The organism is Pseudomonas gessardii (assembly GCF_001983165.1).
GTDB lineage: Bacteria > Pseudomonadota > Gammaproteobacteria > Pseudomonadales > Pseudomonadaceae > Aquipseudomonas > Aquipseudomonas gessardii.
In genome coordinates, this window is sequence record NZ_MNPU01000015.1 from 57672 (window position 1) to 112522 (window position 54851).

Annotated in this window: 58 protein-coding genes and 2 pseudogenes (2 of these 60 cut by a window edge); 24 read left to right on the forward strand and 36 right to left on the reverse strand. The window is 60.8% G+C overall.

Annotated elements, in window-relative coordinates; genetic code table 11:
• A protein-coding gene (locus tag BLL38_RS12795; RefSeq protein ID WP_076962911.1) for a diguanylate cyclase crosses the window boundary here: on the forward strand, positions 1-211 show its final stretch. 848 nt of this gene lie to the left of the window's left edge; only the last 211 of its 1059 coding nucleotides appear in the window; its start codon lies off the left edge, out of view; the stop codon is at positions 209-211.
• A gap of 289 nt (positions 212-500) precedes the next feature.
• On the opposite strand, the gene BLL38_RS12800 is transcribed toward BLL38_RS12795, so the two are convergent.
• Positions 501-824 (reverse strand): DUF2025 family protein, encoded by a 324-nt coding sequence (locus tag BLL38_RS12800; protein WP_076962912.1) that lies wholly within the window; start codon positions 822-824, stop codon positions 501-503.
• Positions 825-1068: 244 nt separating this feature from the next.
• On the opposite strand from BLL38_RS12800, the gene BLL38_RS12805 reads away from it, so the two are divergent.
• Both BLL38_RS12805 and BLL38_RS12810 read left to right on the forward strand, forming a co-directional pair.
• Positions 1069-2196 (forward strand): glycerophosphodiester phosphodiesterase, encoded by a 1128-nt coding sequence (locus BLL38_RS12805; RefSeq protein WP_076962913.1) that lies wholly within the window; start codon positions 1069-1071, stop codon positions 2194-2196.
• Positions 2197-2313: 117 nt separating this feature from the next.
• Complete coding sequence (locus tag BLL38_RS12810) at positions 2314-2622, forward strand: PepSY domain-containing protein (protein WP_076962914.1); 309 nt, start codon at positions 2314-2316, stop codon at positions 2620-2622.
• 51 nt (positions 2623-2673) lie between these two features.
• On the opposite strand, the gene BLL38_RS31895 is transcribed toward BLL38_RS12810, so the two are convergent.
• Complete coding sequence (locus tag BLL38_RS31895; RefSeq protein WP_420876177.1) at positions 2674-3441, reverse strand: methyl-accepting chemotaxis protein; 768 nt, start codon at positions 3439-3441, stop codon at positions 2674-2676.
• A 165-nt stretch (positions 3442-3606) separates the two neighbouring features.
• Positions 3607-4302: pseudogene (locus BLL38_RS31900) on the reverse strand (methyl-accepting chemotaxis protein); the annotation flags it as partial.
• A 305-nt stretch (positions 4303-4607) separates the two neighbouring features.
• Here BLL38_RS31900 and BLL38_RS12820 point away from each other — a divergent pair.
• The gene (locus BLL38_RS12820; protein WP_076962916.1) at positions 4608-6224 is read left to right on the forward strand and encodes an inorganic phosphate transporter; all 1617 of its coding nucleotides are present in this window, start codon (positions 4608-4610) and stop codon (positions 6222-6224) included.
• A 28-nt stretch (positions 6225-6252) separates the two neighbouring features.
• Here the strand turns inward: BLL38_RS12820 and BLL38_RS12825 are convergent, their stop codons facing one another.
• Genes BLL38_RS12825 through BLL38_RS12835 form a run of 3 tightly spaced genes read right to left on the reverse strand, consistent with a single transcriptional unit; the run spans position 6253 to position 8921 of the window.
• Positions 6253-7227 carry a 5-oxoprolinase subunit C family protein gene (locus tag BLL38_RS12825; RefSeq protein ID WP_076962917.1) on the reverse strand — a complete coding sequence of 325 codons (975 nt, stop codon included), beginning with the start codon at positions 7225-7227 and terminating at the stop codon, positions 6253-6255.
• Positions 7224-8102: a 5-oxoprolinase subunit B family protein gene (locus BLL38_RS12830; RefSeq protein ID WP_076962918.1), complete on the reverse strand. Its 879-nt coding sequence runs from the start codon at positions 8100-8102 to the stop codon at positions 7224-7226. The genes BLL38_RS12825 and BLL38_RS12830 overlap by 4 nt, the downstream gene beginning before the upstream one ends.
• Before the next feature lie 60 nt (positions 8103-8162).
• Positions 8163-8921 (reverse strand): 5-oxoprolinase subunit PxpA, encoded by a 759-nt coding sequence (locus BLL38_RS12835; protein ID WP_076962919.1) that lies wholly within the window; start codon positions 8919-8921, stop codon positions 8163-8165.
• 118 nt (positions 8922-9039) lie between these two features.
• On the opposite strand from BLL38_RS12835, the gene BLL38_RS12840 reads away from it, so the two are divergent.
• Positions 9040-9957, forward strand: coding sequence for a LysR family transcriptional regulator (locus tag BLL38_RS12840; RefSeq protein ID WP_076962920.1), 918 nt, complete (start codon positions 9040-9042; stop codon positions 9955-9957).
• Here the strand turns inward: BLL38_RS12840 and BLL38_RS12845 are convergent.
• Positions 9954-10850, reverse strand: coding sequence for a LysR family transcriptional regulator (locus BLL38_RS12845; RefSeq protein ID WP_076962921.1), 897 nt, complete (start codon positions 10848-10850; stop codon positions 9954-9956). The two genes, BLL38_RS12840 and BLL38_RS12845, sit on opposite strands and share 4 nt — an antisense overlap.
• A gap of 122 nt (positions 10851-10972) precedes the next feature.
• Here BLL38_RS12845 and BLL38_RS12850 point away from each other — a divergent pair, with 122 nt between their 5' ends.
• Positions 10973-11731, forward strand: a complete 759-nt coding sequence (locus BLL38_RS12850) for an SDR family NAD(P)-dependent oxidoreductase (RefSeq protein ID WP_076962922.1) — start codon at positions 10973-10975, stop codon at positions 11729-11731.
• A gap of 3 nt (positions 11732-11734) precedes the next feature.
• On the opposite strand, the gene BLL38_RS12855 is transcribed toward BLL38_RS12850, so the two are convergent.
• On the reverse strand, positions 11735-12175 hold the full coding sequence (locus tag BLL38_RS12855) for a multidrug/biocide efflux PACE transporter (RefSeq protein WP_076962923.1): 441 nt from the start codon (positions 12173-12175) through the stop codon (positions 11735-11737).
• 90 nt (positions 12176-12265) lie between these two features.
• Between BLL38_RS12855 and BLL38_RS12860 the strand changes: the two genes are divergently transcribed.
• Positions 12266-13120 (forward strand): LysR family transcriptional regulator, encoded by an 855-nt coding sequence (locus BLL38_RS12860; RefSeq protein ID WP_076962924.1) that lies wholly within the window; start codon positions 12266-12268, stop codon positions 13118-13120.
• A gap of 27 nt (positions 13121-13147) precedes the next feature.
• Here the strand turns inward: BLL38_RS12860 and BLL38_RS12865 are convergent, their stop codons facing one another.
• Genes BLL38_RS12865 through BLL38_RS12880 form a run of 4 tightly spaced genes read right to left on the reverse strand, consistent with a single transcriptional unit; the run spans position 13148 to position 15690 of the window.
• Positions 13148-14377, reverse strand: a complete 1230-nt coding sequence (locus BLL38_RS12865) for an RNA polymerase sigma factor (RefSeq protein ID WP_076962925.1) — start codon at positions 14375-14377, stop codon at positions 13148-13150.
• A complete protein-coding gene (locus BLL38_RS12870) occupies positions 14374-14850 on the reverse strand; it encodes an SRPBCC family protein (RefSeq protein ID WP_076962926.1) in 477 nt (158 codons plus the stop codon). The genes BLL38_RS12865 and BLL38_RS12870 overlap by 4 nt, the downstream gene beginning before the upstream one ends.
• Positions 14851-14883: 33 nt before the next feature.
• Positions 14884-15228 carry a YciI family protein gene (locus tag BLL38_RS12875; RefSeq protein WP_076962927.1) on the reverse strand — a complete coding sequence of 115 codons (345 nt, stop codon included), beginning with the start codon at positions 15226-15228 and terminating at the stop codon, positions 14884-14886.
• 42 nt (positions 15229-15270) lie between these two features.
• A complete protein-coding gene (locus tag BLL38_RS12880) occupies positions 15271-15690 on the reverse strand; it encodes a YybH family protein (RefSeq protein ID WP_076962928.1) in 420 nt (139 codons plus the stop codon).
• Between the two features lie 149 nt (positions 15691-15839).
• Between BLL38_RS12880 and BLL38_RS12885 the strand changes: the two genes are divergently transcribed.
• The 3 genes from BLL38_RS12885 (at position 15840) to BLL38_RS12895 (ending at position 18290) form a co-directional block, all read left to right on the forward strand.
• Positions 15840-16325, forward strand: coding sequence for a GNAT family N-acetyltransferase (locus BLL38_RS12885; RefSeq protein ID WP_076962929.1), 486 nt, complete (start codon positions 15840-15842; stop codon positions 16323-16325).
• A 20-nt stretch (positions 16326-16345) separates the two neighbouring features.
• On the forward strand, positions 16346-16951 hold the full coding sequence (locus BLL38_RS12890) for a pyridoxamine 5'-phosphate oxidase family protein (protein ID WP_076962930.1): 606 nt from the start codon (positions 16346-16348) through the stop codon (positions 16949-16951).
• 154 nt (positions 16952-17105) lie between these two features.
• Entirely contained in the window at positions 17106-18290 is a 1185-nt protein-coding gene (locus BLL38_RS12895; protein ID WP_076962931.1) for an NHL repeat-containing protein, read from the forward strand.
• Between the two features lie 41 nt (positions 18291-18331).
• Here the strand turns inward: BLL38_RS12895 and BLL38_RS12900 are convergent, their stop codons facing one another.
• Positions 18332-18811, reverse strand: a complete 480-nt coding sequence (locus tag BLL38_RS12900; protein ID WP_076962932.1) for a GyrI-like domain-containing protein — start codon at positions 18809-18811, stop codon at positions 18332-18334.
• A 195-nt stretch (positions 18812-19006) separates the two neighbouring features.
• Between BLL38_RS12900 and alaC the strand changes: the two genes are divergently transcribed.
• Positions 19007-20218, forward strand: coding sequence for an alanine transaminase (alaC, locus tag BLL38_RS12905; protein WP_029296464.1), 1212 nt, complete (start codon positions 19007-19009; stop codon positions 20216-20218).
• A 130-nt stretch (positions 20219-20348) separates the two neighbouring features.
• On the opposite strand, the gene BLL38_RS12910 is transcribed toward alaC, so the two are convergent.
• Together BLL38_RS12910 and BLL38_RS12915 are read right to left on the reverse strand one after the other, a co-directional pair.
• A complete protein-coding gene (locus BLL38_RS12910; protein WP_076962933.1) occupies positions 20349-21701 on the reverse strand; it encodes a GntP family permease in 1353 nt (450 codons plus the stop codon).
• Between the two features lie 84 nt (positions 21702-21785).
• Positions 21786-22319: a gluconokinase gene (locus BLL38_RS12915; RefSeq protein WP_029296460.1), complete on the reverse strand. Its 534-nt coding sequence runs from the start codon at positions 22317-22319 to the stop codon at positions 21786-21788.
• Positions 22320-22509: 190 nt separating this feature from the next.
• Here BLL38_RS12915 and gntR point away from each other — a divergent pair, with 190 nt between their 5' ends.
• The 4 genes from gntR (at position 22510) to BLL38_RS12935 (ending at position 25689) form a co-directional block, all read left to right on the forward strand.
• Positions 22510-23541 (forward strand): HTH-type transcriptional regulator GntR, encoded by a 1032-nt coding sequence (gene gntR / locus BLL38_RS12920; protein ID WP_162493913.1) that lies wholly within the window; start codon positions 22510-22512, stop codon positions 23539-23541.
• Positions 23542-23730: 189 nt separating this feature from the next.
• Entirely contained in the window at positions 23731-24363 is a 633-nt protein-coding gene (locus BLL38_RS12925; protein ID WP_076962935.1) for a glutathione S-transferase family protein, read from the forward strand.
• 196 nt (positions 24364-24559) lie between these two features.
• Positions 24560-25006: a hypothetical protein gene (locus BLL38_RS12930; RefSeq protein WP_076962936.1), complete on the forward strand. Its 447-nt coding sequence runs from the start codon at positions 24560-24562 to the stop codon at positions 25004-25006.
• Positions 25007-25191: 185 nt separating this feature from the next.
• Positions 25192-25689, forward strand: coding sequence for a hypothetical protein (locus tag BLL38_RS12935; protein WP_076962937.1), 498 nt, complete (start codon positions 25192-25194; stop codon positions 25687-25689).
• A 45-nt stretch (positions 25690-25734) separates the two neighbouring features.
• Here BLL38_RS12935 and BLL38_RS31905 read toward each other — a convergent pair whose 3' ends face one another.
• Entirely contained in the window at positions 25735-26307 is a 573-nt protein-coding gene (locus tag BLL38_RS31905) for a methyl-accepting chemotaxis protein (protein WP_415640240.1), read from the reverse strand.
• A pseudogene (locus BLL38_RS31910) lies at positions 26284-27054 on the reverse strand (PAS domain-containing protein); the annotation flags it as partial. The pseudogene BLL38_RS31910 and the gene BLL38_RS31905, both read right to left, overlap by 24 nt.
• 732 nt (positions 27055-27786) lie before the next feature.
• Here BLL38_RS31910 and BLL38_RS12945 point away from each other — a divergent pair.
• A complete protein-coding gene (locus tag BLL38_RS12945) occupies positions 27787-28203 on the forward strand; it encodes a GNAT family N-acetyltransferase (protein WP_076962939.1) in 417 nt (138 codons plus the stop codon).
• Here BLL38_RS12945 and def read toward each other — a convergent pair.
• The 3 genes from def to BLL38_RS12960 all read right to left on the reverse strand — a co-directional run bounded on the left by def (position 28200) and on the right by BLL38_RS12960 (position 30061).
• On the reverse strand, positions 28200-28739 hold the full coding sequence (gene def, locus BLL38_RS12950; protein ID WP_076962940.1) for a peptide deformylase: 540 nt from the start codon (positions 28737-28739) through the stop codon (positions 28200-28202). The two genes, BLL38_RS12945 and def, sit on opposite strands and share 4 nt — an antisense overlap.
• 3 nt (positions 28740-28742) lie before the next feature.
• Positions 28743-29696 (reverse strand): YihY/virulence factor BrkB family protein, encoded by a 954-nt coding sequence (locus BLL38_RS12955; RefSeq protein WP_076962941.1) that lies wholly within the window; start codon positions 29694-29696, stop codon positions 28743-28745.
• Between the two features lie 173 nt (positions 29697-29869).
• Complete coding sequence (locus BLL38_RS12960; protein WP_076962942.1) at positions 29870-30061, reverse strand: CsbD family protein; 192 nt, start codon at positions 30059-30061, stop codon at positions 29870-29872.
• Between the two features lie 199 nt (positions 30062-30260).
• On the opposite strand from BLL38_RS12960, the gene BLL38_RS12965 reads away from it, so the two are divergent.
• On the forward strand, positions 30261-30638 hold the full coding sequence (locus BLL38_RS12965) for a hypothetical protein (RefSeq protein WP_076962943.1): 378 nt from the start codon (positions 30261-30263) through the stop codon (positions 30636-30638).
• Between the two features lie 190 nt (positions 30639-30828).
• Here the strand turns inward: BLL38_RS12965 and fadD1 are convergent, their stop codons facing one another.
• Both fadD1 and fadD2 read right to left on the reverse strand, forming a co-directional pair.
• Positions 30829-32520 (reverse strand): long-chain-fatty-acid--CoA ligase FadD1, encoded by a 1692-nt coding sequence (gene fadD1, locus BLL38_RS12970; RefSeq protein ID WP_076962944.1) that lies wholly within the window; start codon positions 32518-32520, stop codon positions 30829-30831.
• Between the two features lie 397 nt (positions 32521-32917).
• Positions 32918-34606 (reverse strand): long-chain-fatty-acid--CoA ligase FadD2, encoded by a 1689-nt coding sequence (fadD2, locus tag BLL38_RS12975; RefSeq protein WP_076962945.1) that lies wholly within the window; start codon positions 34604-34606, stop codon positions 32918-32920.
• 209 nt (positions 34607-34815) lie between these two features.
• On the opposite strand from fadD2, the gene BLL38_RS12980 reads away from it, so the two are divergent.
• The gene (locus BLL38_RS12980) at positions 34816-35760 is read left to right on the forward strand and encodes an alpha/beta hydrolase (protein ID WP_076962946.1); all 945 of its coding nucleotides are present in this window, start codon (positions 34816-34818) and stop codon (positions 35758-35760) included.
• A 67-nt stretch (positions 35761-35827) separates the two neighbouring features.
• Positions 35828-36298: a MaoC family dehydratase gene (locus BLL38_RS12985; RefSeq protein WP_076962947.1), complete on the forward strand. Its 471-nt coding sequence runs from the start codon at positions 35828-35830 to the stop codon at positions 36296-36298.
• A gap of 131 nt (positions 36299-36429) precedes the next feature.
• Here the strand turns inward: BLL38_RS12985 and BLL38_RS12990 are convergent, their stop codons facing one another.
• Positions 36430-36894: a ferritin-like domain-containing protein gene (locus tag BLL38_RS12990; protein ID WP_076962948.1), complete on the reverse strand. Its 465-nt coding sequence runs from the start codon at positions 36892-36894 to the stop codon at positions 36430-36432.
• Positions 36895-37100: 206 nt separating this feature from the next.
• On the opposite strand from BLL38_RS12990, the gene BLL38_RS12995 reads away from it, so the two are divergent.
• Both BLL38_RS12995 and BLL38_RS13000 read left to right on the forward strand, forming a co-directional pair.
• Positions 37101-37337, forward strand: coding sequence for a DUF3820 family protein (locus tag BLL38_RS12995; protein WP_008056784.1), 237 nt, complete (start codon positions 37101-37103; stop codon positions 37335-37337).
• 12 nt (positions 37338-37349) lie between these two features.
• A complete protein-coding gene (locus tag BLL38_RS13000; RefSeq protein ID WP_076962949.1) occupies positions 37350-38522 on the forward strand; it encodes an aminotransferase class V-fold PLP-dependent enzyme in 1173 nt (390 codons plus the stop codon).
• 153 nt (positions 38523-38675) lie between these two features.
• Here BLL38_RS13000 and BLL38_RS13005 read toward each other — a convergent pair whose 3' ends face one another.
• From BLL38_RS13005 to zwf, 3 genes are read right to left on the reverse strand one after another with little or no spacing between them, the layout of a single operon-like run.
• Complete coding sequence (locus BLL38_RS13005; protein WP_076962950.1) at positions 38676-39341, reverse strand: bifunctional 4-hydroxy-2-oxoglutarate aldolase/2-dehydro-3-deoxy-phosphogluconate aldolase; 666 nt, start codon at positions 39339-39341, stop codon at positions 38676-38678.
• 17 nt (positions 39342-39358) lie between these two features.
• Positions 39359-40072 carry a 6-phosphogluconolactonase gene (pgl, locus tag BLL38_RS13010; RefSeq protein WP_076962951.1) on the reverse strand — a complete coding sequence of 238 codons (714 nt, stop codon included), beginning with the start codon at positions 40070-40072 and terminating at the stop codon, positions 39359-39361.
• On the reverse strand, positions 40059-41525 hold the full coding sequence (zwf, locus tag BLL38_RS13015) for a glucose-6-phosphate dehydrogenase (protein WP_076962952.1): 1467 nt from the start codon (positions 41523-41525) through the stop codon (positions 40059-40061). Before zwf ends, pgl begins: the two co-directional genes overlap by 14 nt.
• 219 nt (positions 41526-41744) lie before the next feature.
• On the opposite strand from zwf, the gene BLL38_RS13020 reads away from it, so the two are divergent.
• Positions 41745-42605, forward strand: a complete 861-nt coding sequence (locus BLL38_RS13020) for a MurR/RpiR family transcriptional regulator (protein WP_169866643.1) — start codon at positions 41745-41747, stop codon at positions 42603-42605.
• Between the two features lie 117 nt (positions 42606-42722).
• Here BLL38_RS13020 and BLL38_RS13025 read toward each other — a convergent pair whose 3' ends face one another.
• The 10 genes from BLL38_RS13025 to BLL38_RS13070 form a co-directional block, all read right to left on the reverse strand.
• Entirely contained in the window at positions 42723-43568 is an 846-nt protein-coding gene (locus tag BLL38_RS13025; RefSeq protein WP_076962953.1) for a D-hexose-6-phosphate mutarotase, read from the reverse strand.
• Between the two features lie 102 nt (positions 43569-43670).
• Positions 43671-45017 (reverse strand): carbohydrate porin, encoded by a 1347-nt coding sequence (locus BLL38_RS13030; RefSeq protein WP_076962954.1) that lies wholly within the window; start codon positions 45015-45017, stop codon positions 43671-43673.
• A gap of 178 nt (positions 45018-45195) precedes the next feature.
• Positions 45196-46353, reverse strand: coding sequence for an ABC transporter ATP-binding protein (locus tag BLL38_RS13035; protein WP_076962955.1), 1158 nt, complete (start codon positions 46351-46353; stop codon positions 45196-45198).
• Between the two features lie 2 nt (positions 46354-46355).
• Positions 46356-47198 carry a carbohydrate ABC transporter permease gene (locus BLL38_RS13040; protein WP_076962956.1) on the reverse strand — a complete coding sequence of 281 codons (843 nt, stop codon included), beginning with the start codon at positions 47196-47198 and terminating at the stop codon, positions 46356-46358.
• Positions 47191-48099 carry a carbohydrate ABC transporter permease gene (locus BLL38_RS13045; RefSeq protein ID WP_076962957.1) on the reverse strand — a complete coding sequence of 303 codons (909 nt, stop codon included), beginning with the start codon at positions 48097-48099 and terminating at the stop codon, positions 47191-47193. Before BLL38_RS13045 ends, BLL38_RS13040 begins: the two co-directional genes overlap by 8 nt.
• A 168-nt stretch (positions 48100-48267) precedes the next feature.
• Complete coding sequence (locus BLL38_RS13050; protein ID WP_076962958.1) at positions 48268-49554, reverse strand: ABC transporter substrate-binding protein; 1287 nt, start codon at positions 49552-49554, stop codon at positions 48268-48270.
• 105 nt (positions 49555-49659) lie between these two features.
• Positions 49660-50919: a D-mannose isomerase gene (locus BLL38_RS13055; RefSeq protein WP_076962959.1), complete on the reverse strand. Its 1260-nt coding sequence runs from the start codon at positions 50917-50919 to the stop codon at positions 49660-49662.
• A gap of 141 nt (positions 50920-51060) precedes the next feature.
• On the reverse strand, positions 51061-51903 hold the full coding sequence (locus tag BLL38_RS13060) for an ATPase (protein ID WP_076962960.1): 843 nt from the start codon (positions 51901-51903) through the stop codon (positions 51061-51063).
• Positions 51904-52014: 111 nt separating this feature from the next.
• Positions 52015-53013, reverse strand: coding sequence for an NAD-dependent epimerase/dehydratase family protein (locus tag BLL38_RS13065; protein WP_076962961.1), 999 nt, complete (start codon positions 53011-53013; stop codon positions 52015-52017).
• Positions 53014-53065: 52 nt separating this feature from the next.
• Positions 53066-53959, reverse strand: a complete 894-nt coding sequence (locus BLL38_RS13070; protein WP_076962962.1) for a LysR family transcriptional regulator ArgP — start codon at positions 53957-53959, stop codon at positions 53066-53068.
• Positions 53960-54061: 102 nt separating this feature from the next.
• On the opposite strand from BLL38_RS13070, the gene BLL38_RS13075 reads away from it, so the two are divergent.
• Together BLL38_RS13075 and BLL38_RS13080 are read left to right on the forward strand one after the other, a co-directional pair.
• Positions 54062-54460, forward strand: a complete 399-nt coding sequence (locus tag BLL38_RS13075; RefSeq protein ID WP_076962963.1) for an ACT domain-containing protein — start codon at positions 54062-54064, stop codon at positions 54458-54460.
• 5 nt (positions 54461-54465) lie between these two features.
• Positions 54466-54851, forward strand: the 5' portion of a protein-coding gene (locus BLL38_RS13080; protein WP_076962964.1) for a LysE/ArgO family amino acid transporter. The gene runs 214 nt beyond the window's last position; the window shows 386 of its 600 coding nt (coding positions 1-386); the start codon lies at positions 54466-54468; its stop codon lies beyond the right edge, outside the window.

Below are 54851 nucleotides of genomic sequence, written 5' to 3' on the forward strand. Positions count from 1 at the left end.
GGAGCGCCTGCGGGAAATATTCAGCCGCTACCGCGACCCGCAGGTTCCAGCGCTGCGAGTCAGCCTGAGCATTGGCCTGGCGGCCTACCAAGTGCAATTCACCCAGGCGCATATGTGGCTCAACGCCGCAGACCAGGCGCTGTACGCCGCCAAGGGCAACGGGCGCAACCGGGTGACGGTCGCCGAATCGCTGGTCGCCCGTTCCGCCTGAACGCCCCCGGACTCAACCCCCTCGGTTGCCCCGTGGAACTGTAGGAAGCGTCTAGGGAAGACACAGGTTGTCTCGCGCTGCGAGGCTGCGATGGCGGTGGCACTGCCAGCCTTTATGTCGTCTGACACACCGCTATCGCAGCCTCGCTGAGCGAGACAGCTCCCACAGGGGACGCGCACGTTTCAACGATCAGGTCGGCTATAAGGCCGCCTCACTTTTTTTGCTTTTGATCTTAGGCGCCGCGTTAAACCACACTGGCACGCCAGCTCCCACCAGGGCCCCACCCTGCTCAACCCACCAGGCTACGCACCGCACTGATCTGCGGGATTTCCACCCGGCGCATATACACCCGCAGCGGCTCGGTGATGTTGATGCGGTCGTCGATGTTCTGGTCCAGCAGCAGTTGGATATGCTCGCGGGACAGGGTCATGGCCTGGTCGGCCGCGGGCTGCCAGACGAACTCGCTGGTGGGGATGATGCCGTCGTCGGCGACGTCCATGCCGAACGAATCTTCGCTGAATCGCACGATGTATTGGCCGGTCTTGCGGTTCAGGCCGACAAAGCCGTTGAGTTGGTCGGCGGCCTGGCAGATGAGTTCCGATGTGATGCGCATGCTAAACCTCACTAAAAAATCCCACAGGGGAAGTGAACGATGGTTTACACGCGAGGCGGCGAAATAAGGCAATGGGCGTCCCTCTGACGGGGAGGCTCGGGCCAAGAATACTGCATAGCACGGCACAAAAGCGCAGAAAAATAGCGCATGCGCACGTTAATGTCGGTTTGGTGATAGCGCGTTTTGCAGGCAATTGTTAAAAAGGAACCCTTCTTGAAGTTACCTCCACGAAAGGACCTCACACATGCCTGTTACGTTTACCAAGAGTGCCCTGCTGCTCGCTCTGATGATGGGCCTTGGCCACGCACAGGCGGCAAGCCCTATCAGCCCGGTTGAGCTGGCGACCAAGGAGGGCATTCCCCACCCGGCCGTGATCGCCCATCGGGGTGCGTCCTACGATGCCCCGGAGTCCACTGCCGCCGCCTACAAGGTGGCCCGCGACCTGGGTGCCGACTACCTGGAACTGGACCTGCAACGCAGCAAGGACGGCGTGCTGTTCGCCCTGCACGACAACAACCTGCAGCGCACCACCGACGTGGCCAGCAAGTTCCCCGAGCGCAAGGATAGCCCGGCCAACGAATTCACCTGGAAAGAACTGCAAACCCTGGATGCCGGCAGTTGGTTCAACGCCGCCTACCCGGAGCGTGCGCGCCCGGGCTTCGTCGGTTTGAAAATCCTCAGCCTGGACGACATCATCAAGATCGCCGAAGGCAACCCCCAGCACAAACCCGGCCTGTACATCGAAACCAAGGAGCCCAAGCAGTTCCCGGGGATCGAAGCCGATCTGAAGGACAAGCTGCTGGACAAGGGCTGGCTGAGTTCCGTGGGTTCCAAGCTGGGCAAGAGCAATACGGGCGTCGGCCAGGGCAAGGGCCGCGTGGTGTTGCAGACGTTCGAGACGGCCAGCCTCAAGGAACTGCAGAAAGAAATGCCCAATACCCCGAAAATCCTGCTGCTGTGGGTCGGTGAAGGCAGCATCGAGCCCAAGTCCAAGGTGACCTTCGCCGAGTCCGGCGAGCCAACCAAAGCGGCCTACTATGCCAAGCAGGAACCCAAGGACGCTGCCGAGTTCGAGAAGTGGGTCGATGAAGCCAAGAGCCTGGGGGCGATTGGCACCGGCCCGTCCGCGCAATTGACGAACCTGGGCGACCAGAGCTATTCGGACCTGGTCAAGCCACAGATGAACCAACTGACCCACGACAAGGGCCTGCTGGTGCACGTCTATACCGTCGACGAGCCGGTGGATTTCCAGAAGGTCATGAGCGCCGGGGTCGATGGCATCTTTACCAACCGCGCGGCCGAACTGCTGAAGTTCTACAAGCGCTGGCCGTCCTCCAGCGTGCAGGACCTGCTGCAGGACAACGGTTACTGAAATCCGCCCCAGAACAAAGGGGCGTGCAGCCAAGCATGTCCTACGCAATTAAGGGTGAATTAAGTTGCACTGGGTAATCTGATCCCACTTAAACAGCTCACCCCAAAGGACTACACCATGAAAAACCTCACCGCTCTGTTCGCCGCTGCCGCCCTGACCCTGACCGCCGGCCTGGCCCAGGCCGATGTTCGCCCGGACCACATCGAAGGCCTGCTCAAATCGGGCAAAATCATGACCTTCGACAAACTCAACGCCGCGGCATTGGCCAAGCACCCCGGTGCTTCCATCCTCGACACCGAATTGGACGAGCAAGTAGGGGGTCGCCTGGTTTATGAAGTTGAAATGCGCGACACCAGCAACGTGAAATGGGACGTGAAACTCGACGCCAAGACCGGCGAAGTCCTGGAAAACAAGCAAGACACCTGAGTTGCCCCGGCAACACAACGCGCCGCCTTCGGGCGGCGCAGTTGTGTCTGGTCAGTCACTCAGGCGCGCCGTCACCTCATTGAGCTCAGTAGACAGCCCGCGCAGGTTATGACTGGCCGCTTCGGTGCGCTGCACATTGTCCAGGTTGGCCGTGGCCACCGTGGTGATTTGCGTGATATTGCGCGAGATATCCTCGGCCACCGAGGTTTGCTCTTCGGCCGCCGTGGCAATCTGCCGGTTCATGTCGCGGATCGCCTCCACCGCCTGGGAGATATGACTGAGCATCGCCCCGGCCTGGGTGACCTTTTCGACACTCTCATCACTGCATGACTGGCCGCTGATAATCGCCTCGGCGGCATCCACCGCCCCGGTCTGCACCGCCTGGATAATCTGGTTGATCTCGATGATCGACGCCGCCGTACGCTGCGCCAGGCTGCGCACTTCATCGGCCACCACCGCAAACCCCCGCCCGGCCTCGCCCGCCCGCGCCGCCTCGATCGCCGCATTGAGGGCCAGCAGGTTGGTCTGTTCGGCAATGCCGCGAATCACTTCCAGCACCGTGCCGATACGCACGCTGTCCGCTTCCAGGCGGCGGATGATGCCACCGGTGTTGAGGATCTCGTTGCGCATCTGGCCGATGGTGGCAATGGTCACTTGCATCACCTGGCCGCCTTCACGGGCCGACTGGTCAGCCTCATCCGCCGCCCGCGAGGCACTGGCGGCATGGCGCGCGACTTCCTGGGCAGTGGCGGACATTTCGGTCATCGCCGTCGCTACCTGGTCGGTACGGCTGAACTGGTCCTGGGTGCCGGTCGCCATCTGCCCGGCAATCGAATTCAACTCGCCACTGGCCCCCACCAGGTCCTTGGCACTGCGCTGCAGGCGGCCGAAGGTTTCCGCCAGGAAGTCACGCAGGGTATTGGCCGCTTCGGCCAAGCGCCCCAGTTCATCCTGGCGCTGGCTGGCAACGCGCTCGGCAAACCGGCCCTGGCTCAATTGGGCCACATAATTGATCAGCCCACGGATCGGCAGAATCAGGTTGCGGTTGAGCAACCATAGGCTGAACAGGCCGATCAGCACCCCGGACAGCACCATCACGGCCAAGCCCAACATCACGGTACGCTCGGCGTAGGCGCTGATCGCCACCGATTGCAGTTTGCCCTGCTCATGCAACTGGGTGACCAGCGCACTCATCTGCTCGCTCACCGCGCGGTCCACACCCTTGACGGCATGGTCTCCAGCCGCAAAGTCAGCCCCGGCCGCCAGGTAAGCATCACGGCCCTTCTGGTAAGCGACGCCCAGCATCTGGTGTTCCTGGCGCAAGGTTTCGAGGCGACGGTTCAAGCCGGGGTCATCCTGGGTGTTGCTTACCAGGCGCGCCAGGATGCCTTGCACGTCTTGTTGCCGGTCCTGGAACTGCCCCCAGTATTTATCCAGGTCCTGGGGTTGCTTGCCACGCAGCAGGACGTTTTTCCATTCCTGGACCTGGACCTTGAATTGCAGGTTGGCTTCATCGAGCAACTGTGAGGTTTGCAACGGTCCGTCAAGCAAACTGCGATAACTCTGCACACCGCTGGAGAGAAAATGAAAACACGCCAAGGCAATCAACAGCATTGCCAGCAGGCTGCCACCGAGCAGCGACAGGATTTGTGCTCTCAAAGACTTTCGCAAAAAGCTCATAGGGGAAAGCCTCGAAACGGGGAAATGGGGAAATGGGGACTGGCACCGCACGATCACTGTCGTCCACTACAGTGCTTATGCCTTGCATCGGCCGGGCCAGACGCTTCTTGAGCCCAGCGGATGAGCGGTCAAGACCCGTTGCTGCCCTTGCGCCTTCCCCCCTACAAGCCCGCTACCCCATTGGTTCTTGGGTGTGTTTCAGACCAGCGACAGGCTGACAACACCAAACAATGACCTGACGCAGCATCTCCGTAATAATTTGCAACGATCATGGGAAACATCCTCCCCTCTCTGGATGCCCCGGCATGGCCACCCCTTCCCTGACCGCCTCCCACCAGGCAGCCGCCACTGACGCCACACCGCAACTGGACAACAAACCCAGCCTGCCGACGGTGATCATATTTTTTGCCGTGCTCGCCATGGGCCTGTTATTCACCGCCTACAGCCTGATGCGCGACATGCACGAACTGGGCACGGTGGTCACCACCTGGACCCCATTCCTGCTGCTGGGCGTGGCGCTGCTGATTGCCTTGGGGTTCGAGTTCGTCAACGGTTTCCATGACACCGCCAACGCGGTGGCGACGGTGATCTACACCCACTCGCTGCCACCGCAATTCGCGGTGCTCTGGTCGGGGTTCTTCAATTTCCTCGGGGTGCTGCTGTCCAGTGGCGCGGTGGCCTTTGCCATCATCGCCTTGCTGCCGGTGGAGTTGATTTTGCAGGTCGGTTCTTCCGCCGGTTTTGCGATGATCTTCGCCCTGCTGATCGCCGCAATCCTGTGGAACCTCGGCACTTGGTGGCTGGGGTTGCCGGCGTCGTCCTCCCATACCCTGATCGGGTCGATCATCGGCGTGGGTGTGGCCAATGCCCTAATGCATGGCCGAGACGGCACCAGCGGCGTGGATTGGGCGCAGGCGATCAAGATCGGCTATGCGCTGCTGCTGTCACCGCTGATCGGCTTCGGCTTTGCCGCCCTGCTGTTGCTGGCATTGCGGGCCTTTGTGAAAAACCGCGCGCTGTACAAAGCACCCAAGGGCAACACCCCGCCGCCGTGGTGGATTCGCAGCATGCTCATCGTGACCTGCACCGGCGTGTCCTTCGCCCACGGCTCCAACGATGGCCAGAAAGGCATGGGCCTGATCATGCTGATCCTGGTGGGCACCCTGCCCATGGCCTACGCCTTGAACCGCACCATGCCGGCCGATCAAGCGCTGCAATTTGCCGCTGTGGCAGAAGTCACCCAGCAAGCCCTGGTCAAGAGCGCCCCGCAACCGGCACCGGCGGACCCACGCCCCACGCTGTCGACCTATGTGCGCACCAAGGACGTCACGCCCGAGCTGATCCCCGCCCTCGCCGCCCTGGCCGGGCATATCGGTGAACAAGTGAAGGGCTACGGCTCCCTGGCCAAGGTGCCTGCCGAGGCGATGGGCAACGTGCGCAACGACATGTACCTGACCAGCGAAACCATTCGCCTGATGGACAAGGGCCAGGTCGGCCATTTCGATGCCGACACCCAGGGCAAGCTGCAACTGTTCAAGCAACAGATCGACAACGCCACACGCTTTATCCCGCTGTGGGTGAAGATCGCCGTGGCCATCGCCCTGGGCCTGGGCACCCTGGTTGGCTGGAAGCGCATTGTGGTGACCGTCGGCGAGAAAATCGGCAAGACCCACCTGACCTACGCCCAGGGCGCCTCGGCCGAAACCGTGGCCATGCTGACCATTGGTGCCGCCGATATGTTCGGCTTGCCGGTATCCACCACCCATGTGCTGTCCTCGGGCGTGGCCGGGACCATGGTGGCCAATGGCGGTGGCTTGCAGATGAAGACCATCCGCAATCTGCTGATGGCCTGGGTGCTGACGTTGCCGGCGGCGATTGTACTGTCGGGCAGTCTGTATTGGCTGTTTACCCAACTCTTCTGAATCACCACATTTTGCTGTGTGTGATGGTTTAGTCTGCGAATAAGCCGGCCAGCGCTTTGAGCCGCTTCTTGTACACCCGCCGCGCCTCCAGCGCCTCCTCCAACGTCACCGCAACAAACCCCGCCCGTTGGTTGGGCTGCATCTGCCCGATCAGGTCCAGGTCGGCGCTGATCACCGTGCCGATCATCGCGTAGCCGCCGCCCGATACGGCATCGCGGTGCAGCACGATCGGTTCCAGCCCAGCCGGCACCTGGATCGAGCCGATGGGGTAGCAGCTGTCGACAATGTTCGACGGATCGGAGCCTGCGCCAAACGGTTGCTCCCGTGGCTGGAAGCTCAGGGCACTGCCGCCCTTGAAGCGGTAGCCGATGCGGTCGGCCTCGGAGCCCACGGTCCACGGCTCGGCAAAAAAGCTGCTTTTAGCACCCGCCGTCAGGCGTTCGTAATACAGCCCCGGCACCACACGCAAGGTCACGTCGCCGCCCACCGAACGGCGCAGGGCCATCGGCAAACTGTTGCCGGCACGGCCTTCGCGGCGGACCTCGCCGATGGGCAACAGATCGCCCTCCTGCAAGCGTCGCCCATGAAAACCGCCCAGGGCACCGAGGGCGTAGGTGGAGCGACTGCCCAGCACCAGCGGCACATCGATCCCACCGGCCACCGCCAGGTAGGTGCGCGCACCGGCCACGGGGAACTCAAAGCGCAGGACCTGCCCGGCGCGCACCTGGAACGCGGTGTCCTGGTGCACCACGGCACCGTCCAGGCGCGGCGACATCAAGGCGCCACTTAGCGCCACCAGGGCGTCCTGTTGAAACTCCAACTGCGGGCCGATCAGCGTGCATTCCAACCCCGCCGCGCCCGCCGGGTTGCCCACCAGGTGGTTGGCCGCACTCAAGGCGTACTGGTCCAGGGCGCCGGACGGCGGGATCCCCAGGTGGTAATAGCCTTCGCGCCCCAGGTCCTGCACGGAGGTCGCCAGGCCAGGCTTGAGCACCTTGATCATACGAGCGCCTCCTGCAAGGTTTTCGGGTAGCCGACCGGGTCGGCCAAAAAGTCGTCCAGGCAGAACTCCACCGGGCGAATACGCAAGTCGAAACGCCCAGCTTCTACCTCGGCCACCGCCAGGTCGTAGGCATCCCGGTCGATGGGCTTGAACTGCACGATATCGCCGGGGCGGAAGAACACCATATGTTCCTTGAGGTAGGCCAACTGCTGGGCCGGGTCGTAGATCGGCGCCGGGGTCACGCCAAACATCTGGTAGCCACCGGCACCGCGCACCGAGTAAATACAGCCGAAACAGCCGCCATGACCGAGGGTCAGCTTCGGCGTGTCGGTGCGCGGGCGCAGGTATTTGGGCACCTGCAACTGGCGTTCGCGCTCGACCATCTGGAACATGAACGGCAGGCCGGCGACAAAGCCGACCATTGACACAAACCACGGCGCACCACTGTGGGCCGCGATAAACGCCTCGACATCCGCCAGGCCATTGATCCGTGCAGCGTACTCAAGGTCAGTGCCCGTCGGGTCCTGATGTCGGTCGCGAAAGCGCATCAGGGTTTCATGGGTCCAGGGGTCGTTGTACAGCACCGGGATTTCGATGATCCGTGTGTGCAAGGTGCGCTCGGCCACGGCCTGGGCCTCGGCGCTTTGCACCGCGTCGAGCAGCGCATGGGGGGCGATCAGGTCCGGGTCGAAGCGGATCTGGAACGAGGCGTTGGCCAGGCAGATATCCAGCACGCCGGGCAGCGCCAGGCGCTGCACCGCACGGGTGACGGCCATGCCCTTGAAGAATGCTTCCAGGGACATGCTTTCGCTGACCTCGGCGAACAAATGCTCATCGGCGCCAAAGCTGTAGCGAATCGGGGATGTTTCAGCCATGTCTGTTCCTCTTGGAATCATTGTAGAAAGGCAGGCAAAAATCATGCAGGGCGCTGCGGTTCAGGCGGGTGTGCGCACCACGATCCCCGCCTGGTCCAGGGCCCTGCGGGTTGCTGCCACCAGGTCCAGGGCCCCCGGTGTATCGCTGTGCAGGCAGATGGAATCGAATTCGATAAACAGGTCTTCGCCCTCGACGGTGCGCACCAGGCCGGTCTGGCAGGCCCGCAGCACACGCGCCGCCACGGTGGCCGGGTCCAGGGCGCGTACGTTGCGGGTAAACACGATGGAGCCGGACAGGTCGTACTCACGGTCGGCATAGAACTCGCGCACCACCGGCTGCCCCAGCTCTTTGGCAATACGCCAGATCACCGAGCCGGGCATGCAATACAGCAGCAGTTCAGGCTCCAGGCGTTGCAGGTTTTCCACCAGCAGGCGTGCGGCTTCTTCGTCCCGGGCCAGGTGCATGTACAGCGCGCCATGGGGCTTGATGTGCTGCAAGGTCACGCCCTGCACCCGCGCCAATTCGCGCAGGGCTCCCAGTTGATAGAGCATGTCGTCCACCAGTTCCTGGGCCGGGGCGTTGATGTGGCGGCGGCCAAACCCCACCAGGTCGCGAAAGCCCGGGTGCGCGCCAATGGCCACGCCCAACTGCTTGGCGCGCTCGATGGTGCGACGCATGGTGCCGGGGTCGCCGGCATGAAAGCCAGTGGCGACATTGGCGGAGCTGATAAACGCCATCAACTCATGATCCACACCGTCGCCGATGGTCCAGGGGCCGAAGCTTTCGCCCATGTCCGAGTTGAAATCCACTGTCTGCATCGGGGCTGCTCCGCTAGGGTTCGTGCCAGGGAAAATAGGCTGGCCCTTGACCCCTTGGGAAGATCTATTATCAGATAGACCATCTTCTGAAAATCAGATACCCCAACGAGAAATCTGCATGTCCCTGACCTTGCGCCAGGTGCGCTACTTTGTCGCCACCGCCGAAATCGGCCAGATTTCCCAGGCGGCGATTCACCTGAACATTTCCCAATCGGCGGTGACCACCGCGATCAAGGAACTGGAAGCCATGCTCGGTGCCCAGCTGTTTGTGCGCTCGGCCCAGGGCATGAACCTGACCGACGCCGGCCGGCACTTTCTCAACCGCGCCTATGTGATTGTGCGCAGTGTCGACGATGCCCTCAGCAGCCCGCTACCGGACTACCGCGCCAGCGGTGTGCTGCGGGTCGCGGCCAGTTACACGGTGCTGGGTTACTTCCTGCCGCACCACCTGCAACGCATGGCGCATTGGCACCCGGACGTGACCATCGAGGTCTTCGAGCAGGAGCGCCAGGCCATCGAACAGGGGCTGCTGGAGGGCCAGTTCGAGATGGCGGTGGTGCTCACCGCCAACCTGACCCACCCGCATATCGTCTCCGAAACCCTGTTCAACTCCGAACGTCGCCTGTGGCTGCCCAGCCACCATCCGCTGTGCGAGCGCAGCGCCGTCAGCCTGGCCGATGTGGCCCGGGAGCCCTATATCCTGCTGACCGTGGATGAGGCCGAGCAAAGTGCCATGCGCTACTGGGAACAGGCCGGGCAGACGCCCAAGGTACGGCTGCGTACCAGTTCGGTGGAGGCGGTGCGCAGTATGGTGGCCAATGGCAGTGGCGTGGCGATCCTGTCCGACCTGGTGCACCGCCCCTGGTCCCTGGAAGGCAAGCGTATCGAGACCTTGAGCGTGACTGACAAGGTCGCGCCCATGAGCGTCGGCCTGGCCTGGCACCGCGAGCGCACCTTTACTCCGGCGATGCAGGCGTTCCGCGACTACTTCCACGACGCGTTCCTCGCCCCGCAGCAGTTGTCGACACGCCGTTAAAGCTGGGCCTTCAAGGTGGCCGACAACCACTCCATCAGCACCCGCACCCTGAGCGGCAAGTGGCGCTGGCCGGCATACAGCATCGACACATCCAGCGCAGGCGCGGGATAGTCGGGAAGCACCGCCACCAACTCACCCTTGTCGAGCAATTCGCGGATGCCCAGCCGCGGCACCTGAATGATCCCGAAACCGGCCAGGCACGCCGACTGGTACGCGTCCGTACTGTTGACCGTGACCCGCCCGGCCATGGCGATGCGCTGCACCTTGTTGCCCAGCACATACTCAAAGCCCGACGAGCGCGCGCCCAGCGGGCGCACGTAGTGCACCAACTGATGCACGGCCAGATCGGCCAGGGTCCTGGGCTCGCCGTAGCGTTGCAGGTAGCCGGGGCTGACGCAGTTGATCATTGGCATGCTGCACAATAACCGCGCCACCACCGACTGGTCGGGCTGCGCGCCGACACGCAACACACAGTCAAAGCCTTCTGCCAGCAGGTCGACCTGACGGTCGGAGCCGCTGATCTCCAGCTCGATCAAGGGGTGCCGATCCATAAACTCCGGCAGGCGCGGCACGATCACCTTGCGGGCCATGACATTGGGCATATCGATACGGATCCGCCCGCTCAATTGCGCCTCGTCCTGGCGAAACAGGCCTTCCAGCTCCTCCATGTGCGCCAGCAGATCCTTGCTGCGCTCATACAGCACCCGCCCGTCCTGGGTGGCCTGTACCTTGCGCGTGGTGCGCTGCAACAGGCGCGTGCCCAGCAGCGTTTCCAGGGCCCGTACGTGCTCGGACACCGTGGAGCGCGGCAGCCCCAGGCTGTCGCCGGCCTGGGTAAAACTCGACAGTTCAGTGACGCGGACAAAGGTGTGCAACAGGTCCAGCTTGTTCATGGCGGCGGCCCGTGATTGTTCGGCTGATCCGACCAGTGAGTTCGGATCTGCTCTATTTATCACGCAATGCACGGACAAATACACTCAATCCCATACCTACCACCCGCTCCGAGGACTACACCATGCCCCGTAAAATCGCACTGATCACCGGCGCCAGCCGTGGCTTGGGCAAAAGCACCGCCCTGCACCTGGCCGCGCAAGGTATCGATATCATTGGCACTTACTACAGCAAGGCCGAGGAGGCCCAGGCGGTGGTGGCAGAGATAGAACAGCTCGGTGGCCGCGCCGCCATGCTGCAACTGGATGTAAGCCAGAGTGCCACCTTCGACGGGTTTATCCGCGAAGTCGGCCGCACGTTAAAGGACGTTTTCGCACAGGAGTATTTCGATTTTCTGGTCAACAATGCCGGTGTCGGCACCCATGCCAGCTTTGTCGAAACCACCGAAGAACAGTTCGACCAAATGGTCGCGATCCACCTCAAGGGCCCGTTCTTCCTGACCCAGAAGCTGCTGCCACTGATCGTCGATGGCGGGCGCATCATCAATATCTCCAGCGGCCTGGCCCGTTTCAGCCTGCCGGGGTATGCCGCCTACGCCTCAATGAAAGGCGCGATGGAAGTGCTGACCCGCTACCAGGCCAAGGAATTGGGCGCACGGGGGATCAGCGTCAACACCCTGGCCCCGGGCGCCATTGCCACCGACTTCGGCGGCGGTGCCGTGCGCGATAACGCCGACATCAATGCGTTTGTCGCCGGCAACACGGCCCTGGGGCGGGTCGGCTTGCCGGACGATATTGGCGGGGCGATTGCCACGCTGCTGGCCGACGGTAGCAAATGGATCAATGGGCAACGGATCGAGGCGTCGGGCGGGATGTTTGTCTGACCCTCACACTCGCTCTGGCGCACGTTGCTGCAGGAACTTTTCCCGCAGCACGTCGTAGCCCCAGTGGTACACATAGGTGTACGGCAGGAAGAACAGCAGCACGCCGATATCCAGGATAAACGCCTGCATCAGGCTGATGTTCAGCCACGCGGCAATCAGCGGCACGGCAAACAGAATCAGCCCGCCCTCGAACAACAGGGCGTGCATGACCCGGGTCTTGACGCTGTTGGCCAGTTGCAGGCGCACCTTGAGGCGGTCAAAAAAGCTGTTGAAAATCATGTTCCAGGTCAGCGCCAACAGGCTGATGGCCAGGGTCACCGCGCCCATTTCCAGGGCCGGCCGGCCGGTGATCCAGACCAGTAGCGGGGTACAGATCAACAAGGCCAGGCCTTCAAAGCCGATGGCCTGGAAAACGCGTTCAGTGATGGACTTGGTGGTGTTCATAAGCCTTGCTCTGTGAATGTCGAGGGTTGCCATCATTACCCTTAAACCCGATACTTCATAATCAATAACCATCGATCAAGGCGATAGATGATGGCCTCTTATGAAGTGTTGCAAGCGTTTGTGCAGGCGGCGGTCCAAGGTTCGTTTTCGGCCGCGGCGCGCAAGCTGGGCAAGAGCCAATCCACGGTCAGCGCGGCAGTGGCCAGCCTGGAGATTGACCTGGACGTGGTGCTGTTCGACCGCAGCAGCCGCAAGCCCACCCTGACCCCGGCCGGGCATGTCCTGCTGCAACGGGCCGAGCAGGTGCTGGAGGCCAGCAGCCGCCTGGAGCTTGCCGCCAGCCAGTTGTCCCAGGGGCTGGAGCCCAGGCTCAGCATTGCCATGTCCGATACCTATCAGTCGGGACGCTTTGAAACGCTGCTCAGTGCCCTCGAACAGCGCTATCCAGACCTGGAGCTGGAGTGGCTGATCGCCGAATGCGAAGACCTCATCGCCCTGGTCCAAAGCGGACGGGCGCAGCTCGCGTTTATCGAGGCGCAGGAGGTCTACCCGCCAGACCTGACCCATGCCACCGTCGAGGAGCGCACGCAACTTGCGCTGTTTGTTTCCCCACGACATGCACTGGCCAGTCTCGATGGCCTCGATCAGCAAACCCTGCAACAACACCGGGAACTGCGCCTGGCAAGCATCATCAACCCCAATGAAAACCGGCTGACCGGCCGGGTATGGTCCGCCCCCAGCTTTTTGATGCTGATGGAAATGGCCATCCTCGGTTTTGGCTGGGCGCCCTTGCCGCGCTGGCTGGTGGAGCGCTTTGCCAATGGCCAACTGGTAGAGCTCAAGGCTCGCGGCTGGCCACGCTCGGTGGCGGTGGATGCCTTGTGGTCACGGCAACACCCACCGGGCCCGGCGGGGAGCTGGCTGTTGGAAAAGATGCTCGAATAACCCCTGTGGGAGCCGGCTTGCCGGCGCCTACAAGGGGGTGTCGGTACAGCTGGCCAGGCGCCGTTCGATGAAGCGTTTTTCCGGGGTTTGATGGGTCAGGCCCAGGGCTTTTTCGTAGGCCTGGCGCGCCTCTTTCATCCGCCCCAGTTGCCGACAAAACTCCCCCCGCGCCGAATGCGCCAGGTGGTAATCGCGCAACTCGCCCCGCGCCAGGATCCCCTCCACCTGCTGCAAGCCCGCCAGCGGCCCATCGCGCATGGCCAGGGCAACGGCGCGGTTGAGCTCGATCACCGGCGACGGCAGCATCCGCAGCAGCACGTCATACAGGCCGATAATCTGTGGCCAATCGGTCTGCGCCGCACTCGGTGCCTCGGCGTGCACCGCCGCTATCGCCGCTTGCAGGCAATAAGGCCCAAAGCGCCGGGTGGCCAGGGCCTGCTCCACCCATGCGCAGCCTTGGGCAATCAATGAGGCATCCCACAACGTCCGGTCCTGTTCATCCAGCAGCACCAGCTCCGCGGCGGGCGACAGCCTAGCCGGGCGCCGGGACTCATGGAGCAGCATCAACGCCAGCAGGCCCATGACTTCCGGTTCCGGCAGCAACTCCAGGAGCAGGTGGCCCAGGCGTATGGCCTCGCGGGTCAAGTCGTCACGGGTCAGGTCGGCGCCCATGGAGGCCGAGTAGCCCTCGTTGAACACCAGGTAAATCACCCGCAACACGCTGTCCAGGCGCTCGGGCAACTCGGCCAGCCCTGGTACTTGGTAGGGGATTTTCGCCTCGCGGATCTTGCCCTTGGCCCGCACGATACGCTGGGCGATGGTCGCCGGCGTGACCAGGAAGGCCCGGGCAATTTCCTCGGTGCTGAGGTCACAAATCTCACGCAGGGTAAGCGGCACCTGCGCATCGGCCGCCAGCGCCGGATGGCAGCAGGTGAAGATCAGGCGCAGGCGGTCGTCTTCCACGTCTTCGGCACTCCAGTCAGCCGCTTCCAGCGCATCGGCCTGCTCCTGCAACAACGGGGTGAAGCGGGCCTGGCGCCGCAAGCGGTCGATGGCCTTGAAGCGCCCGGTCGACACCAGCCACGCCCGGGGGTTGTCGGGCACGCCGTCTTGCTGCCAGCGCTCGACCGCGACGAAGAAGGCCTCATGCAGGGCCTCTTCGGCGAGGTCGAAATCCCCCAGCAGGCGAATCAAGGTAGCCAGGATGCGCCGCGACTCACTGCGGTAGATTGCCTCGACCCGGGCCTTGACGGTCAATCAGGCATGCCCTCGGTCACCAGGCTCACCAACCGCTCCAGGCTCTCACCCCAGCCCTGATGGAAGCCCATGGCTTCGTGGGCCTGTTTGTCGGCTTCGCTCCAGTGCATGGCGCGGGCGGTATAGCGGGTCTTGCCATCCACCTCCTCGAAGGTCACTTCAGCGCTCATAAACGGCTTGCCCGAGGGAATCCAGCCCGGCAGGAATGCATCGGTAAACACCAGGCGGCGCGGCGCATCGATCTCCAGGAACACGCCCTGGGTCGGGTACTCGCTGCCGTCCGGCGCGCGCATCAGGGTGCGAAACAGGCCACCGACCCACAGGTTCATTTCGCACTCCGGCGTGGTCATGCCGTGGGGGCCCCACCATTGCTGCAACAGCGCAGGTTCGGTCCAGGCGCGGAACACCCGGTTCGGTGGCGCGTCGATCACGCGGCTGATGGACAGTTCAAATGCAGCGGGTTGAGTGTTCATGGATAAACCTCCTGAGTCTTATGATTATTGGGTTCAGAGAGTCAACTCACGCACGGGGCGCACTTCCACACTGCCGACCCGTGCCGCCGGGATACCACCGGCCACCTGCAGCGCCTCATTCAGGTCCCGGGCTTCGATCAGGTAGAAGCCGGCAAGCTGCTCCTTGGTTTCGGCAAACGGCCCATCGGTGATCGATAACTTGCCGTTGCGCATGCGCACGGTGGTGGCCGTGTTCACCGGCTGCAGGGCCTCGGCCGCAAGCATGCGGCCACTGCCGTGGACTGCCTCGGCGTAGGCATGGCATTCCGCATCCTTGGGGCTGTCGGGCAGGCTGTGCAGCAAGGCTTCGGCGCTGTAGACCAGGCACAGGTATTTCATGGCGTTCTCCGTTTTCGGACTACTGACTATAGTTGGCCGCGATCAAGGTTTCAGGTCGAACAGGCCAACGCCGCTTTCCATATCGAAAGGCGCGGACCAGTGCTCATGCACCACCTTCCATTGCCCCTCGATCCGCTGATAGCCGGCAGTGACGCGCATCCAGCAGGTTTTAACCACGCCATCCGGCCCCGCGCCGCCACAATGGGCAAGCCAGTGGGCAAAGGCGCTGTTATCGGCGGCGACGATATGCAACTCATGGAACTCAAAGATACCGGCGCCCGGGCAACACTCCATGCAGGCCTGCCAATGGGCACGGTAGGCGTTCTTACCTTTGAATTGCAGGGCATTGACGGCATCGAACGCGACAATGTCGTCGGCATAAAAGCTGACAATCCGCTCGATATCCTTGGCGACGACGGCTTGTTTCCATTGTTCGATCAGGGTGTTGATTGCGCTGCTCATGGTGCTACTCCTCAGGGTTGGATAATCACGGATGACAGCCTTAGTCGGCTGGGCCAACCGCCAATCGACAAGCCTACGAAAAATAATTGCGCCCAGGGCAAAACCGCTAGAATTTGCGACTTCCCTGTAGGATTTCGGACAACTGCTCGATGGAAACCCGCCTCGCGCCCTATGAGACGCTGACCGCTGTACAGCAACAGCACCTCGGCACCCTCGAAGTCCACCCCGGGCAACTGCCCTATAGCGGTGATATCGACTGCGCGTTGAACAGCCTGCTGGTCAACCCCAGCCCCGGCATCAAGGGCTTCGCCCTGCTGGCCGACGATATGCCCGTGGCGTTCCTGCTGCTCAAGCGCCCGCCGTGCCTGCCCCATTGGGCCGACGCCCACAGCGCCACCCTGCATGCCCTGCAAGTCGATCGCCGCCAGCAAGGCCGAGGCTTCGGCAAGGCCTGCCTGCAAGCCCTACCCGCCGCCGCCCGCCTGGCCTGGCCGCAGATCACGGGCCTGGAGTTGTCGGTGGACCGCGACAATGTGGCGGCCATGGGCTTGTACTTGCAGCAAGGCTGGGTTGACCGGGGCGAGGCGTATAAGGGGCGGGTGGGTTATGAGCGGCGGTTGGCGCTACTGTTTTGATTACCGGCAAGGAGATTCCCATGCTAAGCACCCTGGAACAGCTCGAAACCCTCTACGGCCTGCCCCACGAGCGTGCCCTGCGCAAGGAAATCGCGTTTCTCAATGAGGATTACCAGGCGATGGTCAAAGCCTCGCCGCTGGTGATTGTCAGTTCGGCAGGCGCCGATGGCCTCGACGGCTCGCCTCGGGGCGATGTGCCGGGTTTTGTGCGGATCCTCGATGAACGCACGCTGGCGATCCCGGATCGACCGGGCAATAACCGCCTCGATACCTTGCGTAACCTGTTGGTGGATCCGCGGGTTGCCTTGCTGTTTATCATTCCGGGAATCGGTGAAACGTTGCGGGTCAACGGGCGGGCGCAGATCTCCATCGAGCCTGAGTTGCTGCAAAGCTTTGCGGTCAATGGCAAGCCGGCGCGGTCGGTGATTGTGGTGCAGGTGCAAGCGGCGTATTTCCATTGCTCGAAGGCCTTTGTACGCTCCGATTGCTGGAACCCGGACAAGCATGTGGAGCGTTCGACGCTGCCATCAGCGGGGGCCTTCCACAGACGTTTGAATGATGGGCAGTTTGATGCCGAGGCCTATGACCGGGAGATGCCGCAGAGGGTAAAAGACAGTCTCTATTGAACACGCTAGACCTGCCAGAGGCCGGTTGTCTACTGTCAACCTTCACAGCTATACGGATCCTGCCCATAGGTTTTTACTGAAATACCAAGGTTGTCGCTCATCGTTTACAACGAGCAGGCGTGGACACTCATAACTTCCACTCTGGAGAATGCCCATGAGTATTCCGTCGAGCAGCAATACGGTAAACGCCGCAGGAGGCCCGGATCTTTCCTTCGGAAATACAACCCCTAAAGACGGTACGGTTATCACGAGCACATCCGGGGGGCTTTCCTGCGCACTCAGTGATGGTTCATTTATTACCGTCGGCTTGGCTTTTATCGAAAAAAAAAGATTTATCGTCGTAACCAAACACACGCCTACTGGAGAGTTGGATATCAATTTCGGAGTTTGGCATACGCCTACTACAGACTTTGTCACCCTCGTTGAATTGATCATTCAGCATGACGGGAAGCCTCTGCTACTGGCCGCCCTTGGAGAAGCACAAACAGCATTCATTACCCGATTCAATTCAGACACCGGCAGTGTGGACCCTTCATTTGGTATAGAGGGTACAAGGTTACTGGACAAGCAGCTTTACATCGGATTGACCGCAAGAGGTGGTCTAGCGGAGCAGGAGGATCACGCTATCATCGCTGTATTCCATAACCGCATAAACAGCTTTATTTTCCAGCTCAACAGTAGCGGCGAGATAATCAATTTTGGAAGAGTTGGCCCGATTGAATCACCCAATGCCCGGCTCAATACAGTACTGATCACTAACAGCGGTTTTATAGTTGCCGGATCCGCAGTACAAAAGGCATACATCATCGGACTTCAGCACGACGGGGAACAAGACAGTAACTTTGGTAACAATGGTTTTGTCCAACTGCAATTTGCAAACAATAACGACAAACAGGTTACTGCACTGGCCCGGGGTAAAAATGGCCAAATCGTTGTTGTAGGAGGCACTTACACTTTGCCAACAGAGGTAAACTTCATCACCAGTCTCCTTGCCAATGGCCAACCCGATTCGCAATTTCATCAGGGAAAGCCGCTTGAAAACGACAGCCAACACGGAAGCTATGTCAGCGTGATAGTTCAACCTGACGGGAAGGCTGTTGCATTAGCCCGCAACGAGCGCGGCAGTGTAATCAAACTGATCAGACATACCCCGACCGGCCAGTTGGATTCCACCTTTGGCATTGGAGGCATTGCCCAAGCGTGGAGAGACCCTCAGGGAAGACCTGAGTTCTCCGATATCAATCGAGTGGAATGGGTAGAGCCCAGTAAAACGTTGCAAAGCAGTGGCATTCTCAGCACCGCGAGAGCGTCGTTTATTGGGCGACTGCTCAGCCAATAGCCGTATCGGCTGAGCTGCCCATACAGCTCAGCCGTATTGCATCAACGCTGCTCGACAGGCAGCCAGATCTCCACGGTGCCAGTGCCCTTATCCACATCGAAGTCGGCGCTGTAGCGTTCTAAATCCGGCCCGGCCACCTTGTACCCCGACGCAGGCAACCACTCGTACATGATCCGCTCATAGGTCTGCGACAGCGCATACACCGGCCCGTAGTGCGCGAAGACCGCGTAATGATTGGCCGGCACTTCAATGGATTGAAAGTTGCCCGGCACATCACTTTTGGCCGGCACTTGGACCCCGGCGATGTAATCGAATTCTTCCTGGGTGGCGTTGTAGCACACGCCGTAGGTCACGCCGCCAATGCGTTTCTTGATGTCCTTGATGCAGGTGTCGAACAACTCCCACAACTTCGGAATATCCCCCAGCGTAGCCTTGCCGTAATGACCACCGACCCCGGCGATCACCATGGCCTTGCCCTCTTCCATGCGGGGTTCCAGGGGTAACGTTACCTGTTGGTTCATCTGCACAATCTCCATGGGTGAGTGACCAAAACCATACCGAGTATAGGGGCATACACACGTCACACTCCAGATGGAAAAATTTCCTACACCATCTGGACAACCAGCTGTCATCGCCCGTATTGTCTGCCCCGCAGGCCACCGCAGTGGCCGACGTCGCTCGGACGGTTCCGGGCGCTTACGTATTCCGAGGCAACAATGGCAGACCAAGGTTCGCCGCGCCGCTTTGCGCGCATAGATCGACTCCCCCCTTATGTTTTTAATATCACTGCCGAGCTGAAGATGGCTGCGCGTCGGCGCGGCGAAGACATCATCGACCTGAGCATGGGTAACCCCGACGGCCCGACACCACCGCATATCGTGGAAAAACTGGTGACCGTCGCCCAGCGTGAAGACACCCACGGCTACTCCACCTCCAAGGGCATCCCGCGCCTGCGCCGCGCGATTTCGCGCTGGTACAAGGACCGCTATGAGGTGGATATCGACCCGGAAACCGAGGCCATCGTGACCATCGGTTCCAAGGAAGGCCTGGCGCACCTGATGCTGGCCACCCTGGACCAGGGCGACACCGTGCTGGTGCCCAACCCCAGCTACCCGATCCACATCTACGGTGCGGTGATTGCCGGCGCCCAGGTGCGCTCGGTGCCGCTGATTCCCGGCGTGGACTTCTTCGCCGAGCTGGAGCGGGCCATTCGCGGTTCGATCCCCAAGCCGAAAATGATGATCCTGGGCTTTCCGTCCAACCCGACCGCGCAGTGCGTGGAACTGGACTTCTTCGAGCGGGTGATCGCCCTGGCCAAGCAGTACGACGTGCTGGTGATCCACGACCTGGCCTATGCCGATATCGTCTACGACGGCTGGAAAGCCCCGTCGATCATGCAAGTGCCGGGCGCCAAGGACATTGCGGTGGAGTTTTTCACCCTGTCCAAGAGCTACAACATGGCCGGCTGGCGCATCGGCTTTATGGTCGGTAATGCGGAGTTGGTCAACGCCCTGGCGCGCATCAAGAGTTACCACGACTACGGCACCTTCACCCCGCTGCAAGTGGCGGCGATTGCCGCGCTGGAAGGCGACCAGCAATGTGTGAAGGACATTGCCGAGCAGTACCGCCAGCGCCGCAATGTGCTGGTCAAGGGCCTGCATGAACTGGGCTGGATGGTGGAGAACCCGAAGGCGTCGATGTACGTCTGGGCGAAAATCCCCGAGGCGTATGCCGCCATGGGCTCGCTGGAATTTGCCAAGAAGTTGCTGCTCGAAGCCAAGGTGTGTGTGTCGCCGGGGATCGGCTTTGGCGAGTATGGCGATGACCATGTGCGCTTTGCGCTGATCGAGAACCAGGACCGCATTCGCCAGGCGGTGCGCGGGATCCGGGCCATGTTCCGGGCCGATGGCCTGGTCACCAAGGCCTGACCCTCTGATCGTTCCCACGCTCTGCGTGGGAATGTAGTCCGGGACGCTCTGCGTCCCAAAGCGTGACGCAAAGCGTCACAAGGGGCATTCCCACGCGGAGCGTGGGAACGATCACTCACCCCTGGTTGGGTTACACCACCAACGACAGCAACATGATAAAGCCCAGCGCCACGATGGACAGGATGGTCTCCATGGCCGTCCAGGTCTTGAACGTCTCGGCCACGGTCATGTTGAAGTACTGCTTGACCAGCCAGAACCCGGCATCGTTGACGTGCGACAGGATCAACGACCCCGCCCCCGTCGCCAGCACCAGCAACTCCAGGTTGACCCCCGGCACCATCCCCACCACCGGCACCACAATGCCCGCGCCGGTAATGGTGGCCACGGTCGCCGACCCCGTGGCAATCCGAATCACCGCCGCCACCAGCCACGCCAGCAGGATCGGGTTGATCTGTGCCGTCACCGCCATATGGCCGATCACATCACCCACGCCGCTGGTCACCAGCATCTGCTTGAAACCACCGCCGGCACCGATGATCAGGATGATCGCGGCCGTCGGCGCAAGGCTGGCATCCAGCAGCTTGAGGATCTGCTTGGAATGAATGCCCTGGCGATGGCCAAAGGTGTACAGCGACAGCAGCAACGCCAGGAGCAAGGCGCTGATCGGGTGGCCGATCATGTCCATCCAGTTGCGCACGATATGCCCGTCGGGCAAGGCGATGTCGGCGAAGGTTTTCAGCAGCATCAGGAACACCGGCAGCAACACGGTGATCAGGGTGATGCTGAAGCTCGGCAGGTTTTTCCCGTCGGACTCGCGGGCCAGTTGGTCCACCAGTTCCTGGGACGGGTTGCCCGGAATGTACTTGGCAATGAACGTGCCGAAGATCGGCCCGGCAATGATGGCGGTGGGCAAGGCGACGATCAGGCCGTAGAGGATGGTCTTGCCGATATCCGCGCCAAACACGCCGATGGCCAGCAACGGCCCCGGGTGCGGCGGCACCAGGCCATGGACCGCCGACAGGCCGGCGAGCAGCGGGATGCCGATCTTGATCAGCGACACCCCGGTACGCCGCGCCACGATAAACACCAGCGGGATCAGCAGCACAAAGCCGATCTCGAAGAACAGCGGGATGCCCACCAGGAACGCGGCAAACATCATGGCCCACTGCACCTTGTCCTTGCCGAAGGCGCGGATCAGGGTTTGAGCGATCTGATCGGCACCACCGGATTCGGCCATCATCTTGCCGAGCATCGTACCCAGCGCCAGGATAATCCCGACAAACCCGAGCACCCCGCCGAAACCGTCCTGGAAGGCCTTGATAATCTTGTCCACGGGCATGCCCGAGGTCAGGCCCAGGAAGCCTGCGGCGATGATCAGGGCAATAAAGGGGTGAACCTTGAACCGGGTGATCAACACGATCAGCCCGATGATGGTGACCACTGCATCGAGCAGCAGGTAAGACTCGTGGGACATGCCAAACATGGGGGTCGTCTCCTGTTTGTTGTTGTTATTAAAGCGGGTGTTGAGTTTCGTGCCGTCGGATAGCGCTATCTTTCGGCCAAAAAATCATCGGGAAGGTTCAAAGCCGTGGGTCAGCCACCAGGCATGGGTCTGCGCGGCCAGGTCCTCGATGCTGTCTTCACTGGCGTTGAGGGCCAGGGTCAGCGGCTCGCCGATAGGCGATTCGAGGGTGGCGAACTGGCTGTCGATCAGGCTGGCCGGCATAAAATGGCCGGGGCGATGGGACACGCGGTCGGCGGCCACCTCGCGGGTCAGCTCCAGGAAGACAAAGCCCAGGCCCGGCGCGGCTTCGCGCAGGTGATCGCGGTATTTTTTCTTCAGCGCCGAACAGGTCAGCACCGGATGCTCGCCAGCCTTGAGCGCACGGCGCAGCTCATCGCAGAGGATATCGAGCCAGCCGGCCCGGTCGTCGTCGTTGAGGGGATGGCCTGCGCTCATCTTTTCGATATTGGCGGCCGGGTGAAAGCTGTCGCCTTCAATGGCGGTGGCGCCGTTCAACAGGCACAGGGCCTCGCTGACACTGGACTTGCCACAGCCGGAAACACCCATGATGACCAGGGCGGTAACAGGTTGACTCATGAAACACCTCAGGACGCAGATAGCGCTATCTTTGCACGCCCTAAGGCTTGTGCAAACACAGGCTTTTCCCGCGCCTAATTGTCATTTTTATGGAGTGACGCGTGCATCCTCTCCAACCGTTTGCGCAAGTATTTGCAGGCTTTTGGAGACAGCGCTACCTTAGTGCCTCGATTTTTGTTTGGCAAGCCGCCTGATGACCTCCAAGAACGATAAAAATACCCGCACCACGGGTCGCCCGACCCTTAACGAAGTAGCCCGCCTGGCCGGCGTCAGCCCGATTACCGCCTCCCGGGCTCTGCGCGGGATCAGCACCGTGGCCACCGAACTGGTGGAAAAAGTGCAAAAAGCCGCAGCCGAGCTGAACTACGTGGTCAACCCGGCCGCCCGTGCCCTGGCCTCGGCCCGCAGCCAATCGGTGGTGGTGCTGGTGCCCTCGCTGTCCAACCTGCTATTTATCGAAACCCTGGAGGCCATTCACCAGGTATTGCGGCCCAAGGGCTTTGAAGTGCTGATCGGCAACACCCACTATTCCCGGGACGAAGAAGAAAACCTGCTGCGCAACTACATGGCCTACCAGCCACGGGGCCTGCTGCTGACCGGCTTTGACCGCACCGAAAGCGCCCGGCGCATGGTGGAATCGAGCAATGTGCCCTGCGTGTACATGATGGACCTGGACCCGGCGGCCGGGGTCAACTGCGTCGGTTTCTCGCAGATCAATGCCGGCGAAACCGCAGCGGCGCACCTGATCTCCCGGGGCCGCAAGCGCCTGGCCTATGTCGGCGCGCAGTTGGACCAGCGTACGCTGCTGCGCGGCGAAGGCTTCCGCCGCGGCCTGCAGCAGGCCGGCTTGTATGACCCGGCCCTCGAACTGCTGACCCCGCGCCCCTCGTCGGTGGGCCTGGGTGGCGAGTTGTTCCTGCAACTGTTGGCCAGCCACCCGGACGTGGACGCGATCTTCTTCGGCAACGACGACCTGGCCCAGGGCGCCTTGCTCGAAGCCCTGCGCCACGGGATCAAGGTGCCGCAACAGGTGGCGGTGCTGGGCTTCAACGACCTGCCCGCCTCCAGCTTCATGGTGCCGCGCCTGAGCAGCATCAGCACCCCACGCGAAGCCATTGGCCGACGCGCGGCTGAGCATTTACTGATGGTGATGGCCGGCAACAAAATCGCCCGGCCGGTGGTGGATATGGGGTTTGAGTTGAAGGTGCGCGAGAGTACCTGAACCACATGCGGTCGATGTGGGAGCGGGCTTGCCCGCGATAACGGTGTGTCAGGCAATACATCCGGCACTGATACTCCGTTATCGCGGGCAAGCCCGCTCCCACATTTTTGAGCGTGCCCACTTAACCCTATCGCTGTCCTCGCGCGCCCCTGCTAAATTGCCCAACTCACCTTTTGCCAGGGAAGCACCATGGGACACGCGCTGAAAATCTTGGGTCGCACATCGTCGATCAACGTACGAAAAGTCCTGTGGACCTGCCAGGAACTGTCTATCCCCTACGAGCGTGAAGATTGGGGCATCGGTTTCACGCCTACCCAGTCACCCGAATTCCTTGCCTTGAACCCCAACGCCCAGGTGCCGGTAATCGTCGATGACAACGGCGTGCTGTGGGAGTCCAACACCATCTGCCGCTACCTGGCAGGCCTGCATCAACGTCATGATTTGCTGCCCACCGCCCCCGCGCCACGCGCCAGGGTCGAGCAATGGATGGACTGGCAAGCCACCGAACTCAACCCCTCCTGGGGCTACGCCTTCCACGCCCTGGTGCGCCAGAACCCGGACTTCCAGGACCCACAGCGCATTGCCGCTGGCGTACGCGGATGGAACGACAAGATGGGGTTGCTGGAGCAACAATTGCGCAAAACCGGCGCCTATGTGGCCGGTGACGACTTTAGCCTCGCCGATATCCTGGTAGGCCTGTCAGTGCACCGCTGGCGGATGACGCCCATGGCGCGCCCCTCCTACCCGGCTGTCGATGCGTACTACGCCCTGCTCAGCCAGCGCCCAGGTTTCCAGGCCTTTGCCCTCGACGGTCACAACTAAGGGCCCACCTAAAGTTCACCATCGGCGCATGTGTTAATCGGTAGCAGCTCAGCAGGCTGAACCACTCATCCGGCACCGTGAAAAACTGTCAACTTTCACAGTAGACCTGCCTTTTCAAGCGCATTTAACTAGATGCAATGCTTGCCCAATCTTACGGCAACCGCATCTCATAAATGCATGAAAACAGGAGAGTCCTATGTCTGTTAAATCATCTAAACCATCGTTGAAAACTTACTACGCCCAAGGTTCTGTCAAAGCCAAGGTATCACTTGATAGCAGGCCATTCGTTTCTGAAGGCGTGAGGATTTGGAGTGGAGGCTCCTACTACGTGGTCAGAGCAGATCTACAGTCACGCCTTCAGTTACTGCAGTTTAACCTGGACAATAACATCCAGGCCGGAACGCACAACCTGGGTTCGGGTCCAGATGAAACCACTGCGTACTTCTATCACTACAATGGAGAATTCGGCTGGAGTTACTTCGCCGAGACAGGGACGCTAGACATCACCGATGTCGATCTAGAACGACAATTGCTCAAGGCCACCTTTAACTTCGAGTCCCCAGGCATGGAGCCAGGTGACCCACCTGTAAAAGTCACAGAAGGAGAAATCGACCTCACGGGTGCACGCGGTAAAACACGGTAGAGAGAAATGCCCTACTGCTATCCGACACAACGCAGACCTTGCCGTCAGATAGCGGCAAGGTTTCACCGCTGACAGGACAATACTTGCCGACCTTTGCACGACATCGCCCGTAAATTCGGGGCTTGGCGCCTGGGCACGCTAATTGCTAAACCCTATGGACCGTTCAAAACCACAGGTGCCCGATCATGTTGGTCAATACCCAAGTCTCGTCCGTGATCCAACAGTCCAAACGCCCCGACCTGGACCCGGCCAACGCTGCCGCCAGCGCGCTGTACAGCGGCGTGATGCAAAACGTGCAGAACGCGGCCGCCGCGACCCAGGTGCAGGCCACGCAAAAGGCCACCGACACCACCGCCAGCAACGTGGACGCCGCGTTCGCCAAGACCCGCCTGCAACTGCAAGCGACACCGCCGACCAGCGCCACGCCCACCACCGCAACCAGCACCCAGGCCCGGGCAGAGTTCAGCGATTACATGAGCAAGACCCCAGCCGAACGCATTCGTGAGCAGATCCTGCTGGAAAGGGGTCTGACCGAAGACGATGTGAAAGCGATGCCTATCGAACAGCAGAACGCCATTGCCCTGGAAGTGACTGAGCGCCTGAAGATGCAGGCGGCGCAGCAGTTCGCCGAGAAGACTGCCGACCCGCAGATCAAGGCCGTCAAAGACGCCCTGGCCACATAACCCCACTGCTGTAGGAGCGAGCTTGCTCGCCCCTACACAGGGCCGTTATTGCAGTTGCAGGGTGGAATTGAACTGGCCGATGGCGTCCACCACATGCCGCGAGCCCTCCTGAATCTCCAGGATCACCTGCCCCGCCTCATTGGCCAACTCCACCCCCAGCCCGGTACGACTCAGGCTCGACTGCATGCTCGATACCGCGCTCAGGGACAAGTCGTGGTTCCTGCGCACCACATCGACAATCTCCAGCGTGGCCTGGCTGGTACGTGCCGCCAGGCTGCGCACCTCATCCGCCACCACCGCAAACCCGCGCCCGTGCTCACCGGCACGGGCGGCTTCAATGGCGGCGTTGAGCGCCAGCAGATTGGTTTGGTCGGCAATCGCGCGAATGGTCTGGACGATGGTGCCAATGATGTCCGACTGCTTGCTCACCGCATCAATGCTCAACGCGGCTTGATTCAGGTCGTGGGAAATTTCTTCGATGATCTGCACCGTCTGCTGCACCACTTCCGCCCCCTTGCGGGCGCAGGCGTCGTTCTGCACCGAGGTGGCATGGGCCGAATCGGCGGCGGTACGCAACGTGGAGACCTGCTTGGTGATATCACTGGCAAACTTCACCACTTTGTACAGGCGACCGTTGGCATCGAAAATCGGATTGTAGGAGGCTTCCAGAAAAAGGGTCTGGCCCTGCTTATTGCGCCGCTCAAAACGATGGGAGTGAAACTCGCCCCGGTTGAGCGACGCCCAGAAGGCTTTATAAGCCGGCGACTCTACCTCCGCGTGGTGACAGAACATGCGGTGGTGCTGGCCGACGATTTCGCCGAGGGAATACTGCACCGTCTTCAGGAAGTTGTGGTTGGCATTGAGGATCTGCCCCAAGGGGGTGAACTCGATGACCGCCATGGAGCGGCTGATGGCGTCAATCAGGCTCTGGTTTTCGTGTTCGCGGTGAACCCGTGCGCAAATATCCGACGCCACCTTGATCACGCTCTGCACCTGTTTGTCCAGGCCGTAGACCGGCATGTAACTGGCCTCCAGCCACACCTCCTGGCCACTTTGGGTCAACCGCATGAACGTGCCGCTGATAGGCTTGCCCTGAGCCAGGTCGCGCCATAACTGGGTGTAGGCATCGCTATGGGAATAGGCCTCCTCGCAGAAAATCCGATGGTGTTTGCCGCGCACTTCCTCGGCGCTGTATCCCATGGTCCTACAGAAGTTTTCGTTGGCGTCCAGGACCACGCCGTTGCGATCAAACTCGATCATCGCCATGGAATGGCTGATCGCCGCCAACTTGGCCTGGGCCTGGCTCAAAGCGCAGGAGAAACGTTCGATTTCTAACAGGTCGGATTTGTGGTGCAGACTAAACATGCTCGGATCACCTTCAGCGCTGTTTTTGAATGACGGTTAGTTCTTGGATTTGACCCAGTACAACTTTCCACAAAACAGGCAAACGCAATCGTCCAGAGACAGGACACGTGTCATGCGATAGAGAAATGATGATCAATCGGAGCGTCCATGGGCAACACTCGTTTCAAGGCATCCTTTTCTTGATGGCCCCGCAAGGGCCTGCTGTAACCGACACACGCAAATCCATTTAACCTGAGGCTCCTTTTTCCCGGCGCTTTGACAGAAACGCTCATCTATTCACAGTTTTTATAGTAGTTGTCATGCTCTATTTCAAAAGCCACCCAAAACGCTTCATATGGCGAGCGACATAAGTGGTTCTGAGTGAGCATAGCCGGGGCTTGGCGTGATGCAAGGCCATTGGCCATCATTGCTGAGAGGTCTGTTGGGGGGCGTGCGGGGGAGATATCAGAATGTATCGATGTCGTTGCAGGAGCGAGCTTGCCCGCTCCTGCGGCGAAGTACTCAGTGACCGAACAGGCCCGTCTCGGACTTCTTGGCTTTTTTGTCCGCGCGTTTTTCATCGGCGGTCTTTGCCGGTTTTTTCTTCGCGGCTTTCTTTGAATCCATACCTTTGGCCATGACACATGCTCCACTAACAGAGGAAGTAACAAGGGGTATAACACCTATTGCCCAACAGAAGGCGCTTTGCCCGACTTATAATCACCGCCCCGTGATCACGCCTGTCAAACCACCATGCCCGAGTTGCACATCGATCGACTGGCAGAGCCCCTGTGGCCGCTGCTGAACAAGTTCTACCGCAGCCACAATTCATCGATGAAAGCCCTCAAGGGCGGTCAATTGTGGGTGGCGCGCAACAGCCAGATCGTCGCCGGGCTGTGCCTGAGCCCCGTGGTCGGCGGCCAGTGGCTGACCGGGCTGTTTGTCGATCCGGCCTGGCGTGGGCAGGGGCTGGCGGCGCGGCTGATCGAGGACGCAATCGCGCCCGTCGAAGGAACGGTGTGGCTGTTGTGCCACCCGGACCTGGAAGGGTTTTATCAAGCCCTGGGCTTCAGCCAGCAAACGGTGTTGCCGCAGTCGCTGGCCGAGCGCCTGGTGCGCTATAAACGCAACAAGCCGATGATTGCCATGGGCGTGTGCCGCCGGGGCTAGTCGTCGGCGCTGGGGTCCATGTCCGGGAACATCACCTCGATAAACCCGAACTTGCTGAAGTCGGTGATCCGCGAAGGGTACAACCGTCCGATCAGGTGGTCGCACTCATGCTGCACCACCCGGGCATGGAAGCCATCGGCAATCCGCACAATCGGCTCGCCCTTGGGGTCAAACCCCTCATAGCGGATCTGTTGGTAGCGATCCACCGCCCCCCGCAGCCCGGGTACCGACAGGCAGCCTTCAAAGCCCTCCTCCATCACTGGGCTGAGCGGGGTAATCAGCGGGTTGATCAGGATGGTCTGGGGCACCGCCGGGGCATCCGGGTAACGCTCGCTGCTCTCGAAACCGAAGATCACCAGCTGCAGGTCGACACCGATCTGCGGCGCGGCCAGGCCAACGCCGCCCACATGCTCCATGGTCTGGAACATATCGTCGATCAGTTGCCACAACTCGGGGCTGTCGAACATTTCCGGCGGGACCGGCGGTGCGATACGCAGTAGGCGCTCATCGCCCATTTTCAGGATTTCACGAATCATCGGTCAGGCTTCATCAGTGGTTGGCTTGGGCAGCGAATGGTCCCGGCCGAGGCCTGAGACGTGTTGTTTTTCATGGCTTGGGTGCTCGCCAAAATCCTTTTCACCCGGGTCCTTGCCTTCGGCGGACATATGCTCGATCACCGCGTTCATCTCCGCGCCCAGCAGCAATACGGCGGCGGAAATGTAGAAATACAGCAGCAGGACGATGATCGCCCCGATGCTGCCATACATGGCGTTGTAGTCGGCGAAAGTCTTGACGTAATAGCCAAAACCCAGTGACGCCACGATCCACACCACCACCGCCAGCACCGAGCCCGGCGTGATAAAGCGAAACTTCTGCTTCACGTCCGGCATCACGTAATACATCAAGGCCACGGCGAACATCAACAAAATCACGATCAATGGCCAGCGCAGGATGGTCCACAACGTGACCACGAACTCCTGCATGCCGATCTGCCCGGCCAGCCACTCCATCACTTGTGGCCCCAACACCATCAACGCCGCAGCGGCCAGTAACATGCCAGCAATGCCCACGGTGTAGAAAATCGACAACGGGAAACGTTTCCAGATCGGCCGGCCTTCGACCACATCGTAGGCGGCGTTCATCGCGCTCATCATCAGGCGCACACCGGCCGAGGCGGTCCACAGCGCGATGACGATACCCACCGACAACAGGCCGCCCTTGGATTGCTGCAGCTGGTCGATCACCGGGTTGACCTGCTCCAGGGCCTGGGGCGGCAATACCAGTTCCGATTGCAGGCGCAACCAACTGAAAAAGTCCGGCAAGTGCAGGAAACCGATCAGGGCAATCAGGAACAGCAGGAAGGGGAACAGCGAGAACAGCATCTGGTAAGCCAATGCCGAGGCGTAGGTAGACATCTCGTCATCGACAAACTCCTTGACTGTGCGTATCAGCACGCGGTGCAGCGGCAGGTCTTTTAATACCGGAAAAATCATAGCGTCTCCTTTCGCCGCAAAAGGTTGAGTTCGTGGGCGACTCAGGGGCCGTTTTCTACATCACGGTAGCCTATTCGGCGACCATGAAACAATTTCAAAACGTTAGTCAGCAACGCTGACATAAAAACGGCCATCCGTGGATGACCGTTGTCCTGCGTGTTGGGGCGGGTTAATCAGGCTTTGTCGACCGTCTTCTTGACCGCGTCCTTGACCTTGCCGACCGCTTGCTGGGCTTCGCCCTTCTTCTCTTGAATCTTGCCTTCGGCTTGCAGCTTGGGGTTGTCAGTGGCCTTGCCGACACCTTGCTTGATAGTGCCGATGGCTTCGTTCGCTAAACCTTTTGCCTTATCCGCTGTGCTGCCCATGGTATTTCTCCGTAAGAACAATCAAGGGTTTGGGTCATTACCTAAGCGTTGACCCTGGGCCTTTGCGCAGAGTTTCAATTATTTGCGCAAGGCATTTCATCACCCCGTACAGGTTTGGCTTTATGTTTTGCCGCCAACCCCCGAGAATGCCCGGCAGATTCAGGCTCAATCGCTGAATAACAGATCCCGTAGGAAGGTTATGAAACTCAATAAAACACAGGCCATCGCCCGCAGAAACCTGGAACTGGGCGGTGCCGTGCTCGGTGTCAACAACTGCCACTTCACCGACCTGGACCGCAAGCGCAACATCTGGTGGTTCGACCTGCCGCTGGCCCGCATTGCCATCGGCCAATACGAGTGGATTCATTTGTTGATGCACAACGCCGAGACCGACCAGTTGCTGCACCTGAAAGTGCCGACGGCCTTCCTGCGTGAAACACTTGAAGGGTTGGTGGTGCGCAATGCGGGCAAACGCAAGCCGGAGATGACCCTGGAGCTGAGCGCAGATAAGGATTCGTTCCTGAAGGATGTGCGCCCGACTGGGGCGGGTGTGAGCTTCGCGCAGTTCGCCCTGTAAGCACTCACCAAAGAATATGTAAATGCGCTTGTGTGGGAGCGGGCTTGCCCGCGATAGCAATGTATCAGTGCCAGATTTATTGGCTGACACTCCGTTATCGCGAGCAAGCCCGCTCCCACACCAGCCCCACATTTGGATTGCATTCCAATCAGCGCCCAATAAAAAGCCCCGCATTCGCGGGGCTTTTTGTTTACTTCTTCAGGCCTAACTTCTTCAGCTCTTCATCACGCAACTCGCGACGCAGGATCTTGCCCACGTTGGTGGTCGGCAGCACTTCGCGGAACTCGACAGCCTTGGGCACTTTGTAGCCGGTGACATTGGCACGCATATGCTCCATCACCTGTTCCTTGGTCAGGGTCGCGCCCGGCTTGACCACGATGAACAGCTTGATGTGCTCGCCCGACTTTTCGTCCGGTACACCAATGGCCGCGCATTGCAGTACGCCTGGCAGGCTTGCCAGCACGTCTTCCAGCTCGTTGGGGTAGACGTTGAAACCGGAGACCAGAATCATGTCCTTTTTACGGTCGACGATGCGCATGTAGCCATCTGGCTGGATGATCGCGATATCACCGGTCTTCAACCAGCCTTCGCTGTCGAGCACTTCGGCGGTGGCGTCTTCACGCTGCCAGTAGCCTTTCATCACTTGCGGGCCCTTGACGCACAGCTCGCCGATTTCGCCCAGGGGCAATTCGACGCCCTCGTCCGAGATGACTTTGCACAGGGTCGAAGGCACCGGGATGCCGATAGTGCCGATCTGGATGTTCTGGATCGGGTTGACCGTGGCTACCGGGCTGGTTTCGGTCATGCCGTAGCCTTCACAGATGTTGCAGCCGGTCACGGCTTTCCAACGCTCGGCCGCCGCCAGTTGCAATGCCATGCCACCCGAGAGGGTAACCTTGAGCGCCGAGAAATCCAGCTTGCGGAAGCCCTCGTTGTTGCACAGGGCCACGAACAGGGTGTTCAGGCCGACAAAGCCGCTGAACTTCCACTTCGACAACTCCTTGACCATCGCCGGCAGGTCGCGCGGGTTGCTGATCAGGATGTTGTGGTTGCCGATCAGCATCATCGCCATGCAATGAAAGGTGAAGGCATAGATGTGGTACAGCGGCAGCGGTGTGATCAGGATCTCGCAGCCCTCATTGAGGTTGGAGCCCATCAGCGCCTTGCACTGCAGCATGTTGGCCACCAGATTGCGGTGGGTCAGCATCGCGCCCTTGGCCACGCCGGTGGTGCCGCCGGTGTATTGCAGCACGGCCACGTCTTCGCTGGCAGGGCTGGCGTCGGTGACGGGTTGGCCATGGCCCTTGGCCAGGACGTCGTTGAACTTGATCGCCTGGGGCAAGTGATAGGCCGGGACCATTTTTTTCACGTACTTGATGACGCTGTTGATCAGCAGCCGCTTGAGCGGCGGCAACAGGTCAGCGACCTCAGTGACGATCACGTGCTTGACACCCGTCTTGGGCACGACTTTTTCTGCCAGGTGCGCCATGTTGGCCAGGCAGACCAGGGCCTTGGCCCCGGAGTCGTTGAACTGGTGTTCCATTTCCCGCGCGGTGTACAGCGGGTTGGTGTTGACCACGATCAGGCCGGCGCGGATAGCCCCGAACACGGCAACCGGGTATTGCAGGAGGTTGGGCAATTGCACGGCGATTCGATCACCGGGCTGCAAGTCGGTATGCTGTTGCAGGTAGGCAGCAAAGGCACCGGACAATTCGTACAACTCACCGTAGGTGAGTGTCTTGCCCAGGTTGCTGAAAGCCGGTTTGTCGGCGAAGCGTTGGCAGGACTGTTTCAGTACCGCCTGAATATTTTGATACTCGTCTGGATTGATGTCTGCAGCAATCCCGGCGGGGTACTTATCCTTCCAAAAGTCTTCGATCATGGAAGCCCACTCCTCAGCGACGCGAATTCATTCACCGCATTTGATGCGATTATTATTTGTGTGTGTTTTTTTAGGTGATTCTGGCTGTTTCAAGCAGGCCGAGAGGTCACAAAGCGCGCCGAGAGTAGCAGCTTTGCAAAGGGCCGCCTAGAGCCAAAAGAGGGCCCTACAGTCATAAACATGACTCAAGAATATCCAATAGTCATTTTTAGAGCAAAGATTCTATAACACCTAAAACAGCTCTATTCCCAGGATGTACGCCGTCAAAATGTGGGAGCGGGCTTGCTCGCGATAGCGGTGGGTCAGCCAACAAATCTGTCACTGATATACCGCTATCGCGGGCAAGCCCGCTCCCACACAAGCCAGCTCCCACATTTGAATCGTATTTCAATTCAGGTCAGGCGATGTCGCGCAGCTCGCGCCGCAGGATCTTGCCCACCGGCGTCATCGGCAGCGAGTCCCGCAACACAATATGTTTGGGCACCTTGTAGCCGGTGAAGTTGGCCTTGCAGTAGCTCTTCAGCTCTTCAAGGCTGACGCCTTCGGCCCGTGCCACCACGAACAGTTTCACCGCCTCGCCGGTACGCTCGTCCGGCACGCCGATCACCGCGCAGTTGGCCACGTTGGGGTGGGCCATCACCACGTCTTCGATCTCGTTGGGGTACACGTTGAAGCCCGAGACGATGATCAGGTCCTTCTTGCGGTCGACAATGCGCACAAACCCATCCGGGTCGATCACCGCAATATCGCCGGTTTTGAGCCAGCCTTCGGCGTCCAGGGTCTCGGCAGTGGCTGCCGGTTGCTGCCAGTAGCCCTTCATGACCTGCGGGCCCTTGATGCACAACTCGCCCCGCTCGCCCAGCGGCAGCTCCTCGCCGGCGTCATCGATGACCTTCATCGCCGTACCCGGCACCGGAATGCCCACGGTGCCCAGGCGCGATTGATCACCGTAGGGGTTGGTGCTGGCCACCGGCGACGTCTCGGTCAGGCCGTAGCCTTCGCCGATGGAACAGCCGGTGACCTGCTTCCAGCGCTCGGCCGTGGCCTTGACCAGGGCGGTGCCGCCGGAGTTGGTGATCTTCAGGTGGGAGAAGTCCAGGGTCTTGAAGTCCGGGTGTTCCATCAGCGCGACAAACAGCGTGTTGAGCCCCAGCAGCCCGGTAAAGCGCCACTTCTTCAGTTCCTTGATAAAGCCGCCGATGTCCCGCGGATTGGTGATCAGCACGTTGTGGTTGCCGGTGACCATCATGCACATGCAGTTCGCGGTGAAGGCATAGATGTGGTACAGCGGCAGCGGCGCGATCATCACCTCCTGCCCTTCCTTGACCAGCGGATGCCCGTCTTCGCGCAGCTGGGACATGCACGCCCGCACCTGCTGCATGTTCGCCACCAGGTTGCCGTGGGTCAGCATCGCGCCCTTGGCCAGGCCGGTGGTGCCGCCGGTGTATTGCAGCACCGCGATATCATCGAGAGTCACCGGATGGCGGGTCACGGAAAGGCCCGCGCCCATGCGCAAGGCGCGCTTGAACGACACCGCCCGGGGCAGGCTGTAGGCCGGGACCATCTTCTTCACCTTGTCGACCACGGTATTGATCAGCCAGCCTTTGGCGGCGGGCATGAAGTCGCCCATTTTCGCTTCGATCAGGTATTCGATCTCGGTGTCGGCCGCCACTTCCTGGACCCTGGAACCGAACAGGTTGAGGTAGACCAGAGCACGAATGCCGGCGTCCTTGAACTGATGACGCATTTCCCGCGGGGTGTACAGCGGGTTGGTGTTGACCACGATCAGCCCGGCGCGCAAGGCGCCGAACACGGCAATCGGGTAATGCAGGACGTTGGGCATCTGTACCGCAATACGGTCGCCCGGCTTGAGATCGGTGTGGTGTTGCAGGTAGCCGGCGAACGCCGCGCTCTGGCGCTCCAGGTCGGCGTAGGTCAGGGTGATCCCCATGTTGCTGAATGCCGGACGGTCGGCAAAGGCCTTGCAGGAACGCTCGAAGACTTCGATTACTGACTTGTACGCCGACAGGTCCAGCTCGTTGGGAACGCCTGCTGCGCGTTTGTCATTCCAGAAATCAGGTTGCATTATTCTTGTCCTCTACCTGAGTGTGCCCGACCGCTTCCAACAGCAGATGGGAAGCGGAGCTTCGGGGACGTTAGCAGTTATAGCCAAACTGGCAAATACACAAAAACGTGTCATTGATTGTATGAATCTTGTCCCTGAGGCCCGGGGTGATCAAACGCCGGCCTACAGATGAGCTATACACTGCAACGACCCTGAGCAAAGGAAGCGCCATGAACCACACCACTTTCTGGCTGACTGCCAATGACCACAGCCGCCTGTACGTCAACCAGTGGCTACCGGACGGGCCGCCCACGGCGCTGGTGATGCTGGCCCATGGCATGGCCGAGCACAGCGGCCGCTATGTGCGCCTGGCGCAGGCCTTGTGTGACGCCGGCTACGGGGTCTATGCCCCAGACCTGCGCGGCCATGGCCGCACCGCCGATGAAGGCACCCTGGGCCTGTTTGCCGAGCACGATGGCTGGAACAAAGTGGTGGGTGACCTGGCCGCGCTCAACCAGCACATCGGCCAGCAGGCCCCTGGCGTGCCGATCATCCTGCTGGGCCATAGCATGGGCAGCTACATCGCCCAGGCCTATCTGTTGCATCACAGTGCCAGCCTGCACGGGGCGATTCTCAGTGGTTCAAACTTCCAGCCGGTGGCCCTGTACCGCGCCGCCCGCCTGATCGCCCGCGCCGAACGCCTGCGCCAGGGCCTGCGGGGGCGCAGCGCGCTGATCGAATTCCTCTCGTTTGGTTCGTTCAACAAGGCCTTCAAGCCCAACCGTACGGCGTTCGACTGGCTGAGCCGCGACCCTGGCGAAGTGGACAAGTACGTCAACGACCCGTTGTGCGGCTTTCGTTGCACCAACCAGCTGTGGATCGACTTGCTCGGTGGCTTGCAGCAAATCAGCAAAGCGTCCAATCTCAAACAGATTGATCCGGGCCTGCCGATTTTGGTGATGGGCGGCGAATGTGATCCGGTCAGCGAGGGCAAGCGTCTGACCCTTCTGGCCAATGCGCTGCGGGAGGCCGGCAGCCAGAACCTGCAATTGAATATTTACCCGCAGGCGCGCCACGAACTCTTCAATGAAACCAACCGCGACGCGGTCACCGCCGATGTACTGGCCTGGATGGCACAGGCCGTGAACCATCACCGGCCGGCGCGCTGCGAGTAAACGCTTAACCATTTCGTTTAAAATCAACGAATCATGTTTATCGATTAGCCACAGGATGCAGGATTAGATGACCCAGGTTACCAACACTCCGTACGAAGCCCTTGAAGTCGGCCAGAAAGCCACCTACAGCAAAACCGTGGAAGAGCGCGATATCCAGTTGTTCGCAGCCATGTCCGGCGACCATAACCCGGTGCACCTGGATGCCGAATTCGCCAAGGTCACCATGTTCAAGGAGCGTATCGCCCACGGCATGTTCAGCGGCGCCTTGATCAGCGCGGCAGTCGCCTGTGAGTTGCCTGGGCCGGGCACCATCTATATCGGCCAGCAGATGAGCTTCCAGAAGCCGGTGAAAATCGGTGACACCCTGACCGTACGTCTGGAAATTCTCGAGAAGCTGCCCAAGTTCCGCGTGCGGATTGCCACCCAGGTGTTCAACCAGCGTGATGAGTTGGTGGTGGATGGCGAAGCGGAGATCCTGGCGCCACGCAAGCAGCAGGTGGTGACCTTGACCCAGTTGCCGGCGATCAGCATCGGCTGATTAAACACCGCTATCTCAGGTCATGTGAAAAACAAAAAGTGGGAGCGGGCTTGCTCGCGATAGCGGTAGATCAGTCAATTAAGATCTCGACTGACACACTGCCATCGCGAGCAAGCCCGCTCCCACATGTGTTACTGGGCGCGAGCCTGGTTACGCAGGGCTTTCACCTGGTCATGGTTGCGCTGCGCACCGTGGTACTGACGCTCAACCAGGTCACGAATACCCACCAGGTTGTGTTTGTTGATTTTCTCGAGGGCTTCCTTGTAAGCCTTCAGTGCGTGGTCTTCACCGCGCTCGGCTTCGTTGAGGACGGCCTCTTCGTCCTTACCGGTAACCAGCGACTTCACATCGACCCAGCCACGGTGCAGTGCGCCGGCAACGCTGCCGGAATCTTGCGGGTCACCACCCAAGGCACGCACGGCCGTCTGCAGTTCAACAGCCGCAGACGCGCAGTCTGCCGAACGCTTGGTGAACAGCGCCTTGAGCTCTGGATGCTTGATGTCTTCTGCGCAGGTCTTGAAGCCTTCCTGGCCGTCTTTACTGGTTTCGATCAGGTCATTGAGTACGGAGATCGATTCTTTGTTGATATCAGTCATTGTTCAATTCCTTCGCGGGTTTAGAAACGTATTGGGGTAGTTGCAGCGCCCGTGCCAGGTCTTGAATCAAGATTTAATAATTAAATTTCAATAACTTATAAAAAAACCAAACATCTGTATCCGCTTTATTTGCATGATCTGTCATTTGGCCTTCATGCAGAATGCCTGTATTTTCCAAGGCATCCTCCTGATTGCCTGAAGCCCGTATGAACCCCGAAAAACTCGAACTGCTGATCACCCGCCAAATGCCGTTCGGCAAGTACAAGGGCCGGATCATTGCCGACCTGCCCGGCCCGTACCTGAACTGGTTTGCCCGCGAAGGCTTCCCCCACGGCGAGTTGGGTGGCCTGCTGGCCTTGATGCAGGAAATCGACCACAACGGCCTGTCCGAACTGCTCGAACCGCTGCGCGCCAAACACGGCAAGCCCGCCCCGCGCCACTAATCGAGCCCGACCATGCCCACTACCCGCGACGAAGCCTATTGGCAGGCCATTGCCCAGCGCTATGACCTTGAACCCGGCCCCATCAACCTGGAGAACGGCTATTTCGGCCGCATGAGCCGAACCGTGCTGGCGCAGTATCAGGAGCACGCGGCCTTTATCAACCGCAGCAACTCCGTGCACGTGCGCCAGCGCTTCGAGCAAGGGCAAAACATCGAGATTCGCCGGCATCTGGCCGAACTGATCAACGCCGACCCCGAGGCGGTGGCCTTCACCCGTAATGCCACCGAAGCCTTGCAGTCACTGATCCGCAACTACAACCGCCTGCAGCCGGGCGACCAGGTACTGATCAGCGACCTGGAATACGACACGGTCAAAAGTGCCATGCGCTGGCTGGCCAGCTACCGAGGGGTGGAGGTGATAGAAGTGTCCCACGCCCACCCGGCCAGTTTCGACAGCCTGGTGCAGACCTATCGCGACACCTTCAGCCGCTGTCCGCGCCTGAAGCTGATGGCGCTGACCTATGTCACCCACCGCACCGGCCTGGTCATGCCGGTCGAGGCCATTGCCCAGGCTGCACGGGAGCAGGGTGTCGATGTGATCCTCGATGGCGCCCATGCGCTGGGCCAGATCGACTTCGACCTGGCCCGGCTGGGCATCTCGTTTGCCGGCTTCAACCTGCACAAGTGGATCGGTGCGCCCCTGACCCTGGGCTTTCTCTATATAGCCCCGCAGCGGCTGGCAGACATTGACCCGGACATGGGCGAGTTCCACTACCCGCTCACCGATGTGCGGGCCCGTACACCCTACAGCACACCGAACTTTCCGGCGCTGATGACGTTGCCGCTGGTGCTCGAAGAGCATCGGGCCCTGGGTGGCGCGCAGGCCAAGGGGGCGCGGGTGAATTACCTGCGTGATCTTTGGGTGAGCCAGGTGCGGCCACTGCCGGGCGTCGAAGTGCTGACCTCGGATGATCCACGACTGTATTGCGGGATCACCGCGTTCAAATTCAGTGGGCGCGATCAGCAGGTGATGGCGGATCGATTGCTTGATGAGTACAACCTGTTTACTACCCTGCGCAGTGGGGCGGCGTTTGGCAGCTGCATTCGAGTGACGCCGGGGTTGGTGACGTCGGCGACGGACATCAGCGTGCTGGTCAACGCAATTACCCAACTGAACACGGATTAAAATGTGGGAGCAGGCAAGCCAGCTCCCACACAAGCCACCTACATTTGGATTGCGGTGATATTTCGCTTTTCTATAGGCAAAAAAAACGGCGCACCGACCAAGTGCACCGTAAACATGCCGTGAAGCACAGCAACAACGATTCGGTAAATCAGATCAATCCAGCAGCGCCAGCGCCTGGGCGGTGACGTCCTGGATGCGCGCCCAGTCGCCGTTCTTGATCCACTCGGGGTCAAGCATCCAGCTACCGCCCACGCACATCACGTTTTTCAACGCCATGTAGTGTTTGATGTTGGCCGGGCCAACGCCACCAGTGGGGCAGAATTTCACTTCGCCAAACGGGCCACCCAGGGCCTTGATGGCCGCCACGCCGCCGCTGACTTCCGCCGGGAACAGCTTGAAGCGGCGATAGCCCAGGCCATAGCCTTCCATGATGCCGGAGGCATTGCTGATGCCAGGCAACAGCGGGATCGGGCTGTCGACACTGGCTTGAAGCAGGTCGCGGGTAATGCCCGGGGTGACGATAAACTGCGAACCCGCCGCCTCGGCAGCCGCCAGCATGGTGCGATCAAGCACCGTGCCTGCACCGGTGACCAGCTCCGGGCGCTGCTCACGCAAGACCTGGATGGCCTTGAGACCGAACGGCGAACGCAGGGTCACCTCCAACGCGGTCAAGCCCCCCGCCGCCAAGGCATCGGCCAGGGGCAGAATGTCCTGTTCGCGGGCAATGGTGATCACCGGCAGGATCCGCGCCTTGGCGCAGAGGCTGTCGATCAGGGCAACTTTATCCGCCATGGACACGGTCGGGTGAGGGCTTTTCATAGCGGCTGATCCTTGGCTCATGGGCACCAGTAAATCTCTAGAGTAGGTTGCAAAAACGCGCGAATCGGCATGCCGGCAACATCGTCGCCAGCCAGCGCTTCGCTCAGGGTGTGGAGTTTTGAATCGCCGGCAATCGACAACACGGTGTAGCGGGCACTGGCCAACAGCGCACGGCTCATGGTCAGGCGCTGATGGGGCACGCTGGGCGCCAGCATCGGCCAGCAACGGCGGGTGCCATCGGGCTGCAGCGCTTGGGCCAGGTTCGGGCTGTTGGGGAACAGCGATGCGGTGTGCCCGTCATCGCCCATGCCCAACACCAGCACATCGATCGCCGGCAGTTCGGCCAACAGGCGATCCGCCTGCTCGGCAGCACCGTCCAGGTTCGCGGCGGCACTGTAGAGGCTCAAGAATCTGGCCTTGGCCGCCGGGCCTTGCAGCAGGTATTTCTTCAACAGGCCGGCGTTGCTGTCGGCATGCTCCACCGGCACCCAGCGCTCGTCGGCCAGGGTGATGGTGACCTTGGACCAGTCCAGGCCCTGCCTGGCCAGGTTCTGGAAAAACGCCACGGGGCTGCGGCCACCGGACACCACCAGGGTCGCCTCGCCACGGGCACTGATGGCCGCGCGCAGTTGTTCGGCCACGTCGTTGGCCAAGCCTTCGGCCAGCAGTACCGGCGTGCGGTACTCATGGGGTGTTACACCCTGGGGCAGTTTCAAATCAGATATCGCCATACCACGACCTCCCATCCCGCGTGATCAGTGCAATGGAGCTCATCGGCCCCCAGGAACCCGCCGCGTACGGCTTGGGTGCATCGCCGGACTTCTTCCACCCGGCAATCAACTGGTCACACCACTTCCACGCGGCTTCGATTTCATCTTTACGGACAAACAGGTTCTGATTGCCGCGCATCACTTCCAGCAACAACCGCTCGTAGGCATCGGGAATCCGCGCGCTACGGTAGGTGTCGGAAAAATTCAATTGCAGTGGCCCGCTACGCAGTTGCATGCCTTTGTCCAGCCCCTGCTCCTTGGTCATCACGCGCAAGGAAATACCTTCGTCCGGTTGCAGGCGGATGATCAGCTTGTTGCTGATCTGCAGGCGCTGCTCGGGGGCGAAGATATAGTGGGACGGTTCCTTGAAATGGATGACGATCTGCGACAGCTTTTGCGGCATGCGCTTGCCGGTGCGCAAATAGAACGGCACCCCGGCCCAACGCCAGTTGCGGATATCGGCCCGCAGGGCGACGAAGGTTTCGGTGTCGCTCTGGGTGTTGGAGTTGTCTTCTTCCAGGTAACCCGGCACCGGCTTGCCGGCGCTGTAGCCAGCAATGTACTGGCCACGCACCACCTGGGTGGTCAGGCCTTCCGGGCTGATCGGCGCCAGGGCCCTGAGCACCTTGACCTTCTCGTCGCGGATGCTGTCGGCGGACAGGTCGGCCGGCGGGTCCATGGCGATCAGGCACAGCAGCTGCAACAGGTGATTCTGGATCATGTCCCGCAGTTGCCCGGCCTTGTCGAAATAACCCCAGCGGCCTTCGATCCCCACCTGCTCGGCCACGGTGATTTCCACGTGGGAGATGTAGTGCTGGTTCCACTGGGTTTCAAACAGGCTGTTGGCAAAGCGCAGGGCGATCAGGTTCTGCACCGTCTCCTTGCCCAGGTAGTGGTCGATGCGGTAGGTGCGGTTTTCCGGGAAAAACCGGGCCACGGCGTCGTTGACCTTACGCGAGGACTCCAGGTCCGAGCCGATGGGTTTTTCCAGGACCACCCGGGTATTTTCCGCCAGGCCGACCTTGGACAAGTTCTCGCAAATCGCGCCATACACCGCCGCCGGGGTGGCGAAGTAGGCGATCAGGCGTTGTTCGGTGCCGGCCTTGGCGGCCAGGGCCACATAGTCATCGGCCTTCATGAAATCGACATGCACATAGGCCAGGCGCGCCAGGAAGCGCTCCGCCACGGCTTCATCCAGTTCCTGGCCGACGTATTTGCGCAGTTCGTGTTCGATGTGGTCCAGGTGCTGCTGCTCGGAGCCGGCTTCGCGGGCCAGGGCCAGGATGCGCGTGTCGGCGTGCAAGAGCCCGGCGCCATCGAGTTGGTAGAGGGCAGGAAATAACTTGCGCAGCGCCAGATCACCCAAGGCGCCAAACAGGGCAAAGGTGCAGGGTTCCACGGTTATCGAAGGCATGATGTTTGTTCTTTTATCAAGTTAAGCTACAAATACCTTTTTTCAAGGCATCACTCAAGGAAAAATGTAGTAATAACCACAACATTTTCCCAAAATACGCATTGCGAGTGGTGGTGTTCAACTACCCTCAGTAGGATAGGCCACCGCCAAGGGCCGCTCGCCGACCTTTTACTGGCTTTTACTTGCATCGTCGCCCGAAGGAAAGACTGAATGGACCGCGTGCGAAATCTTCTGGAACAGATCCGGAACCGCCTCGAAGAATTGAACAAGGCCGAGAAAAAAGTCGCCGAGGTCATCCTGCTCAACCCGCAGCAGGCGACCCGCTTCTCGATCGCCGCCCTCGCCCAGGCCGCCTCGGTCAGTGAACCGACGGTCAACCGTTTCTGCCGTTCGTTCGGCGTCAGCGGTTACCCTGAACTGAAATTGCAACTGGCGCAAAGCCTGGCCAGTGGCGCCGCTTATGTCAGCCGCGCCGTGGAGGCCGATGATAACCCCGAGGCCTACACGCAAAAGATTTTTGGCAGCGCCATCGCCTCCCTGGACAGCGCCTGCCAGGCCCTGGACCCGGCCCTTATCAGCAAGGCCGTGGACCTGTTGATCCAGGCGCGGCAGATCCACTTCTTTGGCCTTGGCGCCTCGGCCCCGGTGGCCATGGATGCCTTGCACAAGTTCTTCCGCTTCAACCTGTCGGTCACGGCCCATGCCGATGTGCTGATGCAGCGCATGATCGCCTCGGTGGCGCATACCGGCGAGCTGTTCGTGATCATTTCCTACACCGGCCGCACCCGCGAACTGGTGGAAGTGGCGCGCATCGCCCGGGAAAACGGCGCCTCGGTGCTGGGTGTGACCGCCGAAAACTCGCCACTGGCCAAGGTCAGCACGGTGAGCCTGAACATCCCGCTGCCGGAAGACACCGACATCTATATGCCGATGACCTCGCGGATCATTCAGTTGACGGTGCTGGATGTGCTGGCGACCGGCATGACCTTGCGCCGTGGTGTGGATTTCCAGCCGCATTTGCGCAAGATCAAGGAGAGCTTGAATGACAGCCGGTATCCAGTGGGGGATGAGTTCAACTAAAGCTGGAATCGCCCCCAGCAGGGCCGGCCCTATCGCAGGCAAGCCAGTTCCCACAGGCTGACCGAGTTCTACCTTGTGGAAGCGGGCTTGCCCGCGATGAGGCCCTGGGCAACACCACTAAACCCCCGCCCGGGCCTGCAAACTCAAATACGCCCGCTCCCCCGGCGCTAGGCTGGCCCCGGCCATGGCCGACTCGACACACACAAACCCCGCCGCCTCGTTGAAGCTCACCCCCAGCAACGGCCGGCTCCCCGGGTGCCAGACCACCGTATCGGCACTGTCGCCGGTATCAATGCACAGTTCGCGCTGCCAGGCGTGGTCCTTGAGCTGCAATTCGCCCTCATGCTGGAACACGCGCTGGCAGCCGCCATCGACACGCAGTTCACCTTCCTGCTGGCAAACCTGGCGACTCAATTGGTCGTAACCCTGCGCCCCATCGAGCCCAGACAGCGCTATCTCACCCACATTGCCAATCCGCCAGTAGGCGTGCAAAGCATGGCTCAATTGGCACGGCAGCTCATCCTGATGCTCGGTGCTCAAGCGCAGTTCGAGGGTTTCGCCCAAGTGTGCGTGCAAGTCCACCTGCCAGTCGCACAGTTGCAATTGCCAGTGCAGGCGCACGCCGTCATCGGCGGTGCTGCTGCCCAGCAGCTTCCAGTCAATCAAGCGCGCCCAACCATGGGATGGCCAGGCGTTTTCGCTGGGATGGCGGCCATACCACGGCCAGCATACGGGCACGCCGCCACGGATCGCCCCGACTTGCGGCCACCTGGCCGCGCACCACAACCAGGGTTTCTGGCCACGGGGCTGAAAATGCAGTAACTGCGCGCCCTGGCGACTGAACACCGCCTGGCACAGCGGGTGGTCGATCACCAATACGTCGCGCATCTGGAAGCGCTCCCAGGCAAACACCGGTCGCTCGCGCAGAGATTTGAAAAAGCGTTGCAGCGGTTGCTCATGCATGTGCCACGGTCCTGAATATCTTTACAGCGCAACCCAAAAAAAAGCGGATAGCCATGGCTACCCGCAAATGCGCACAGAGAGAAGGAGCTTATCGCAACAGCCTTAGAACACCGACTGAATTTTCAGGCCGGCCACCAGCGCGTTATCGACTTTATCCACGCCGCCCGGTTGCACGACGTATTGCAGGTTGGGACGCACGGTCAACCAGTTGGTGACGTGGAAGCCGTAGTTGATTTCAAAGTTGTACTCGGTTTCGCGGATCGGCATGAACGACAGGTCGTTGTAGTCGCTCACGCCATTGGCAATGTTGCGCAGCTCGGCGTTTTTCTTCACGTCTTCGTTGACGTGCAGGCGAGCGGCACCAATGCCCACGTCATCTTTTGGACGCGCGTTGAATGGGCCTTTGTACACCAACATGATCGACTGGTAGTTATCGACGGTGTTGGTCTCTTTGTCGTGGAACGTGGCATTGGCGGCAATGTTCAGGCCGCGGGAAGCGTCGCCGTTATGGGTGGTGAGTTGTTGCTGGGCAACGAACCAGTAGCCCTTCTTGCTGCTGCGGGTACGGTAGTCGGCGCCAGTGGTGGCCGCGTCATTGCCGTTGACGTCTTCACGCACATCGGGAGCATCGGCTGCGCTCTTGTAGTAGCCCACACGGTATTCGCCCGGCAGGTTATTGACCTTCGGCGACCAGACCAACTCCACCGGGATCACGGTGCCCTTGGTGCCACTGCCGCTGAGCTTGAAGCCGTTGCCGTGCTCCAGCTGCGAGGGGTTCTGGTTGTACGCGCCGATCTGCGCATACAGTTCCGGTGTGATGTGGTACTTCACGCGGATCGCGGCCTGGCTGACCGGCCAGTTGTACCAGGTGTTGACGTAGTTACCCACCTGGGAGCCGCAGAACGACAGGTTCTGGAAGTCGCACGGGAAGGTGTTGAAGTCTTCGCCTTCACCGAAGTAACCGAGTTTCACATCCAGCTTGTTGTCGAACATCTGGTGCTGGATCCAGAACTGGGTCAGGCGCACCATATGGCCACGGCCATACACTTCCTGAGACGAACTCAGGGTGCCGGCACGCGGGTCGCCGATACGGTCATTGGAAATGTTGCGGCCATTACGGCTGGTCATCTGGATCTTGGCCTGGGTGTTGTCCCAGCCCCAGAGCTTTTGCAGGTCCAGCGCAACGCCCAGACCGAACTGGTCGGCGTAACGCCCGGTCTTGTCATCGTTGTAGCCGCCACGGGCGTTGTAACCCGCTTCCCCCACGTAGTCGGCCTTGATGTCGATACCCTGCTCGATCAGCTTGGTCCGCTCGCCGCCCCAGTCGCCGGTCATCCACTTGGAATCGGCACTGAAGGCTTCGTCCGCCATCGCATTGGCAGACAAAACCAGCGCTGCCACTGCTGACAGCTGGCAGATCAAGCGAGTGTTGTTGTGTTGCTTTTTCATCCCTACATCCTCGTCTTTATTGTTATTAACTGTTTTTATCTAACGCGGTTTACATCTAGTTGCGAAACACCAACATCGAATATGTGGGAGCGGGCTTGCTCGCGATAGCCTCACTGCGGTGTGCCTGGTAGACCGCGTCGCCTCTATCGCGGGCAAGCCCGCTCCCACATTTTGATTTTCAGCGGCCCTTGAATTGGGTGACGTTGTCGGCGTGTTGCACTGGCACTGACGCGGCGGTACCCAGGCGTTCGCCGGTCTTGGCGTCGAACAGCAGCACCTTGGCCGGATCGAACTGCAAGGTCAGGCTCTCGCCCACTTGCGGCGCCACGTCCGGGGCCAGGCGGCAGCAGACCTTGGTGTCATTGAGCTGGACAAACACCAGGGTGTCCGGGCCCGTGGGCTCGGTTACCTGGACTTCGGCGCGAATGCTCGGCAGGCCATTGCCCTCGGGGCTGGCCAGGACAATCTGCTCCGGGCGCAGGCCAAGGATCACGTCGCGGTCTTCCAGGCCGGCGTCGCTCATGCCCAATGGCAATTCGCAGCGCGCCTGGCCGCTGTCGAGCAGGGCCAGCAGGCGGCCCTCCTGGCGTTGCAGGCGCAAGGGGATGAAGTTCATCGGCGGCGAGCCGATAAAGCTCGCCACGAACAGGTTGGCCGGATCGTTGTAGATCTCTTTCGGCGTGCCGAACTGCTGGATGATGCCGTCCTTCATCACTGCCACTTTGTCGCCCAGGGTCATGGCTTCGATCTGGTCGTGGGTCACGTAGACCGTGGTGGTTTTCAGGCGCTGGTGCATCAGTTTCATTTCGGTGCGCATCTCGACCCGCAGCTTGGCGTCGAGGTTGGACAGCGGTTCGTCGAACAAGTAGATCTTCGGCCGCCGCGCCAGCGCCCGGCCCATGGCCACGCGCTGTTGCTGGCCACCGGAGAGCTGGCCCGGCTTGCGGTTGAGCAGGTGTTCGATCTGCAACAGCTTGGCCACCCGCGCCACTTCCTCGTCGATGGCCGCCTGGCTCATCTTGCGGATTTTCAGGCCGAATTCGATGTTCTCGCGCACGCTCATGGTTGGGTACAGCGCGTAGGACTGGAACACCATGGCGATGTCCCGATCCTTGGGGCTCATGCCGCTGACGTCCTGGTCACCGATCATGATCGCGCCGCCGCTGATGTTTTCCAGGCCGGCGATGCAGTTCATCAAGGTCGATTTGCCGCAGCCCGAAGGCCCGACAAGAATCAGGAACTCGCCATCCTGGATCGACAGTTCGATGTTCTTCAGGGTGTCCGGCAGGCCGGCACCATAGGTCTTGTTCACGTTGCGAAGTTCGAGCGTAGCCATGATTACCCCTTGACCGCGCCGGCCGTGAGGCCGCGCACGAAATACTTGCCTGCGACCACATAGACCAGCAGGGTCGGCAGCCCGGCGATCATCGCCGCCGCCATATCCACGTTATATTCCTTGGCCCCGGTGCTGGTGTTGACCAGGTTGTTCAGCGCCACCGTGATGGGCTGCGAATCACCACTGGAGAACACTACGCCAAACAGGAAGTCGTTCCAGATCTGGGTGAACTGCCAGATCAGGCAGACCATGATGATCGGCGTGGACATCGGCAGAATGATCCGACGAAAGATGGTGAAAAACCCTGCACCATCCAGGCGTGCCGCCTTGACCAGCGCATCGGGAATGCTCACGTAGTAGTTACGGAAGAACAGCGTGGTAAACGCCAGGCCGTAGACCACATGCACAAACACCAGGCCAGTGGTGGTGCTGGCCAGGCCCATCTTGCCGAGGGTAAACGAGGCCGGCAGCAAGACGGTCTGGAACGGCAGGAAGCAGCCGAACAGCAACAGGCCGAAGAACAACTGCGAACCGCGAAAACGCCACATCGACAGCACGTAGCCATTCAATGCGCCGATGGTGGTGGAGATCAGCACCGCCGGGATGGTGATCATGAACGAGTTCCAGAAGTACCCGTTGACTGTGGCCCAGGCCTTGACCCAGCCGATCCCGGTGATCACCGTCGGCCAGCTCAGCAGGTTGCCGGTGCTGATATCTTCCGGGGTCTTGAAGCTGGTCAGCAGCATCACCACCAGCGGCACCAGGTACAGCACCACGGCCAGGATCAGCACCCCATGGATCGCCAGGCGGCTAAAGCTGATGGCAGGTTTGGCGAGACTAGTCATGGCGCTTGGTCCTCAGCTCGGAGTACAGGTAAGGCACGATGATTGCGAGGATCGCGCCGAGCATCAGGATCGCACTGGCCGAGCCCATGCCCATCTGGCCGCGACTGAAGGTGAAGGAATACATGAACATCGCCGGCAGGTCGGACGAGTAGCCAGGGCCACCGGCCGTCATTGCCGCCACCAGGTCAAAGCTCTTGATGGCGATGTGCGCGAGGATCATCACTGCGCTGAAGAACACCGGGCGCAGGCTGGGCAGTACCACGCTCCAGTAGATGCGCGGCAGGCTCGCGCCGTCGATCTGCGCGGCACGGATGATCGACTGATCAACCCCACGCAGGCCGGCGAGGAACATCGCCATGATAAAACCCGAGGCTTGCCATACCGCCGCGATCACCAGGCAATACACCACGCGGTCCGGGTCGATCAGCCAGTCCAGGCGAAAGCCTTCCCAGCCCCAGTCGCGCAGCAGTTTGTCCAGGCCCATGCCGGGGTTGAGCAGCCATTTCCAGGCGGTACCGGTGACGATCATCGAGAGCGCCATCGGGTACAGGTAGACGGTGCGGATAAAGCCTTCGCGACGGATGCGCTGGTCGAGGAAAACCGCCAGCAGCACACCAATCACCAGGGTGATGCCAATAAACATGCCGCCGAACAGCGCCAGGTTTTTGCTCGCCACCCACCAGCGATCGTTATCGAACAACCGCGCGTATTGCGCCAGGCCTACCCATTTGTAGGTGGGCAGGAAGGTGGAGTTGGTGAACGACAACACGAACGTCCACAGGATGTAGCCATAAAAGCCCACCAGGACGATGAACATGCTCGGCGCCAGCACCAGTTTGGGGAGCCAGCGCTGCAATGCATCGAACGGCGAGACCTTGCTGAACACAGCAACAGAACTCATGGGAAAATCCAGGGCAGGGAGTAAGGGGCTAACGGATAACCTTGAGGGGGCCGGCTTTAGGTGGGAGCTGGCTTGCCTGCGATGGCATCACCTGGGTGTCACTGCTACACCGAGGCGCCTGCATCGCGGGCAAGCTCGCTCCCACACTCAAGCCCAGCCTTCCAAGGGTTACTTGGCCGACTTGACCGCCGCACCCAGTTTCTTGGCGGTGTCGGCCGGATCGGCTTTCGGGTCGTTGATAAAGTTGGTCACCACATCAAAGAATGCGCCCTGTACCGCCAGCGTGGTCGCCATGTTGTGCGCCATGCTCGGCTGCAGGCCACCGGACTTGGCATCCGCGAGGAAATCCTTGGCCGCCGTCTGGGCACAGGCGTCGAAACCGTACTTGCCCATATCGGCCAGCATGTCGTTGCGCACCGGGATCGAGCCTTTGTTGATGCTGAAGACCTTTTGGAAGTTCTCGCCCAGCACCACCTTGGCGATGTCCTGCTGACCGGCCGAGGTGCCGGCATTTTTCTGCTTGAACACCGCCAGGGAGTCGATGTTGTAGGTGAAAGCCTTGTCGGTGCCCGGGAAGGCGACGCACTCGTAGTCCTTGCCGGCGACTTTCTTGGCGGCGGTCCACTCGGACTTCGCCCAGTCACCCATGATCTGCATGCCGGCCTTGCCGTTGATGACTTTGGCGGCTTCCAGGTTCCAGTCCTGGCCCTTGCCGTCGACATCCATATAGGTCGCGACCTTTTTCAGCTCGGTCAGCGCCTTGACCATCTGCGGGCCGGTCAGGGCCGCGTTGTCGAGGTCGACCAGGGCTTTTTTGTAACCGTCCACGCCCATGACCGAGAGCACCACGGCTTCAAACACCGTGCTGTCCTGCCAAGGCTGGCCACCGTGGGCGAGCGCAATGAAGCCGGCGGCCTTGAGCTTGTCACCGGCGGCATAGAATTCTTCAAGGGTCGTAGGATTTTTGCTGATGCCGGCTTTCTTGAACACTTGCGGGTTGATCCACAGCCAGTTGACGCGGTGGATGTTCACCGGCACGGCGACGTAATCACCTTCGTACTTCACCGTGTCGGAGACTTTCTTGTCGAGCAGCTCGTCCCACTTTTCAGCCTTGGCCACGTCTTTCAGGACATCGGTATCGAGCAGCCCGGTGGACGCCCATTCCTGGATGTCGGGGCCCTTGATCTGGGCAACGCCTGGCGGGTTGCCGGCGACCGCGCGGCTTTTCAGCACGGTCATGGCCGTGGCGCCACCGCCACCGGCGACGGCCCCGTCTTTCCAGGTGAAGCCGTCTTGCTCAACTTGGGCCTTCAGGACATCCACCGCCGCCTTCTCACCGCCCGAGGTCCACCAATGCACCACTTCAACCGTCCCTTTGGAGTCGGCGGCAAATGCACTGAGGGGAAACAACGAGGTCATGGAAATAGCGACGGCGAGGCGATTAATCGCGTTCATCTGAGTACCTTTTCTTGTTGTTATGCATGCAAGTCTGGCGCTTGCGCTGCATAGGATTCTAAACAGGGATTTTTGCCAGGCACGTAACAAAGGGATGGGTAAATGTCACCATTTGGTGACATAACAACCGGCCCCCAGCGCACTGGCCATGCTTGGCGATAACGGTAGGCCCGGCAGCAATACCGCCTGCCAGGCATGGTACAGGTCCGGCTTGCCACCCCAGATTCTGCTGGCGGGCTCGTTCTGCGGGTCGAGTTCGTGGTGCCAACTGCCCTGGGCCCGATCAATGAAGCGGGTTTCGCAGAACTCCCAAAAGCGCCGGTACCAGAGTTCGTAATGCCACTCGCCGGTGCGTTTGAGCAGGGCCTGGGCGGCGGCGCTGGCTTCGGCGTGGGTCCAGTGCAGGCGCTCGCGCACCACCGGGCGGTAGTGCCAGTCCAGGGTGTAGACCAGGCCAGGCGCGCCATCTACCGACCAGCCGTATTCGCAGGCACTGGCGAACAACCCCCGGGCCGCCTCCAGCAACCACTCGGGGGTGATGAGCCCCGCCTGCTGGCGCGCGGCTTCAAGGTGCAGTACTAGGCGCGCCCATTCAAAACCGTGGCCCGGGGTGATGCCATAGGGGCGAAAGCCATCGGCCGGGTTGTCTTCGTTGTAACGGTGCACGGGCTGCCAGTAGCGGTCGAAATGCTCGATCACCATAAATTCATTGGCGCCGGCGTGCTGATGGATCACCCGTTCGACAATGCGCAGCGCCCGGCCCAGCCAGCGTGTGTCACCGGTGACATCGGCCAGGGCGAGAAAAGCCTCAGTGGCGTGCATGTTGCTGTTGGCACCGCGATAGGCTTCTTCGCCGCTCCAGTCCCGGGCGAAGGATTCAAGCATGGCACCCTCCTCCTCGCTCCAGAAATACTGGTCGATGATCTGGATGGCGTCCGCCAGCAAGGCTTGTGCCCCAGGGGCCCCCGCCACCACCGCCGAACTGGCGGCCAGGGCGACAAAAGCATGCAGGTAGGCGGCCTTGCCCGTGTTGCCGTCACGCGCACCAGGGGCGGCAAACCAACCGCCATGCTCGGCGTCGCGCAGCGGGCCACTGAGGCTGGCCACACCGTGCTCGACGAGCCCGGCATACCCCGGCAGGCCTTGGGCGTGGGCCATGGCGAAGCTGTGGGTCATGCGCGCGGTGTTCATGGTTTCGGCGTGGGTATCGCTGGGCAGGTAGCCCTGGTCGTCGAGGTTGCCGAAGCCTTCAGGCAGCCGGGAGGCCTTGGCAAAGCCCAGCAGGCGCTGGCCTTCGGCGGCGAGCCAGGCATGATGGGCAGGTGCGTTCAGCCAACTGCTGGCAGGCAGTGGTTGCATGGTCATGGGTGGCCCTTTTTGTTTTTGTGGGATGACCGCAGTCTAAACAAGGGCCGGGAACGGGCAGGTAACGAAAGGGCGAGGAAATGTCACCAGGTTGTGACATTGGTCGGCGCCGGTTTGCCGGCGCCGACCATCACAATGGGGTTACTGGCCCAGGGGCGCGACCCTGGCCGGCGCGCTCACTTCCCGTTGCAGGTTCTGCATCTGGGTCTGCAAGGTCGTAATGTTGCGGGTGGTCTGGATGCGGAACACGTCGAACTCTTTATTCGACGGCCCTTCGGTGGCGGCGCGGTTGTCCAGCTCGCTCTTGATCACCAGCAAGTCCTGCTCCAGGCGGGCAATGGCCGTGGCCGGATTGCCCTGCTTCTTCAAGGCGGCTACCTCCGTGCCCAGCTCCTTGACGTCGGCATTCAACTTGGCGGCTTCGGCCTGCGCGGCCTTGAGGGCCGTCAGTTCGGCGGCCAACGTTTGCACCTGGGCCTGCAACCGGGTATTGGCGGTGGTCAGGTCCGTGGTACTGGCACTCATCTGCGCCAGGCGCTTGTCCAGGTCGGTGGCCTGGCCCGCCACGCCCAATTGCTGCTTGCCCTGCTCCAGCAATTGGCTTTCCAACTGTTTGATCTGCAGCTTCAGCGCTTCACTGCCGGTATTGACGTTGGCCTCACTGGCCACCACCTTGCCGGAAATGTCCTGCAAGCGGCCGGCGGCCTCCTCGCTGATGCGCGCAAAGCTTTCCTGGGTCGCCACCAGTTGCTGCCCCATCAGGGAGATCTGCTGGAAACTCCACCATGCCAGCCCCACGAAGGCAAACAGCAGCGCGCCGACCAGGGCCCACAACGGCCCGGTACTGGCACTCTTGACCTTGACCACCGGCGCCGGGCGCGAGCGTATGGACGTGGCCGCTGTCGGCACAAAATCATCGTCGTCGCCAACGTCGGCCCGCAGGCTCGGTACATTGTCGAAGTCGTCTTTACTGTCGTTACGCATGAATCAACCTTGAAATAGCCACATAAAAAGCCAAGCTGCGGGAGTATAAACCTCTGGCCCGTAGCCTTGGTCGACCTGCAATCGAAAAATCGCGTCCCGGTGTTACCGACGCTACTGGGCGCCCGGCGCCTGGACTTTCCACCAATGGCAAAACTCATCGAGGGCCGTCCACAGGCTGACCTTGGGCTGGTAGTCGAGGTAGTGCCGTGCGCGGCTGATATCCAGGGTGAAGTCCTTGTTCATCACCTGCATCCCCAGGCGTGACAGCGACGGTTCCGGGCGCCCCGGCCACATCGCGCAACAGGCTTCATTGAGTGCCGCGATGCTGTAGGACAAGCCGTAGGAACGGTAACGCGTGACCTGGGGCATTTCCATCTGGCGCATCACGTAGTTGACCACGTCCCACACTGGCACCGGCGTGCCGTTACTGATGTTATAGGCCTTGCCCAGCGCCGAGCCGGTGGCCAGCAGGCTGCTGAGCAGGGCCTCGTTGAGGTTGTGCACGCTGGTGAAATCGACCTTGTTCAGGCCATCGCCGACGATGGCCAGGCGCTTCTTGCGCTGCATGTTCAACAGGCGCGGGAAGATGCTCATATCCCCGGCACCGGTGACAAAGCGCGGGCGCAGGGCCAGCACTTCAAGGCCGAACTCCTGGGCGCCGAAAACTTTTTGCTCAGCCAGGTACTTGGTGGCCGCATAGGGGTGCTTGAAACGCTTGGGCACTTGCTCTTCGGTCAGCCCCAGGTGATCGCGGCCATCGAAATAGATCGACGGTGACGACAAGTGCACCAGGCGCCCGACCCGTTGCTTGAGGCAGGCTTCGACCACGTTTTCGGTGACCTGCACATTGCCCTGGTAGAAGTCCTGGTAACGCCCCCACACCCCTACGGCGCCGGCACAATGGACCACGGCTTCGACGTCGCGGCACAGGTCGCGCACCAGGTCTGGGTCATTCAAGTCACCCTGGATAAATTCAGCGCCACGCCGTACCAGGTGCTCGACGCCCTCGGCCCGCCGCCCGTTGACCCGCACGTCCAGGCCCTGCTCCAGGGCGAAACGCGCAAAGCGCCCGCCAATAAAGCCGCTTGCGCCGGTGACCAGAATTTTCATGTGTTACCCCGTGTTCTTTCATTTTTCATCGCAGTTGCGTTGACGCCGACAGTCACTCCAACGGCACCAGCCATTGGCCGGTTGCCCGTGCCAGATGCTCGGTCAGCAAGCCGAGCAATTGCCCACCACTGCGCCAATGATGCCAGTACAACGGCACATCAATGGGTTTATCTGGCAATAACTCCACCAGCACGCCCCGTTGCAATTGCTCACGCACCTGCAACTCCGGCACCAGCCCCCACCCCAGGCCGGCCTCGGTCAGGCGGATAAAACCTTCGGAAGACGGGCATAAATGGTGCTCGAAACCGCCGTCCACACCCAGCGACGCGAGGTAACGATGTTGCAAAAAATCATCCGGGCCAAATACCAGCGCCGGGGTCCGTGCCAGTTGATCGGCACGCACCCCGCCGGGAAAGTGCCGGGCGATAAACGCCGGGCTGGCCAGCGCCCGATAGCGCATGGCCCCCAGCAGCAGGCTGCGGGCACCGGCCACCGGACGCTCGCTGGCGCAGACACAGGCCGCCACTTCGCCGGCGCGCATGCGCTTGAGGCCGACGGTCTGGTCTTCCACCACCAGGTCCAGCAACAAATGTTGCTCGGCGCAAAAGTCCCCCACCGCCTGCGCCCACCACGTCGCCAGGCTGTCGGCATTGATGGCAATCCGCAGGCGTTCGGGCATGCCCTCTTCGTCCAGGGCTGGCACCTGGCTTTGCAGGTCGCGCTCCAGCAGGCGCACCTGTTGCACATGGTTGAGCAGGCGCCGGCCGATTTCCGTGGGGGTCGGCGGCGTCGCACGTACCAGTACCGGCTGGCCGATGCGCGCTTCAAGCAACTTGATGCGCTGGGAGATGGCCGATTGCGACACCCCCAGCACTTGGGCGCCGCGCTCGAAACCGGCCTGTTCCACCACCGCCGCCAGGGCAGAGAGCAATTTATAGTCGAACATCAGTTTTCCTAATGAGCGATGAGCAATATTGGTTTTTCTTATACAGCGCCAGACCGGAGAATGGCCAGCATCCCGCGCCTCTCTTCTTTCAAGGATCCCCCAATGGCTGGCGAAACCGCCCTGGCAACCCTGCTGCGCAGCATGAGCCCACAGCTCAATACCGGCGACTATGTGTTCTGCACCCTGGCCGACAACCGCCTGCCCGATTGCGAGGTGATCGGCAGTTTTCGCGAACAGGAAGGGCTGACGGTGATTGTCGAGCGCCAACAGGCCGAGCAGGCCGGTCTGGCCTTCGAGTATGTGGCGGCGTGGATCACCTTGAATGTGCATTCGGCCCTGGAAGCGGTGGGCCTGACCGCCGCCTTCGCCAGCGCCCTGGGACGTGCCGGGATCAGTTGCAATGTGGTCGCCGGCTACTACCACGACCACCTGTTTGTTGGCCGTAACGATGCGCAGCGTGCAATGCACGTGTTGCAACAACTGGCAGCGGGCGCGGAGTAAATCCTATGTGGCAGAGTTATGTAAACGGCCTGCTGGTGGCCCTGGGGCTGATCATGGCCATCGGTACGCAAAACGCATTTGTATTGGCACAGAGCTTGCGCCGCGAACATCACCTGCCGGTGGCGGCCCTGTGCGTGGTGTGCGATGCGCTGCTGGTGGCCGCCGGGGTGTTTGGCCTGGCGACGGTGCTGGCGCATAACCCTGTGCTGCTGGCGATTGCACGTTGGGGCGGGGCGGCGTTCCTGCTGTGGTACGGCGCCCTGGCCCTGCGCCGGGCCTGTTCGCGGCAAAGCCTGGGGCAAGGCGCAGGGCAAAAGGTCCGTTCCTTACGCGCGGTGATGCTCAGCGCCCTGGCCGTGACCCTGCTCAACCCCCACGTGTACCTGGACAC

Excerpts from the sequence above, each read along its gene's own strand:
- BLL38_RS12800 (WP_076962912.1), bottom strand. The coding sequence starts at position 824 with ATGCGCATCACATCGGAACTCATCTGCCAGGCCGCCGACCAACTCAAC.
- BLL38_RS12805 (WP_076962913.1), top strand. The coding sequence starts at position 1,069 with ATGCCTGTTACGTTTACCAAGAGTGCCCTGCTGCTCGCTCTGATGATG.
- BLL38_RS12810 (WP_076962914.1), top strand. The coding sequence starts at position 2,314 with ATGAAAAACCTCACCGCTCTGTTCGCCGCTGCCGCCCTGACCCTGACC.
- BLL38_RS31895 (WP_420876177.1), bottom strand. The coding sequence starts at position 3,441 with ATGGCGACCGGCACCCAGGACCAGTTCAGCCGTACCGACCAGGTAGCG.
- BLL38_RS12820 (WP_076962916.1), top strand. The coding sequence starts at position 4,608 with ATGGCCACCCCTTCCCTGACCGCCTCCCACCAGGCAGCCGCCACTGAC.
- BLL38_RS12825 (WP_076962917.1), bottom strand. The coding sequence starts at position 7,227 with ATGATCAAGGTGCTCAAGCCTGGCCTGGCGACCTCCGTGCAGGACCTG.
- BLL38_RS12830 (WP_076962918.1), bottom strand. The coding sequence starts at position 8,102 with ATGGCTGAAACATCCCCGATTCGCTACAGCTTTGGCGCCGATGAGCAT.
- BLL38_RS12835 (WP_076962919.1), bottom strand. The coding sequence starts at position 8,921 with ATGCAGACAGTGGATTTCAACTCGGACATGGGCGAAAGCTTCGGCCCC.
- BLL38_RS12840 (WP_076962920.1), top strand. The coding sequence starts at position 9,040 with ATGTCCCTGACCTTGCGCCAGGTGCGCTACTTTGTCGCCACCGCCGAA.
- BLL38_RS12845 (WP_076962921.1), bottom strand. The coding sequence starts at position 10,850 with ATGAACAAGCTGGACCTGTTGCACACCTTTGTCCGCGTCACTGAACTG.
- BLL38_RS12850 (WP_076962922.1), top strand. The coding sequence starts at position 10,973 with ATGCCCCGTAAAATCGCACTGATCACCGGCGCCAGCCGTGGCTTGGGC.
- BLL38_RS12855 (WP_076962923.1), bottom strand. The coding sequence starts at position 12,175 with ATGAACACCACCAAGTCCATCACTGAACGCGTTTTCCAGGCCATCGGC.
- BLL38_RS12860 (WP_076962924.1), top strand. The coding sequence starts at position 12,266 with ATGGCCTCTTATGAAGTGTTGCAAGCGTTTGTGCAGGCGGCGGTCCAA.
- BLL38_RS12870 (WP_076962926.1), bottom strand. The coding sequence starts at position 14,850 with ATGAACACTCAACCCGCTGCATTTGAACTGTCCATCAGCCGCGTGATC.
- BLL38_RS12875 (WP_076962927.1), bottom strand. The coding sequence starts at position 15,228 with ATGAAATACCTGTGCCTGGTCTACAGCGCCGAAGCCTTGCTGCACAGC.
- BLL38_RS12880 (WP_076962928.1), bottom strand. The coding sequence starts at position 15,690 with ATGAGCAGCGCAATCAACACCCTGATCGAACAATGGAAACAAGCCGTC.
- BLL38_RS12885 (WP_076962929.1), top strand. The coding sequence starts at position 15,840 with ATGGAAACCCGCCTCGCGCCCTATGAGACGCTGACCGCTGTACAGCAA.
- BLL38_RS12890 (WP_076962930.1), top strand. The coding sequence starts at position 16,346 with ATGCTAAGCACCCTGGAACAGCTCGAAACCCTCTACGGCCTGCCCCAC.
- BLL38_RS12895 (WP_076962931.1), top strand. The coding sequence starts at position 17,106 with ATGAGTATTCCGTCGAGCAGCAATACGGTAAACGCCGCAGGAGGCCCG.
- BLL38_RS12900 (WP_076962932.1), bottom strand. The coding sequence starts at position 18,811 with ATGAACCAACAGGTAACGTTACCCCTGGAACCCCGCATGGAAGAGGGC.
- alaC (WP_029296464.1), top strand. The coding sequence starts at position 19,007 with ATGGCAGACCAAGGTTCGCCGCGCCGCTTTGCGCGCATAGATCGACTC.
- BLL38_RS12910 (WP_076962933.1), bottom strand. The coding sequence starts at position 21,701 with ATGTTTGGCATGTCCCACGAGTCTTACCTGCTGCTCGATGCAGTGGTC.
- BLL38_RS12915 (WP_029296460.1), bottom strand. The coding sequence starts at position 22,319 with ATGAGTCAACCTGTTACCGCCCTGGTCATCATGGGTGTTTCCGGCTGT.
- BLL38_RS12925 (WP_076962935.1), top strand. The coding sequence starts at position 23,731 with ATGGGACACGCGCTGAAAATCTTGGGTCGCACATCGTCGATCAACGTA.
- BLL38_RS12930 (WP_076962936.1), top strand. The coding sequence starts at position 24,560 with ATGTCTGTTAAATCATCTAAACCATCGTTGAAAACTTACTACGCCCAA.
- BLL38_RS12935 (WP_076962937.1), top strand. The coding sequence starts at position 25,192 with ATGTTGGTCAATACCCAAGTCTCGTCCGTGATCCAACAGTCCAAACGC.
- BLL38_RS12945 (WP_076962939.1), top strand. The coding sequence starts at position 27,787 with ATGCCCGAGTTGCACATCGATCGACTGGCAGAGCCCCTGTGGCCGCTG.
- def (WP_076962940.1), bottom strand. The coding sequence starts at position 28,739 with ATGATTCGTGAAATCCTGAAAATGGGCGATGAGCGCCTACTGCGTATC.
- BLL38_RS12955 (WP_076962941.1), bottom strand. The coding sequence starts at position 29,696 with ATGATTTTTCCGGTATTAAAAGACCTGCCGCTGCACCGCGTGCTGATA.
- BLL38_RS12960 (WP_076962942.1), bottom strand. The coding sequence starts at position 30,061 with ATGGGCAGCACAGCGGATAAGGCAAAAGGTTTAGCGAACGAAGCCATC.
- BLL38_RS12965 (WP_076962943.1), top strand. The coding sequence starts at position 30,261 with ATGAAACTCAATAAAACACAGGCCATCGCCCGCAGAAACCTGGAACTG.
- fadD1 (WP_076962944.1), bottom strand. The coding sequence starts at position 32,520 with ATGATCGAAGACTTTTGGAAGGATAAGTACCCCGCCGGGATTGCTGCA.
- fadD2 (WP_076962945.1), bottom strand. The coding sequence starts at position 34,606 with ATGCAACCTGATTTCTGGAATGACAAACGCGCAGCAGGCGTTCCCAAC.
- BLL38_RS12980 (WP_076962946.1), top strand. The coding sequence starts at position 34,816 with ATGAACCACACCACTTTCTGGCTGACTGCCAATGACCACAGCCGCCTG.
- BLL38_RS12985 (WP_076962947.1), top strand. The coding sequence starts at position 35,828 with ATGACCCAGGTTACCAACACTCCGTACGAAGCCCTTGAAGTCGGCCAG.
- BLL38_RS12990 (WP_076962948.1), bottom strand. The coding sequence starts at position 36,894 with ATGACTGATATCAACAAAGAATCGATCTCCGTACTCAATGACCTGATC.
- BLL38_RS12995 (WP_008056784.1), top strand. The coding sequence starts at position 37,101 with ATGAACCCCGAAAAACTCGAACTGCTGATCACCCGCCAAATGCCGTTC.
- BLL38_RS13000 (WP_076962949.1), top strand. The coding sequence starts at position 37,350 with ATGCCCACTACCCGCGACGAAGCCTATTGGCAGGCCATTGCCCAGCGC.
- BLL38_RS13005 (WP_076962950.1), bottom strand. The coding sequence starts at position 39,341 with ATGAAAAGCCCTCACCCGACCGTGTCCATGGCGGATAAAGTTGCCCTG.
- pgl (WP_076962951.1), bottom strand. The coding sequence starts at position 40,072 with ATGGCGATATCTGATTTGAAACTGCCCCAGGGTGTAACACCCCATGAG.
- zwf (WP_076962952.1), bottom strand. The coding sequence starts at position 41,525 with ATGCCTTCGATAACCGTGGAACCCTGCACCTTTGCCCTGTTTGGCGCC.
- BLL38_RS13025 (WP_076962953.1), bottom strand. The coding sequence starts at position 43,568 with ATGCATGAGCAACCGCTGCAACGCTTTTTCAAATCTCTGCGCGAGCGA.
- BLL38_RS13030 (WP_076962954.1), bottom strand. The coding sequence starts at position 45,017 with ATGAAAAAGCAACACAACAACACTCGCTTGATCTGCCAGCTGTCAGCA.
- BLL38_RS13035 (WP_076962955.1), bottom strand. The coding sequence starts at position 46,353 with ATGGCTACGCTCGAACTTCGCAACGTGAACAAGACCTATGGTGCCGGC.
- BLL38_RS13040 (WP_076962956.1), bottom strand. The coding sequence starts at position 47,198 with ATGACTAGTCTCGCCAAACCTGCCATCAGCTTTAGCCGCCTGGCGATC.
- BLL38_RS13045 (WP_076962957.1), bottom strand. The coding sequence starts at position 48,099 with ATGAGTTCTGTTGCTGTGTTCAGCAAGGTCTCGCCGTTCGATGCATTG.
- BLL38_RS13050 (WP_076962958.1), bottom strand. The coding sequence starts at position 49,554 with ATGAACGCGATTAATCGCCTCGCCGTCGCTATTTCCATGACCTCGTTG.
- BLL38_RS13055 (WP_076962959.1), bottom strand. The coding sequence starts at position 50,919 with ATGACCATGCAACCACTGCCTGCCAGCAGTTGGCTGAACGCACCTGCC.
- BLL38_RS13060 (WP_076962960.1), bottom strand. The coding sequence starts at position 51,903 with ATGCGTAACGACAGTAAAGACGACTTCGACAATGTACCGAGCCTGCGG.
- BLL38_RS13065 (WP_076962961.1), bottom strand. The coding sequence starts at position 53,013 with ATGAAAATTCTGGTCACCGGCGCAAGCGGCTTTATTGGCGGGCGCTTT.
- BLL38_RS13070 (WP_076962962.1), bottom strand. The coding sequence starts at position 53,959 with ATGTTCGACTATAAATTGCTCTCTGCCCTGGCGGCGGTGGTGGAACAG.
- BLL38_RS13075 (WP_076962963.1), top strand. The coding sequence starts at position 54,062 with ATGGCTGGCGAAACCGCCCTGGCAACCCTGCTGCGCAGCATGAGCCCA.